This is a genomic window from Chryseotalea sp. (assembly GCF_057350905.1).
In genome coordinates this window covers 57,672-115,342 of the sequence record NZ_JBMRCF010000003.1, presented here as the reverse complement: position 1 = coordinate 115,342, position 57,671 = coordinate 57,672, and the positions used below count along the sequence as shown (strand labels likewise).

Here is a 57,671-nt window from a genome sequence, read left to right as displayed (position 1 = left end):
GAATAATAATGAACATCTCAACAAAGAGCGAGGCTAAGATTGTGTAAAGAAAATAGGCAATAAATTTTACAAACCTTTCCTTCATTAAGTAATCCGGAATAAGTCGGTAATTCAAAAAGTAAGTGGTTGCCATGGTTACCGGAATCAGCAACAGTACAAGAATGAACGTTTGAAAATAATTCTCGCTTTGTTTACCAAGAAATAGCACATAAACAACAACAATGGAGAGCCAAAAAATGGTGTGCAGCACCCAACGCTGCGATAAAATCCTGTCAATTAAAGCTTCGACCTTGTTCATCTATGGCATAGATAAAGATTTTTCTGCAAAGATGTTAGCAGTCTGGCTTTTCAACAGATTTGACAGGCCTTTCGACAGTAAGTCTACCCCATCAGTAGTATAGTGCACTTAATCCGTTACTCATCACAAAACTGTTTTTAAGCGCGATGATTCGATTAAACTTGTTCAATCAAAATCATTTACTAAACTTTATACTTATGAGCTTATCAGATTTCTACGTTTCCGGGGGTGTTGAGTACATGCATGTAATGACCTTCATACTCTTGCTCAACATGGCACTGATCATTTATGTTGCCTTTTTTAATGCACAGAAAAAAGTCATTCACGACAAGTGGATTGAAACCATTAAGCAATTGGGTGGATTCGCATTGGCATGGGGTGCTTTTAGTACCTTAGTCGGGTTTTTCGAAATTTTTCGTGACTTATCTTCTATTGTAGAAGTATTACCCTTTCAAGTAATTATGGGGGGCCTGCAAGTAGCTCTAATCACTGTGCTCTATGGATTTTGTGTCTTTCACTTTTCCATTTTTGCTGTTATCATATTGCGACTTACCCGAAAAGAGTAAAACAAAAAAGGGAGTCAAGCGACTCCCTTTTTTATTTGTTGTGGCGTTGATGGATTAACCAATCATGACACGCTTAAATTCAACTACTGTTAAGCCTTTAGTTACGCTATCTAAATATTGTGCAACAGTCTTAGAGCTGTCTTTCACAAAAGTCTGTGGTAACAAAGTGCTGTCTTTGAAAAACTTGTTCAGTTTACCAGCTGCAATTTTTTCTACCATGTTTTCAGGCTTGCCTTCAGCAAGAATTTGCGCTTTAGCAATCTCCAATTCCTTTTCAATAAGGGATTTGTCAACTTGTGTTTCATCCACCGCTACAGGGTTCATGGCTGCAATTTGCATACCTACATCCTTACCAGCTTCTGTTACATCTTTACCGTTAACACCTTTCAATGAAACCAATACACCTAACTTAGAACCCATGTGGATGTAAGGCACAACTGCCTCACCTGTCATGCGCACATATTCGCTGATCTCGATCTTCTCACCAATTTTACCAACTAGTTCAATGATTTTATCGTTGATGGTTAAACCTCCACCAGCAGCTTGTGTTAACAAAGCTTCTTTTGTGGCAGGTTTGTTAGTAAATGCAGTTTCTGCAATCAGCTTACCCAAGTTTTGAAACTCTTCGTTTTTACCTACGAAATCTGTTTCGCAATTAAGGGCGATCAATACGGCTTCTTTTTTGTCATCGCTGCTCTTCACAAAAACAGAACCTTCTTTTGCATCGCGATCAGAACGGGAAGCAGATACTTTCTGTCCTTTTTTTCTCAATATTTCAATGGCCTTTTCGAAATCACCTTCGGCTTCGGTAAGGGCTTTTTTACAATCCATCATACCCGCACCAGTCATTGCGCGGAGTTTGTTTACGTCTTGTGCTGATATCATCTTGATTTACAATTTTAGAATTACGAATTACTATTTTTCTTTCCCTCTTCTCAGAGGCCTGTCTTAAAACAAAGACATCGGCTATTAACCGATGTCCTTATTATTTACCGACAATTAAACATCGGCTAATTGAGTCATTGGCTAATTAAGCAACGGTCTCGTCAACTTTACGCTTTTCTTCCTCGTCTTTCTTAGAAGCTACATCTTCCTTGTCCTTCTTGCGCTCAGCTAAACCTTCTTCAATTACTTTACCAATGTGTTTTACAATGATAGAGATTGATTTGAAAGCATCGTCATTAGCAGGGATAGGGAAATCTACTGTTGTAGGATCTGAGTTAGTATCCACCATAGCAAATACAGGGATGTTTAACTTCAACGCCTCTGTTACTGCGATGTGCTCACGCTTAACGTCAATGATGAAAAGGGCAGCTGGCAAACGGTTAAGATCGGTGATACCGCCTAACAATTTCTCCAATTTTGCTTTTTCACGGGTGATCATCAAACGCTCACGCTTCGCCAGGTTGTTAAACGCTTCGTCTTTCATCAACTTCTCGATCTGAGAAAGTTTCTTCAATGACTTACGGATAGTAGCAAAGTTTGTTAACATACCACCTAACCAACGCTCGGTTACGAAAGGCATGTTTAAGCGCGTTGCCTCATCTGTGATGATGTCTTTCGCTTGCTTCTTCGTTGCTACGAACATGATCTTACGACCAGAACGTACAATGTTTTTCAAAGCAAAGCTCGCCTCATCCAGGCAAGACAAAGTCTTGTTTAAATCGATAATGTGGATACCATTGTTCTCCATGAAGATGTACTCGGCCATCTTTGGGTTCCACTTGCGGGTAAGGTGACCAAAATGTACACCTGCCTCCAATAATTCCTGATAGGTAATTTTTTGTGCCATTGTCGTAATCGATTAACGTTTGCTGAACTGGAATCTTCTTCTCGCTTTTCTACGACCGAACTTCTTACGTTCAACCATACGAGAGTCGCGGGTAAGCAGGTTATCCACTTTAAGGGCTGCTCTGTTTTCTTCGCTTACGCGAACCAGTGCACGGGCAATACCTAAACGGATTGCTTCGGCCTGTCCTTTAATTCCACCGCCTTCTACATTAATTGTTACATCGTATTGGCCTTCCAGTTTAGCAGCGGCTAAAGGCTGCTTCACAGTAGTTTGATGTATTTCTGATAAGAAATATGTTTTCAGTTCGCGGTTATTGATAAGAATAGCGCCATTACCGGGTGTTATGTAAACACGGGCTATGGAAGTCTTTCTTCTACCGACTGCGTTTTTAGTCTCCATGTGTTAGAATTTAATCTGTTTAGGTTGTTGTGCCTCGTGAGGGTGCTGATCGCCCACGTATACATGCAAGCTTCTGTACAACTCGTTGCCAAGTTTGTTCTTAGGAAGCATACCGCGTACTGCGTGCTCAATCAAGCGCTCAGGGTGTTTGCTCAGGATCTGCGTAGGTGTGTGCTCGCGTTGTCCACCTGGATAACCAGAGTGTGTGAACAATACGCGTTGCGTTAACTTACGGCCTGTCATCTTTACCTTTTCAGCGTTGATAACTACCACATGATCTCCACAATCCACATTAGGTGTGAAGTTGACCTTTCTTTTTCCACGGATAATGCTTGCCACCTGGCTGGCTACTCGACCAAGAACTTGATCTTTTGCATCAACCAATACCCAATTCTTCTCAGCAGTTGCTTTGTTGGCGTGAGTGGTTTTGTAACTTAAATGATCCACTTTATTAAGTTTTAATTGTTTAAATACCCTTCTATTCTAAAAAGGGACACAAAAGTAGGTGTTTGGTTGAGATTATCCAAAGTGCCGTGTTAATAATAACGTAATAGCCTGAAATTAATTGACAATCAGGTAGTTGACAGTTTAAAAAGCTTGGTTAATTGATTTTTGTCAATTGTCAACTTCAGGAAGAAAGCTCCAACTGTCTCACCAAAGCGGCCATGTCCTTTGGATAAGGAGCCTCAAATCGCTGTTTTTCGCCATTTAAAAGGCTGAATTCAAGCGAAAAAGCATGAAGTGCCATCCTTTTCATCAGGGGCTGTTCCTCTGTATACTTCTTTAAATTAAACCCCCTTTTCAGTTGCGAAAGCATAACTGGCTTACCTCCATATTGCTCATCTCCGGCAATGGAAGCACCCAGACTGGCCAAATGGATGCGGATCTGGTGCATACGACCGGTGATGGGCCTGCACTCTATTAAAGTATGTTGACGATACGATTTAATGGAAGTAAAATAGGTTTGCGCCTCTTTCCCCTGGCGGGAGAGTTTAACAATACCATCATCCTGTTTAAGAATGGCCGCATCTACCAATTGGTTTTGAAAACGATGGATTCCATCGGCTACGGCATGGTAGATTTTGTTAACCTCCCGATGCTCAAACTGCATGCTGAGGTGGCGATAAGCTTCCGGATTTTTGGCAAAGGCCAGTACACCCGAAGTGTCTTTATCCAGACGATGGCAAGCCTGGGCATCGTCCGAGTACTCCTTGGCCAAGGCCAATAGGTTTACTTTTTCTACCCTATCGTTAAGAGTAGACATATAGGGCGGCTTATTGACCAGGAAGAAGTCTTCGTTTTCAAAAAGAAGTATGTCGGCTATGGATATTCTAGAGGGCTTCAATCGAATCTATGGGTTGAAAGTGCAAAGTTACAGTTTTTCAAGAGTGAATTTGTTTATCTATCCTGAAACTTTATTTGAAAGGAGTCGTTTATTAATTTGATATCATTTTAATATCAAATTAAATTAATTCCTACTTTTGATCACCCATTGCACTCAGCCTTTGGTTTTATTCGTCCTTAACCCTAAAATTATAGTCAGATGAAAAATGAAAAAGACTTTTCGCCCATGTCAGGTTATGTCATGTTGGTGATTATTTTTCTAACCTTTTGCTTTAGCCTGTTTGGCCTGATTGTCATGCGCCATCCAATCTTTATTTTTCCTTTAGTGCTCTCGCTGGTATTAACACCGGGCTTCTTTTTCATTAACCCGAACAGTTCTGTTGTACTTGTACTCTTCGGAGATTACAAGGGCACGGCAAAATCCAACGGCTTTTTCTGGGTCAATCCTTTCTTCGCCAAGAAAGCCATCTCGTTGCGTGCCCGAAATTTTGAAAGTGACAAAATAAAGGTGAACGATAAGATCGGTAACCCTATTCAAATAGGTGTTATTTTAGTGTGGCAGGTAAAAGACACCTTTAAAGCTGCTTTCGAAGTAGATAACTACGAAAACTTTGTGCGTATACAAAGCGATTCTGCTGTTCGCACCTTGGCTAGTGAATTTGCCTATGATAACTTTGATCACGTGGAGGAACTTACGCTACGTTCTGGGCACGCTCAGGTGAACCACGCGCTGGAAGAAAATCTACGCAACCGTTTAGACATTGCGGGTATTCATGTTATTGAAGCACGTATAGGAAACCTTTCTTACGCTCCTGAAATTGCAGGTGCCATGTTACGCAGACAACAAGCTACTGCAGTGGTTGCGGCTCGTCATAAAATTGTTGAGGGTGCTGTCAGCATGGTACACATGGCCTTGGAGCAATTGTCTGCGCAAAAAGTTGTAGACCTGGATGATGAAAGAAAAGCGGCCATGGTGAGTAACTTAATGGTTGTACTTTGTGCAGATAAAGATGTTAGTCCGGTGGTTAATACGGGCACCTTACATAATTAAACAGATAACTGATCACTATGGCTCAGAAAAAACCATTTGTACTTCGGATAGAACCAGAGCTATTAAAGGCGCTCGAAAAATGGGCTGCCGATGAGTTTCGGAGTACAAATGGTCAGATTGAGTTTTTACTTTCTAAAGCTTTGAAAGAAGAGGGCAGAGTTAAATCTAAAACAAAGTAGATTGAGATTGTGGTAAACGGCTAAAAATCGAAGCCCGCTTGGATGCAGGCTTCGATTTTTTTAATAAAAGAGTTGGGAATTTTTAATGCTTAACTATTCGTACTGTCTTCATCCGCTTCTCACCAACATCGATTGTAAGCAGATAAATACCATCCGCCAGATTTGTAACATTCAAATCATGGGAATGAAATCCTTTGTTAAATTGCTTCACTTCCTGTTGTGCAATTCCCCCTACACTATTATTAATTGTGAATTTGACAGAACTTGCTTCAGTAACAATAAAGTTCACACTAAGCTTATGTTGCACCGGATTTGGATAAACTCCCAACTCATTAGGTGATTGCTCTAACGCAACATTCTTGAGTGAAAGATCATAGGATGAAAGCACTTTGTCGTAGGCCTTAGCATTGGTCATATCAGAATTCATTTCAATAGTACCATTTAACGCTAAGGGCAAAAATTTCATTTTAAAAAGTGAAGCACCTTCTTCAAAGGAAATGGATTGACTGGCATCATTACTATACCATAGCAAGGAGAGGTAACCTTCATTTATCCTATCTTCATTCAGTATTAAAGTTAAACCAGTTGCCTCTATGTTTTGATATTGCCAAATTTCAGGATCCCATTGCAGGGTAAACTGTATACCAGCCAAATCATTTATTGAAGGTGATTGAAATAAAACCTCCAACTCCTCTCCCAAGGTTGTAGCCTGATTGTACACTGCTGTGAGTTCGACTGATGAAGTGTTTGTTCTTCCACCCTCATCATCGACCCATGAAGCGTCAACATCACCAAGCTTAACACCTGTAAATTTTATAGCGCCTGGTGTCAATAGCTCATTAATATTAAGTGTCTGATAATCTAGTGCGAAATGATCGAGGTAAGTAAAGGGACTTACTGCAATATTGTACTTTTGACTTGCGTCATAAAACTGATAATCGTTAACGAATATCCAGTTTTTACCATTAAAGCTGTTTTGTTTTGCGAGAATATAGGCTCGAATATGCGCAATATCTATTGTGGATATAACTCCATTTCCATCGACATCTGCAGCGAACATTTTGTATGGCGAGTCAAACGATGTGTTTCCTAATAAATGATCTCTGGTTATTAGAATATCTGCAACATCTACTCCCGTTTTACTTAAATCTGTCTTTGATGGCCTTAATAACTGAACAACACCAATCTCGGTAGGCCATGCTTGAATGGCGAGTTCTCCCAATTCATCTGTTGTTCCATATAAATCAGCGTCCAGATAAAAATCTACTGCCGGAATACCATGCGCAGTCTGGCCGATCTGATTACCCTCTAAATAATGCGCTTTAAGATTTAACTGATACGAGTCAATCTCTATATAACCATGAACTGTGTTGACAGGAGCTTCTTGAAAATCTGTTTCATAATATGCTTCAATTGTCAGCGGTTGATCTGTAATGAGAACCTCTGTTCCTTCTCCAGGCGAACCCACCAATTGAAACTTTATTGTAAAAAGTACCACATTCTGATCAAGTGCCTGACCTTCTGCAGTAGGATCATCCCATGAAAAAGATAAACTACCTAAAGTAGTGTTTGTGAGCCCAAAAGAATTTTGAGTAAGTCCTGCTAAACCAAAATCAGCAACCTCTATAAACGACACGATGTCGGGATTCCATTGAAAAGATGTTTGCAATGTTAGTATGTCTTCGAAGTCCCGAACCCTCACGGGTATAGAAACTATTTCACCCTTTGCACCTATATAGGAATCAACTGATATTGTAAGCCCCCCTTTGAATTTACCATTGTTTGATAATGATGTCAGCTTTGCATTAGCATTGGTATTACCCGATGCAAATTCACTCCAGGCAATATGTGCTCCGCCATTGCCATCGCTTGCAAGTTCAAAATGAACCTGTTGATTGATCAAATTAGTTATTTGCGCGGGGTTTTGCCATTGCGGTTCGCCATTCTGATTTAACTTCTGTACCAGAATAATGGATGTGTAATGAAAATAAGTACTGCCTTGTTGAGGGCCTTCGATTGTTAGCCCGTTCTTACTCCAACCAATTAAAGGTTCTTGTCCATTTTCAATTATTTGTGGAAAACCATTAAACTGAGTTGCGTCCGTACTAAGAACTGTGCCTTGTCCCCATTGAAAAGTTCCTGAAGTATTGAATTTCTGCGCCAACAATTGATTCTCTTCACCTGGATACACGAGTAAGTAGGTATTGCCTGGAAGTTCCTTGAGATCATAATATACAGGGTATTCATGCTGATATAATGCGGAATAATAAAGATCCTCAAGTAAAACCGATGACAACATTTTTCCCTCAGCGGGCCAGCTGCCATAACGTGTGCCGGTTATCTTGTTGAGACGCGTACCATAAATTGATTTTTGCCCCGCATAACCCCACCATTCTGACTCCTCTCGATAGTCCACCCAAGTAATTACAACACCATTTTGGTCAAATGCGAGTTTAGGGTTTAACAATCGATCATAGTTAAGACTATTGTCTATCACATTATTAACCATCACACCATTTTCATCCCATTGTTGATTTCCTGTTGAGCCGCTAATCGCTTGTATGTATAGGTCATAATTTTCTATTGCTCCTGAGTATGTAATACCTGCCAGAAAGTACCAATGAGTATTTGCCCTTGAATCCTGCCATACTACAAAAAACCTATCTGTTTCGATATCGTATTTTGCATCAAAATTAAATTCCTGAGATATACCTGTTGAGGAGTATACTAGCTTTGACTCGTTCCATAGCGCAACACCATCTTGATCAAATTTTTGTGCCATGATTCGGTTTGTTGTGTTTGGACAAGGGCATCCTCCATCGTTGCAGGGAGGACATATACCGATCTCCTCCCAAACCAAGTAAAAGTCTTCGCCATTGCCCTTCAGTACTTTTGCCTGCTCGAGTCCTGTATGATTAGGATCCGTAAGCCCGCCTATCAATAATAATCCATCTTGTGGCCATTGCTTCACGCCTTCAAAAGAAATTCTTTGACCGTAAAATTCTTTTGTGCAACCACCCGTGCAATTCGTATTGATTCTTTGATCTGACCAAACAACAATAATTCCATTTGTTTCATCAAGTACCACGCCTGCCAACCATTCACTATCACTAGGGTCAGGTGAACTATAAACAGTAGTGCTGAATACAAAAGTGCCATCACTATTGTAGTGTGCTGCATAAAGATCATAACCACCTCCAGGTGTTATTGTTCTCTGCCAAATCACATAAACGCCCCCTAAACCATCGCTTAAAGTTTGCTGAACAAGTTCACTCTGGGAGCTTGATGCTACATTAATAGGGAAGTTTCTATTTGATGGCCATTGAGCCCGTAAGTTTGCACAAACAAATGCAAACAAGAAAAATGTTAGTATACTTATTTTCATACAAATGGATTATGTAATCCTTACCGGGGATTTAGATATTGATCTCAGAAAGCTAAGGCTTGTGACCTTGCCGACTATATCAATTTTAGTCCAATTGTTGTATGAAAAAGATTAATCTCTGATGTGATGTTGCTAAAGGACTAGAAAGTATAAAAAGATTGCGTTATACTCGAAGACAAAATTTAAGATTTCAAATCTTAAATCTTAAATTAAATATCAATCCTCCTCTGGCTTTGCACGCGGAAGCCTGAAACTGAATACGGAGCCTTTGCCGATTACGCTTTCTACTTCGGGTTTGCTTTTGTGATTCTCTAAGATGTGCTTGACAATGGCCAGACCTAAACCGGTTCCGCCTTTCTCGCGACTGCGACTTTTATCTACTCGGTAAAAACGTTCGAAGATGCGTACCAGATGTTCCTGGGCTATGCCTTCTCCATGATCGCGCACGCTGGTGATTACATTTTTCTTTGTCACCTCAAAACTAATCAGTACTTCAGCCTCCTCATTAGAGTGCTTAATGGCATTAGAGATCAGGTTTGTCATTACCTGACTGATGCGCTGCCAGTCGGCATAAGCGATTACTTTATGCGGATGTCCGTCAATGCGCAATTTTATTTTTCGTTCTTCTGCTTTTTCCTCAAACTGCTCTATCACTTCTTCCGTCAGCTTTACCATATCAATGGTTTCGAAGTGCATTTTAATCTGACCCGTTTCAATGTGCGAAAGGGTAAGCAAGTCTTGCACGAGCGCATCCAATCCATCGAGACTTTTGGCTGCTTTCTTTAAAAATTTAGTGCGTACATTTTTATCGTTGACTGCCCCATCTAATAAAGTATGTACAAAACCCTGTGCTGCAAAAATGGGCGTCTTTAATTCATGCGATACATCTGCAATAAATTCTTTTCTGAAGGCTTCCAGTTTTCTCAGTTCATCAATTTCTTTTTGCTTTAGCTCTGCAAAGGAAAAAATCTCTTCGTTAATGCTTTGCAGTGGATTTAATGTTCCCGATTTCTGTTTTCCCAAACCACCCAATTCTTTCTTTTTGAGTTTACCTACCAGTTTATAAATTTTATTGACTTCGCGAAAAATCAAAAACTCTAACACCACAAAAGTAAGTAAGTAAGAAACTGATAAACTGATGAAAGCTGAAACCAAGAGTGCACTTGTTTCAATGCCCTTAAAAAGAGACAGGAATAAGGTTGTAATCAGCGAAATACAAAAGGCGAGCAAAAGGGCTAGTACACGCGAACTATAAACCATGTTGATGTGCTAATATATTGATTTGCTAATGTGGCGATTTATGGGCGAGTTTCTAAAATCCGAAATCATTATATAAATTATTCGATTTTTATAGTGAGATTATTTACTCAGTTTAATCAACACATCAGCACATAATCTAATCGACACATTAGTTCAGGCTAAACTTATAGCCCACGCCTTTAACGGTAGTGATAAAGTCTTCCCCAATTTTTTCTCTCACTTTTCTGATGTGTACATCCACCGTTCTGGCCAATACGTAAACATCCGAACCCCAGATGTTTTGTAGTAAGTCTTCACGACTAAATACTTTATTGGGGTTTTGTGCCAGGAAATAGAGTAATTCAAATTCCTTTTTAGGCAGGTTAATTTCTTTATTGCGGATTTTAATGGTGTAGCTGGTTCGGTCTATGGTTAGCTCGCCAATTGAAATCTGACTGGATGGCGCTTCTTTTTTAGTATCTCTTCTAAACAGCGCGCTGATGCGGCTCATGAGTGCGCGCGGCTTAATAGGCTTGGTGATATAGTCATCTGCCCCTACATCAAAAGCAGCTACCTCTGAATATTCCTCTGATCTGGCTGTGAGAAATACCACAAAGGTTTTTTCCAATTCTGGTATGCCCTTTATCTGTCTGCAGGTTTCAACACCATCCATCTTAGGCATCATAATGTCTAACAAAACGAGATCTGGAAGAAAACGCTTGGCAATTTCAACGGCTTTCATGCCATCGCTGGCCGTTTTTACATCATAGCCCCCTTTTTCTAAGTTATACTTGAGCAACTCCAGGATTGGTTCCTCATCATCTACAACCAAGACTTTATGTGTGGGCTTTGTGGGCATGGTATTTCAGTTAAAGTTCAAAAGTAGGGAGTAGTACGCTATTTAAAAATACGAAGTCTTTTCTTAACAATTCCTTAATTATGGACAAAAGCCCTAAACATCAATCAGATGCATATTTCCCTTTCAGGTATTCAAGGTATTTCTTCAAATCGTTGTTAAACCTGGCTTCACATTCTCTTTCAAAATAATTCTGTTTAGCTTCATATTGCACAAAAGACATGAAGTAAGCATTATTAGGCAAACGATTAACAAAACGTGCTGAAGGCTTTTCAACAAGTTTAAGGGAGAGCGTGTCTAATCTCATCACAACCTTCAGAATGGCTTCTTCTTTCAATCGTTTCTTTTCGTCCATGCTTTGCTTTGCTTCAAAAGTAGCATACAAACTATCCAATAATTTGGTTCCACGCAGCATGTGTTCGGCAAACAAGGTGTAGTCATCGTCTTCATATAAATATTCAAAATACTGTTTACTTTCTTTGCCAAACTTATACCGTACAAACTCCAATGCGCCTGCATCACCAATAAAATTGGCCAGGTTCTCATTAAAGTCGATACTGTCTTTAATAAACATAGTGGTGTGTACCATCTCATGAATGATCAGGCTGGCAAGATCACCCTCACTTCGTTTAAGCATATTGCTCAATATAGGATCATTGAACCACCCCAACGTAGACCAGCCACCAGGATTACGAACCATCACATCTTTACCTGCTGCTTTCAATTCATCGCGTAGTGCCAGCGCCAGCTCTTGTTTAAAGAAACCTTTGTACGGCACCGCACCGATAAGTGGGAAAGTCCATTTTACAGATTGCAAGGCAAAGGGCTCACAAGCTTGCACCACCCACATGATGGGTTTGCCTTGCTGGTCGTACATTTTTTTATAAACATCCGTATCGTTAAGTCCCAGTGAGTCGATAGCAAAGCGTCTGATCTCTCCTATCAATAAAAGTTTTTGTTTTAATGAGTCCGGATAATAGGGATCAGCGATAAAATCCTCCACCGGTTTGGCATACCAAAGTATTTTTGCCTGGCCTATTCCCTGGCGTACACCATATACCACCAACTCATGATAGATAGCGAAGAGCACCAACAAAATACCAGCACTAAATAAAAATATCTTTCTGCCTATTCTATTTTTCTTTTGCATGGCCTAGAAAAAAGCGATCGGTGAAATTGAAATAAAAACCGTATCCGTATTGAATGTTACTGGTATAGGTATCGTAAAATGGTTCTACACGTGCCGTAAGACTAAGACCTCTGGTGAGTTTCTTCTCATACATAATACGCAGCATGTAGAGTATACGTGCCGGCTGCACTAAATACGGATAGCGTTCCGTTGTAACGGGATAAATCTGGCCACCATCATTGCTTAAAAATTCATTGCCATACCAATAACTGCCCATTACACTTAACCCAATAGTTGTTTGTACATAGGGGTTGATGTAGATCCCATTACCATCTTTATAAGGAACTATGCGACTGGTTAAACTTTTATAGGTAAGAAAGTAAGATTTTAAACCAAAGGCTCTTACAAAACCATTAGTGTTTTTATTAACGGTAAAGCCGCTGGCTGAAGCTAATACAGAGGTAAGTGGTTGCGGATTACTATCGATCTGACCACCGGCATGACGCACGGTTGCCTGAACGGGAATGGAAAGCGACCAATCATTTTTGCTTAGCAATTCTTTATTTAACGATAATCCCGCAACAAATCTTTCCTGATCGGGGTCGTTAAAGTAGATCATCTTCTCCCAGTTTACCCAGGCATCTACAAAAAGTCCTTCTTGCTCAATTAAAAATTGTAATCCATTTTCAATGCGCTTATTCAACACATTTTCGAAGTCGTAGAGCGGCTCTACCAGTTGATGATGCAAACTACCCTCAAGGGTGCCAATGGTTGCGGAGAAACTTCTGTGCTTAAATTTAAGTGAAAGCGTGGGCACAAAAGTGGAGAGACGATCGTTGCCAAAATCCTGCTGCAGGTAAGCTCCGACATCCAGCCTGACTTTACTGCCTACCTGATAATAGGCAAAGGGGTTTAATTGATATCCAAACAGAGTATAGCCACTGTAGGTGGTTTCGAAGTATTCGTTGTTTTTACCGAAGGCCAAAAGGCGGATACCCGCGTAAACGCGATTAGAATCCTGGGGATCGAGTACTAACTTTTGATCAAAAGTCGTGTTATCCAATTGAGCTTTAACTGAAAAGCCTGAAAGGAATACTAAACAAAAAAGCAGGTATCTCATGGATTGCGAATATAGTGAAAGGACGCATTTGAGACACAGCCCTCGATAAGATGCCCGGTAGCAAAGGAAAAAACCAACTCATATTTTGTTTGGGTCGCTGTTTACCGTCTAAGCCTCAAAACTGACGGACATCCTACAAATAAAACGACAATTGATGTCGCAAGCGCTTTTGGGGCTTTTTAATTAGCCGCCCAGTCGCGTACTTTGACCTAACTAAATTGTAATGAATAAATAATAGATATATGAGTGACGCAAAAGAAAAATTAAAGGCCCTTCAACTGACGATCGATAAACTGGAGAAGACTTATGGTAAGGGTACCATTATGAAACTTAGCGATGAGCGCGTAGTAGATATTCCTGCGATTTCAACAGGGTCTTTAGGTTTGGATATAGCCTTGGGGATTGGTGGTATTCCAAGAGGCAGGGTAATCGAAATATATGGCCCGGAATCGTCTGGTAAGACAACGCTTACCATGCACATGATTGCTGAAGCACAAAAGAAGGGTGGTTTGGCTGCGTTTATTGACGCTGAACATGCCTTTGATAAGTCCTATGCCGAGAAACTGGGCATCGACACAGAGAACCTCTTGATTTCTCAGCCTGACAATGGTGAGCAGGCTTTAGAAATTGCCGATCACTTGATTCGTTCTGGTGCAATCGACATCATCGTTATCGACTCGGTTGCAGCCCTTGTACCTAAAGGCGAATTGGAAGGTGAAATGGGTGAAAGCAAAATGGGCTTACAGGCACGTTTAATGTCGCAAGCCTTGCGTAAACTGACAGGTACCATTGCTAAAACGGGATGCTCTTGTATTTTCATCAACCAGTTACGCGAGAAAATCGGTGTGATGTTCGGTAACCCTGAGACAACGACAGGGGGTAATGCTTTAAAGTTTTACGCTTCAGTACGTCTTGACATCCGTAGAATAGGACAGATTAAAGATGGTGATGATATTAATGGAAACCGTACAAAGGTGAAAGTGGTGAAAAACAAAGTAGCGCCTCCTTTCAAAGTGGTTGAGTTCGATATCATGTATGGAAAAGGTATTTCCAAAGTAGGTGAGATTGTTGACCTGGGTGTTGAGTTAAATGTAATTCAAAAATCAGGTTCATGGTTCTCTTACAATGGCAACAAACTGGGTCAGGGTCGTGATTCTGTTAAGCAATTGATTGAAGATAATCCGGAACTTTCTGAGGAACTGGAGAAAAAGATTAAAGATCTGGTGATGGTTGCCAAAGATAGTGGCAAGCCGGTATTGGCTGAGGAGAAAGAATAGTTCCTTCGAGACTTAAGACAAAAGACGTAAGTAGTAAGACTAAAGAATCATAAGATTCTATCTTATTACTTACGTATTTCTACTTATGTCTATAATCTAGTTAGAACGTATTGCCGCCACAGGATCTAACCGTGCTGCCATGGCTGCAGGTACTATACCTGACACCAAACCGATTACAGTAGACACACCCAAACCAAGTACGATATTCTTAATGGTGAGTACTACCTCTAAACTACCCATAGGAATAAAGGTGATTAGCCATACCAGAAACAAACCAGCAAGTCCACCTATTAAACTCAGAAACACAGCCTCGAATAAAAACTGAAAGAGTATAAAATAATTTTTGGCGCCTAATGATTTTTGCAAGCCAATAATACTGGTGCGTTCTTTCACAGAAACAAACATGATGTTGGCAATACCAAAACCACCTACTAAAATAGAGAAGCCACCAATTACCCAACCGGCCAATCCAACAACATCAAACAAACTACCGATTACATTGGCAATGGCCTCCGGGCGATTAAGTGCGAAGTTGTCTTTCTCTGTTGGCTTCAACCCTCTGCGCCCGCGCAAGTAGCCACGCATTTCATTTTCTAATTCAACTAAACCTATATCCGTTTCTTTTCCTTTAATACCAATGCTCGATCCAGTTTCATTCCAGCGACCTGTACCTGTTTGGTATAAACCTCTGAACGCTTTATAGGGGATTACACATGCATAATCATTACTGGGTGTGCCTATAAAACTCTCGCCTTCTTTTTTTACTACACCTATTACAATGTATTTCAGGTTCTTTATTTTCACTTCTTGTCCAATAGGGTTTTCGTTATTTGGAAAAAGTGCCTTGGCAACTTCATGCCCCATCACCACTACATTTCTTCCACCCTCCAGTTCGTCTAAAGTAAAGTATCGTCCATTGTCAATATTTACTTCAAATATTTTATCGTAACCTTCACTTCCGCCTACCAGCATGATCTGACCAATGCTGCTGCTTTTTCTTCTGATAACCATGTTACCTTTTCTGGCAAGGATGGCAATCGCATCTGCATTTTTTAAATTAGCCTGAAGAAATTTGTATTCGTTGTAGCTGGGGTTTGGCCTACGCCAGAAATCCCACCACTTGTATTCTCCGTTGTTATCTGCAGTGTATGGCCACTTATCTACATACACAACGCCCGTGCCCAAAAAGTCAAAGCTGTCTTTAATATTTTTCTCCAGCGAGTCAACAATGGTTAACACAGCTATGATTGCAAAAATTCCTACAGTAACTCCCAGCAGCGAGAGTATGGTTCTGAGTAAGTTCGATTTCAGGGCGTTAACTGCGAATCGAAAACTTTCAAAAATCTGACGGACTAAGAACATAGGTTTTGTAAAATTTCAAACTCAAATTAAGCAATAAACATATTTGTTGTTGGTGGGTCGTTATTGGTTGTTCGTATTAATTTCAAATAACTACTAAAGGTCATCCAACAACGATCAACCAGCAACAAATAACGATCAACAATCAACCATTAAGTTGAACGAATCGCTGCTACCGGATCTAAACGCGAAGCCATGGCTGCAGGTACAATGCCCGACACTAAACCGATTACTGTAGACACACCCAAACCCAGCACTATGTTTTTCACCGTTAATACAACCTCTAAGCTACCCATCGGTATAAAAGTAATTAGCCACACGAGAAATAACCCGCCCAAGCCTCCGATCAGGCTGAGAAACACCGCTTCGAATAAGAATTGAAAAAGTATAAAATAATTTTTCGCACCCAAGGATTTTTGCAAGCCTATAATACTGGTTCGTTCTTTCACAGACACGAACATAATGTTGGCAATACCAAAACCGCCAACCAAAATAGAGAAGCCACCAATTACCCAGCCAGCCAAACCTACTACATCAAATAAACTCCCGATGGCATTGGCAAGTGCTTCAGGTCTGTTCATTACAAAAGTATCTTTATCTCTTGGTTTCAAACCGCGTTTAGATCTTAACAAACCCCTGGTTTCATTTTCTAATTCAACCAAGCCAATGTCGCTTTCAAAACCTTTAATGCCTATTCTCGATCCGATTTCGTTATAGCTTCCCGTGCCTGTCAGGTACAACCTTCTGAAGTTGTTGTAAGGAATAATTGTGGTGTAATCGTTACTGGTGAAACCCATAAAGCTTTCGCCCTCTTTTTTAGTAACACCTATTACAACGTATTGTAAATTTTTAATCTTAACCGATTGGCCAATGGGGTCTTCTCCGTTGGGAAATAATCCGTTGGCTACTTCATAACCAATTACCACTACATTTCTACCTGCCACTAATTCTTCTGGTATGAAATAACGCCCCCTCTCAATATTTACTTCAAAAATGCCATCATATCCTTCACTACCACCCACCAACCTGATACCACCAATGGTATTGCTCTTGCGCCTCACCAACTGACCTCCACGACCGGCAAATATGGCAATGGAACTTTGATGCTTCAATGTTGATTGAAGAAAACGATATTCGTTGTAAGAGGCATTGGGTCTTCTCAGATACTCCCACCAGGCAAAGTCAGGATCGGTATTAAAAGGCCATTTTTCAACATAGATCACACTGCTTCCAAGGAAGTTAAGGCTGTCCTTGATATTTTTCTCGAGGGAATCAACCATGGTTAGCACGGCTATAATGGCGAAAATACCCACTGTAACTCCCAGGAGCGACAGAATGGTACGTAAAAGATTAGATTTGAGAGCAGTAATGGCAAACCTGAAGCTTTCAAGAATTTGGCGTACTAAAAACATAAGCAGTATGTCGGAGGCTAAGCACTAAAATTACGGCTATGACTGCCTTTTGACCTTTTTTGTTACAAAAATTTGCCTTTGCGAGCACCAATCGCTTAAAGTGACCTTATTTTTGCGCCCTTAAAACTATTGTAAACCGCTAAAATCCGCCCTTATATGGCGGAACCTTCCTAACAAGGTTTTGCAGGATGAGGCCTGCAAAAAAGCATTAAATGTTAGCCCGTAAGCTATGAAGTTATCCGAATTCAAATTCGAACTGCCCCAAAACCTGATTGCCATGGAACCTGCCGATAACCGCGATGAGTCGCGTTTAATGGTAGTACATCGCGACAGCGGTAAAATTGAACATAAGGTTTTCAAAGACATTGTTAATTATTTCGATGATGGTGACATGATGATTGCCAACGACACCATGGTTTTTCCTGCGCGACTGTATGGCCGTAAAGAAAAAACAGGTGCTAAAATTGAAGTTTTTCTGTTGCGCGAACTGAATGCCGATATGCACCTCTGGGATGTGTTGGTGGACCCTGCACGTAAAATACGCGTAGGCAATAAGTTGTATTTTGGCAATGGCGATTTAGTGGCCGAAGTCATCGACAACACAACATCACGCGGAAGAACCATTCGCTTTTTATTTGATGGCACTTCTGCCGATTTCGATAAGGTAATTGAAACTTTAGGCGAAACACCTCTTCCTAAGTACATCAAACGTAAAATCAAACCTGAAGACAAGGAACGCTTTCAGACAATTTTCGCAAAGCACAAAGGCGCTGTATCTGCCCCTACTGCTGGCATGCACTTTACACGCCAGTTGGTAAAGCGTTTGCAATTGAAAGGTGTAGACATGTCGTACATTACCCTGCACATTGGCTTGGGTACTTTCCGTCAGGTAGACGTAGAGGACCTGACTAAACACAAGATGGATTCTGAGAATTTTATTGTAGGTGAAGAAACAGTGAATGCTGTTAACAAAGCCCTTGACAATAAAAATCGCGTTTGTGCTATTGGCACTACCACCATGCGGGCATTAGAATCATCTGTATCGGCTACAAATCGTTTGAAACCACGCGATGGATGGACTGATCGTTTCATCTTCCCGCCTTACGATTTCAAAATCTGTAATGCCATGGTAACGAACTTTCACCAGCCCGAATCAACTTTATTGATGATGACCGCAGCCTTCGGTGGTTTTGAATTAACCATGGAGGCCTATAACGTAGCCAAGAAGGAAAAATATAAATTCCTTACATATGGCGATGCGATGCTGATCATTTAAACTCCAGAATTCAGAATGAGAAAATAGAATTCAGGATTTAGAATAGTGAAGTAAAGAAGTAGAGAAGCCATTTCAATGAAATGGCTTCTCTCATTTTAAACATTTACATAATCTTTTCTTCTCTGATCAGATAAATGAAGAATGAAACGGCTACCGGGTAAACTAAGAGGTAAACCATTGAAAAGGGAATGATTCTGAAAATGATGGCTAAGGGCACGATCAATAGTACACCTCCGGCAAACCAGATTACGCGCTTTTTGGCAGCGGGCATGTCCCTTTTGTATAATTGAATCATGTTGTAAACCAGCAAGGTTATAACCACAACATTAAAAAGAAGCACTAAAAAACGAAGTATAACCATAGCAATTGATATTTTAGTAAAAATATGAATTTAAAAGAATACGCACTTATTGTGGCCGGTGGCAAAGGCACACGCATGAAAACCAAATTGCCTAAGCAGTTTTTAGCACTGAATGGTTTACCCGTACTCATGCATACCATCAACGCCTTTTATCGATATAATGAGAATACTGAAGTTATTCTTGTATTGCCAGAGGATGACTTTCAGCTATGGGAAGAACTGTGCCTTAAACATAATTTTAAAAAAAACATCAAACTTCAAAAAGGTGGCGATTCACGTTTTCAATCTGTAAAAAATGGTTTGAGTCTGATTGAAGGTGAAGGCCTGGTGGCAATTCATGATGGTGTAAGACCTTTGGTAAGTGAAGACATCATTGGCGCCTCCTACCGGCTGGCTGCGGTGCATGATTCTGCCGTAGCCGCTGTGCGTTTAAAAGAGTCCATTCGTATGACCGATCAGGACAATACCAAAGCCATGGATCGTTCACGCTTCCGTTTAATACAGACACCGCAAACCTTCAAAACCAATTTGATCAAGCAAGCCTACGAGGGTAAAGAAGATGCCAGCCTGACTGACGATGCCAGTGTAGCAGAACGCGCTGGTCATGTTATTTCACTATTTGAAGGCAGCTACGAGAACATTAAGATAACCACTCCAGAAGACCTGGTGGTGGCGAAGGCGTTGATGGATGCTCGAGACTAGACGTAAGATGTTAGACATAAGACTTTAAGCAAGCTAGAGGCTCGAAGCTAGTGGCTGAAAAAGAAAAAGCCTCCCATCAGGAGGCCATCTTCAAAATATGATTTAAATAATGAACGAATCAACGCATTAGCTTATCACCGAATCAATATTCATCTTCATTAAAGAAGAAATCCTCTTTGGTCGGGTAATCCGGCCAGATCTCCTCAATACTTTCAAAAGGTTGACCATCGTCTTCCAACTCTTGCAAGTTCTCAACTACCTCCAGGGGAGCTCCCGTACGGATGGCATAGTCAATCAACTCTTCTTTAGTAGCCGGCCAAGGCGCATCTTCCAGGTAGGAGGCAAGTTCGAGAGTCCAGTACATAGTATAAGCCTTTAATTTTCCGCAAAAATAGAATTAATCTGATAGAAACAAACTACTTGCCAGGCCTGTCATCTATTAACTATCGACCGCTTGACAAAAAGTTGATTTCAATGCTTTAAAACCGCTTTTTGTAACCTAAAGTTTCAGATTAATCGCACTTAATTATTGGGCTTCGGTCTACAAACTGTCGACTGTCACCTACTTTTTCCCATATTTGCCTTCTTATTTGAAAACTGATCATGGCTGACGAAAAAATAATCTTCTCGATGACCGGGGTGAATAAAATTTACCCTCCACAAAAACAGGTCTTAAAAAATATCTACCTCTCCTTCTTTTACGGTGCCAAAATTGGCGTACTCGGTTTAAACGGGTCTGGTAAATCATCATTATTGCGCATTATTGCCGGTATCGATAAAGAATTTCAGGGCGAGGTTGTTTCAGACTTAAGTTTTAGTGTGGGTTTGCTAGAGCAGGAGCCACAACTCGACAAAAGCAAAACAGTTAAGCAAATCGTTGAGGAAGGTGTTCAGCCCATCATGGATCTCTTGAAGGAGTTCGAAACCATCAATGAAAAATTTGCTGATCCGGACATCATGGAAAACCCTGATGCCATGGATAAACTGATTACCCGCCAGGGAGAGGTACAGGAAAAGCTGGACGCCATTGGCGCCTGGGAATTAGACAATAAACTGGAGCGTGCCATGGACGCCTTGCGTTGTCCGCCACCAGATGCTTCCATAGAACACTTATCGGGTGGAGAGAAAAGACGTGTGGCTTTATGCCGCCTGTTGTTGCAAGAACCTGATGTGCTTTTGCTGGATGAACCTACCAACCACTTGGATGCTGAATCTGTTTATTGGTTAGAACAACATTTAAAACAATATAAGGGCACTGTCATCGCAGTTACCCACGATCGTTACTTCCTGGATAATGTAGCAGGATGGATTCTTGAATTGGATCGCGGAGAGGGTATTCCATGGAAAGGAAATTATTCTTCATGGTTAGATCAGAAGCAGAAGCGATTGGCACAAGAAGAGAAATCTGAAAGCAAGCGTCAGAAAGCATTGGAGAGAGAATTGGAGTGGGTGCGCATGAATCCGAAAGGACGTCAGGCAAAAGGTAAAGCGCGTTTGAATAACTACGAGAAGTTACTTGGACAAGAGGGCCGCGAGAAAGAAGAAAAACTGGAGCTTTACATACCACCAGGTCCGCGCTTGGGTAATGTCGTGATTGAAGCACATGGTGTTGCCAAAGCGTACGGAGACAAGCTCTTGTATGAGAATCTGAATTTCACGCTACCCCCTGCAGGTATTGTAGGCATCATTGGCCCTAACGGTGCTGGTAAAACCACCTTATTCAAAATGATTACCGGTAAAGAAAAACCAGATGCCGGAACCTTTAAAGTCGGTGAGACTGTACAGATTGCTTATGTAGATCAGGAGCACGATGATTTAAAGCCTGAAGAAACAGTATTCCAGGCCATTACAGGTGGCAACGACCTGATCATGATTGGTGGCAAAGAAATGAATGCGCGCGCTTATGTTGGTAAATTCAATTTCGGAGGTAACGATCAGCAGAAAAAAGTAAAAGAACTTTCTGGCGGTATGCGTAACCGTGTACACTTAGCTATTGCCTTGAAACAAGGTGGCAACTTATTGTTACTAGATGAGCCTACCAACGATTTGGATGTAAACACACTGCGTGCATTGGAAGAAGGTTTGGAAAACTTCGGTGGTTGTGCTGTTATCATTTCTCACGACCGCTGGTTCCTTGATCGTGTATGTACACACATCCTCGCTTTCGAAGGCGACTCACAAGTATTCTGGTATGAAGGCACCTTTAGCGAATATGAAGAAAATAGACGCAAGCGTTTGGGTGACGAACAACCGCATAGGATTAAGTATAAGAAATTGGTGAAATAGACGTAGTGAGACGTTAGACGTTAGTAATAAGACATAGGACTTAAGTAGGGAGGTAGAAGATAGTTGCTTCCTAGCACATTGTGTTGGACTTCACATATTCCTCCTGAATTTTTATACCAATTACACCAAATTACTAACGTCTCACTTCTTACGTCTTACGTCTTATGTCTTATGTCTAGCTACTTTTGTCTTAACACTTAAGTCTCCAATGAAAGCCCTCTACACCATCATCCTCCTCACGCTCTCCAATGCCTTTATGACCCTCGCCTGGTACGGTCATTTAAAATTTAAAGACATGAAGTGGAGCGAGAGCCTTGGACTGATCAGCATCATTCTCATCAGTTGGGGCATTGCTTTGTTTGAGTACATACTTCAGGTACCGGCAAACCGGTTGGGCTTTAAAGAGAATGGTGGGCCCTTTTCGTTGGTCCAGCTAAAAGTTATTCAGGAAGTAATTACGCTCAGCGTTTTCGTTATCTTCTCCCTTGTTTTTTTCAAAACAGAAACATTCCGTTTCAACCATTTAATCGCCTTTGTACTGCTGATTCTGGCCGTTTATTTCATGTTTAAGAAGTGAACCTCACAAGCTTTTGTCTCCGGTAAAAATTCATTATCTTATAGTATTAAATCCGGAGCCATGAGAAAATTCGTCTGCCTTTTTATGTTATTAGCTGCATGTTCCACCCAGGGCAAAAAAGAAAAGCGAGAACCTATTACTGCGCAAAAAGTAATGGGCGCTTACACAGGCGTAACACCCTGTGCCGATTGCGAAGGCATCTATACAAAAATTGAATTCATCGATTCCATTACTTTTATTAAATCATCGAAATACTTAGGCAAAAGCAGTCGTGCTTTTTTTGACATGGGCCAATGGAATATTCAGAACGATTCTGTGCTGGTTACCACTGCGCATGGCAAACAACAACATTACTTGCACGAAAACAATGGATTAATTATGCTAAACCAGGATGGAAAGCGCATAAAGGGTGCGTTGGCAAATTACTATCGCTTAGATAAAGGGGAACCCGAAGGAAAGAAAGACAGAAGCAATGAAGTAAAAGCCGGTATCGATTTTATTGCACGCGGCAATGAACCCTACTGGAATTTAGAAATTGATTTTAATGGAATACTTCGCTTTACCACGTTGGAGAGCGATAGCATTGTTAGCAAAACGTCTTCACCTGTACTGGACGGCAACATTACACAACTACAGATCAGTGAAGGAGAAAAACAATTGTTTGTTAAATTTTCTCCTGTAGGCTGTATCAATAATATGACAGGTTCATATAGTGACTATGCTGTTGAAATCAATTTTAACAATGGCAAGCTTGAATCAGGATGCGGGGAGTTCATTAATCCTGCCTATCAACTTTCTGGTACCTGGCAATTGCTAAGTCTTAACGGAGAGGTTGCCAACGCAGAAGACTATGCCAGGGAATTACCCGAACTTAATTTCGAAGCCTTTGCACAAAAGGTAAGTGGTTATAGCGGTTGCAACAGACTGACCGGAACTTATAAAGCAGATGAAACAGGTTTGCTTAATTTTTTACCGCTTGCCACAACCCGTATGATGTGCATGGGTAAAAATAAAGAGGCTGCTTTTTTAAGTACACTCAGTGGTGTGAGCGCTTACAAGTTCGACTCAGATCATTTGCTTTTATTAAAGGGCGATGAAGTAGTCGCAGAGTTTGTCAGCAAATAAAACTATACCTGCGTTGGACCATCACTACCAAAGACTTATAATAAAGTAGTAGGTCATTATACCACAGACAACAAGTTTCAATAAAGTGCCTGTTAAAAAGCCTAAGAAAGAACCGATGGCTGCGCGTAGTGCTTTGTCAGTGTTTTGTACTGCTATCCATTCGCCTATAAAAGCACCCACAAATGGTCCGATAATAATACCCAAAGGCCCTAACCAGAAGCCTGCCAATAAACCCAGCGTGCAACCCCAGACACCTGAGTTGCTCCCACCAAATTTCTTAGTTCCGTAGATGGGTATAACATAATCCAGGATAGTCACGATCACCACTACTCCAGCCCAGATGAGCAGAAACTTTGTAGAAAAGGGCGATATCTCTCTTAATTGTAAAACTAAAAGTCCAGCATAAGTGAGCGGTGGCCCCGGTAACAAGGGCAAAAGACAGCCCACCAAGCCTGCCAGTACGAGTATAATTCCAAGTATAAGCCAGAAAACGTCCATTTTACTTCAGGTTTGATAAGCTTTCAGTAAATTAAAAAAATATTTTCACAGACATGTCCATATTCCTCCATACTGATCGTCATAGTGCCATAAAACAATAAACACTTAACGCAAAAAATTATGAAAGATTTCATGCTCGTTTTCCGCAACTCTCCTCAAAGTCAGGAGCAATTTGTAAACCAATCTCCAGAACAGATGCAGGCTGAAATGGCGCTGTGGAATGTTTGGATGAATAAATTAGCCTCACAAAACAAGTTGGTCGGAGGAGAACCACTCTTCCCGGAAGGAAAGGTTATTCATGGCACAAAAAAGAAAGTTACTGACGGTCCATTTGTAGAAGGTAAAGACGTAGTGGGTGGCTATGTAATCATTAAAGCAGAAAATTATGATGAAGCGGTCGCCCTGTCTAAAGATTGTCCGCAGTTGAATGCAGATGATGGTACTGTCGAAATTCGAGAGATCATGAAAATGGATCAGTAAAAACCAACATGAGAACAATATTACTATTGATGGTGTGGGCTATAACAGCCTGCACCTCCTCTACCCAAAGTCAGGAAGAAAAAAATATTGCCCATGTGCGCAGTATGTTTAACGCTTTTAACCGACACGACTGGAAAGCCATGAGTGAGCATTACGCTGACAGTGCTTTGTTTTTAGATCCGGCATTGGGTGCAGAATATGTACACCAGTTACGCTCCGAAACTGCTGGCAAGTATGCAGACATGGAAGCTATGTTTCCTGATATAAAAGATGAAGTAGTCACTATTTTCGCAAAAGAAGATAAAGTCGCTGTAGAGTTTATCTCTACCGGCTCATCCGGGGATAGCATTACATTCAAACTACCTATTAGCTGCATACTGACACTTAAAGACAATTTAATTGTTCGTGATGCCACGTATTATAATAATTGTGAATAATATTCAGTGGAGAAATGTAGGATCAAGTCTTGGAAAAAATTGTTCATAGTAATCTTAATCATTTATTCAGGCGTGAATACGGTAAGCTTATTGCTTCACTGACCAAAACATTTGGTACACATAATTTAACACTGGTAGAAGATGTAGTACAAGACACTTTATTAAAAGCACTGGAGACCTGGAAGCTCAAGGGTGTTCCGCATAATCCATCTGCCTGGTTATTCACCGTAGCGCGTAACAAAGCCCTTGACCTCATCCGCAGACAAAAACACCAGAAGGCGTTTGCAGCGCAGCTTACACCCTTACTTACATCTGAGTACACAGCGGCAGCAACCCTTCAGGAGGTTGTTAAAGAAAATAATATTGAGGACGAACAACTTCGCATGATGTTTGTCTGTTGCCATCCCTCGCTTGCTGAAGAAACACAAGTTGCGCTAATTCTTAAAACATTGTGTGGCTTTAGTATTGCCGAAATTGCTTCAGCTTTTTTAACCAATGAAGAAACTATTAGCAAAAGACTTTTCAGAGGACGCGAAAAATTCAGAGAAGAGAAAATTACTTTCGATCTACCTGCCGAAAAAGAACTTCCCGATCGTTTAGAGAATGTACTCACTGCCATCTATCTTCTTTTTAACGAAGGGTATCATGCCACACATGTTGCTGGCATTATCAGAGATGATTTAGTAGAGGAGGCATTACGACTCGGAAATTTATTGCGCTCTAATGCAAGCACCGATACACCATCCACCAAAGCACTTCTGGCACTTATGTGTTTTCATGCAGCACGCTTATATCAGCGTATCGATGAAAACGGGGCACTCTTGGCATTAAAAGATCAGGATAGAACCAAATGGAATAAAGATTTGATTTTGCAAGGTCAATATTTTCTAAAACAAGCTGCTTCCGGAGCGTCCATATCCTCTTATCATATTGAAGCAGCTATTGCATATGAATACTCAATTGCTCCTAGCTACGAACTAACCAATTGGAAGCAAATTGATGAGCTATACAAATCACTATTGACATTAAAGCCCCTCCCCCTACTCGAGTTTCAGCATGCTATTGTGAAGGCCGAATGTTATGGATACGAAGAAAGCTTAGATGATTTACAAAGACTTGAAACAAGCGGTATGTTTAGCAAAAATCATTTCTTCTACACTACAAAAGGTGAGTGGCTTTCAAAGCTCCAACGAAAAAAAGAAGCAGAAGAGAGTTTCGTAAAGGCCTGTGTACTGGCGAATACAAAAGCGGAGAAGGATTTTATTCTTAAAAAGATAGCATCACTAGGAAACCAATAAACCGATGCCAAATAACAGTACAAACAATAAAGTGCTGATGGCCATTTTCTTTAAATAAGGATCAAGCTGATCTGAAGGTTTATTCAATACTGCAACATTAATGGAATATAAAAATGGTGATGTAAGTAAAAATAGTAATTGCCAAACTGCTACATAATTGAGTACAACAAAAACTACTGCACTCAATAAGCCAACCATACTAATGGCCACATGGTAAATCGCGGCATTCTGTTTACCGATGCGTACCGGTATAGAATATTTACCTGCTTTTTGATCTGATTCAATATCTCTGATATTATTGATGTTCAATACTCCTATTGAAAACAATCCACAGCTCAAAGCAGGCAGCAACACCATCAGGTTAATCGTTTGTGTGAATAAGTAGTAAGAACCGCCTACACCCACGATGCCAAAGAATATCAATACAGAGATATCCCCCAGTCCTACATAACCATAAGGACGTTTACCAACTGTGTAGGCAATGGCAGCCACAATACTGAGTAAACCCAGACCAAAGAAGAATAGAAGTGCTGACCAATTTAAACCGAAGGATACCAGCAACAAGGTAATACCACTTGCTAATGAAAGTAATACAAACAACACCATTGCTTTACGCATTTGTGCTTTACTGATAGCTCCACTTTGTACAGCGCGCTTAGGCCCCTTGCGTTCTTCACTGTCAATGCCGCTTACGGCATCCCCATAGTCATTGGCGAGGTTCGATAAAATCTGCAAAAAGATAGTTGTGAGTACTGACAAAAGAAAAATATCGAAACGAAAGAAGCCTTCTGCTGCCGCTAAAAAACTGCCCATACCTATACAGGATATTGCTAAAGGGAGTGTTCTTAATCGGAAGGCGTGTAACCAGGCTTTCATTTTTTTACTATTAATTCTATTGCAAGATATGTCTTTTACTATTTTCTCATGCTATTTCTCGGATACTCAGTTGCTGTTTATTAAACATAAAAGTATCGCCTTGTTTTAATTTAAATAGGGTGAGCGCAATGGGCGCCTGTGCCGAAACCGTTAAAAAGGATTGGTCTCCGATCTCTACTTTACCTGCGCTGACCGCAACATAGAAATGAACTGAATCTGTTAACACTAAACTACCAAGTCCGATTCGTGTGTTATTAACTTGCGCAATAATACTTTCAGCAACACGCTTTAATTTCAATCCCTCTTCTAATTGTTCAGCCGCCTTATCACGCTCTATCTGCATCATCGCACGGGTAGTTTCATACTTATCGCCTGCACTACTCTTCTCTTCTGCATTCGCTGCGGCTTGTGCCGTTTCCATTGCCACACGTGCTGTTGCTATTCTTGCATCTGCGTAAGCGACACAATGCGCTTGTAGTTGTTGCTTGATTTGATGCAGTGCGTTACTCAAAAAATTGATTAATCTAATTTAGAAACAATGCTGGCGTCCAAAGGGCTGACTTTAGATGGATAGAAAATCACCTCACCATTTTTCTTCACCAGGTACTTACAAAAATTCCACGATGGTTCCTTGCCCGTCATCCCTGTAAGCCATTGAAAAATGGGGTGCTTCGCTTTCCCCTTTACGGATACCTTTTGTGCCATTGGGAAGCTAACTCCATAGTTTATCTGGCAGAATTCTGCTATGTCGTTATTGGTACCTGGTTCCTGCCAAAGAAAATTATTCGCGGGAAAGCCCAAGACCTTTACTTTGTTTCCATATTGTTCGTGCAGGCGCTGCAACTCTTCATACTGGTAGGTGAAACCACATTTGGAAGCCGTGTTCACTATTAGCAGGTTATCATCTTTAAAGTCCGACAACTTAACTTCCTTACCCGAAAGTGTGGTAAACGAATATTCAAAAATTGAATTTTTTGGTTTACCGATGCTTTTAACCCGCGATAATTTTTCTGATAAAAATGAAACAATCCCCATCTTACAAATCCTCAATAATTTCAATTGGATTAACACCAGATGCATAAAACTTGACAGTGCCATCGGCTTTGACTAAGTATTTGCAGAAATTCCAAGTGGGCTGTTTTCCCGTTTTCTCTTCCAGAAATTTGTATAAAGGGTGTTGATCATTTCCCTTCACTGATATTTTCTCGAACATTTGAAAGGTGACACCATAATTCGCTTTGCAAAAATCGGCTATCTGCAAATTTGTTCCGGGTTCCTGTCCACCAAAGTTATTCGCTGGGAATCCGAGGATGGTAATCTTATCACCATACTTTTCATGAAGCTCCTGAAGGTCTTCGTACTGCGGAGTGTAACCACATTTAGAGGCCACATTTACTATTAAAAGATTTTTGCCCTTATAGGCAGCAAAATCAATTTCTTTACCATCAATAGAGGGAAGTTTAAAATCATAAACGCTGCCAGTCGAAAGGGAAAATGCCATCATAAACAAAAGGAAGGATTTCATAGTCGTTTTTCTTTTAAACAGTTACCCTCTCTCAATTGTTCATTCAACAGGCACTAAACTTTTTCTAAGGTCCTGGGCAAGCACCAATGCCTCCTGGTAACGCTCAATACCATCTTCCAAATGAGATGTGGCCAGCAATAAATTATTTTTAGTCTGCACTGATGATAACACGGAGCGATTGACTACACTGCGTAGTGTATAGTTGATCGAAGGACTAAAGTAGTTATTCATGTCCAGCAAAGAATTACTGTATGTATCCTCAAATCGCTCGATAGTTTTGTAAAAGTGATAGTACTCTGCCAGTTTTATCCTAACCTCCGGATTGGTGATGACCGGAAGTTTCGTAGTGCTGATCATGGATAAATAGGTGTGGTTATCACCTTCGAAAGTATCAATAGATAAAATTGCCACTACTACAGATGCTAATGAGTCGCCCACAACAGATTCCCTTCCAAATTTTTCAACGTAAGGAATTAACACCTCATAATCTTCTTTAAGTCCTGCAAGGCTTGCTGTGAGTCGTGCAATGTCCTTGTCAACATCAATCGCCAGGTTATTAATGTAAAAATTTTCTTCTGCCAGTTCATCCTTGGCAGTCATCCAATTGTTAATAGCGAAGGCAATGGTTATGCCTATTATCAACACTAAAAGATCGAAGCCTTTGTTGGTTAACAGGCTCTTCCAAAAATTACGGGGCGGTTTGTTATGCCTGAAACGTTTATTGCCATTACCACCTTGCTTTTGGTTGGCTGGTCTGGCTTCATTGCCGCTCTTTTTCTGGTTCTGATTTGGGTTCTGGTCTCTCATAGATAAGTTGAAGATACAAAGAATCTCTTACATTCTTTCAGGCACCTCAATGCCAAGAATTTTCATGCTGCGCTTAATCAGGTTTGCGACTGTTTTAGAAAGTGCAATCCGGAACTGCAATTTTGAAGGATCGTTCTCGGTAAAAATGGGTATAGCCTGGTAAAATTGATTATACGTTTTAGCCAATTCATAAACATAATTGGCAATAACAGCAGGTGAATAATCTTTGGCTGCCTCTTTCAGTTTGCTTTCGAAGGCTGAAACCAACTGCACCAATGCTTTCTCACTGGTTTCTAAAGATGTTATGCTTTTCAATGATGCAACCTCCGTTTTTACAGCAAGGCTATCGGCTTTGCGTAAAATGGCCTTGATACGTGCGTGTGTATATTGAATGAAGGGGCCGGTAAAGCCTTGTAATTGTATCGACTCATTGGGATCGAAGAGCATTTTCTTCTTCGGATCCACCTTTAACAAAAAGAACTTTAAGGCACCCAGACCAATCATATTAAAAAGCGCTCCCGCTTCATCATCGCTCATGCCTTCCGTCTTGCCTAACTCAAGGGTTTGCTTCTTCGCTTCAGCCACCATCTCGTCAATCAAATCATCGGCATCCACCACTGTGCCTTCTCTGGATTTCATTTTGCCTGTTGGCAAATCGACCATGCCATACGACAAATGGTAGCAACGCTTGGCCCAATCGTAACCTAACTTTTGCAGGATCAGGAACAATACCTTGAAGTGATACTCTTGTTCATTCCCTACTGTGTAAACCTGACCGTTAATATTCGGGTAATCATGAAAACGAAGTATGGCGGTACCAATATCCTGCGTCATGTACACAGAGGTGCCATCAGAACGCAAAAGTACTTTCTGATCAAGCCCATCACCGGTAAGATCCACCCATACAGAACCATCTTCTTTTTTAAAGAAAACGCCACGCTCTAGTCCGGTAAGCACTTGTTCTTTACCCAGTAAAAAAGTGTTTGACTCATAGTATAATTTATCAAAGTCAACACCCATTTTTTTATACGTTGCATCAAAGCCTTCGTACACCCAACTGTTCATCATCTTCCAAAGCTGCAATGTTTCATCATCACGGTACTCCCATTTGCGTAGCATATCAATGGCTACTTTCATAATGGGGGCTTGCTTCTCTGCCTCTTCCTTCGCGATGCCTTTGGCTTCTAACTCTTTTACTTGTTCAGTAAGTACTTTGTTAAACTCAACGTAGTATTTTCCAACCAGGTGATCACCCTTAATACCTGAGCTCTTGGGTGTTTCACCATTGCCATAAAGTTTCCAGGCGGCCATGGATTTACAAATGTGTATACCCCGGTCGTTGATGATTTGCACCTTGTGAACTTTATATCCGCAGGCCTTATAAATCTCGGCTACACTCCAACCCAAAAAGTTATTGCGCAGATGACCCAAATGTAAGGGTTTGTTTGTGTTAGGAGAGGAGTACTCAATCATGATCTCCTGACCATTTTTAGGCAGTTGACCGAGATTAGCCTGCGAGAATAGAGAAGTAAATACCTCCACCCACACACTGTCTTTTAAACTGAGGTTCAGGAAACCCTTCACAACATTGTAAGTAGCAACTAACTGGCTATTGGCAACTAAGTATTCGCCAAGAGCTTTAGCCGTTTCTTCAGGATTTTTCTTCGATATTTTGGTTAAAGCAAAACACACCAGTGTATGCGAACCTTCAAACTCGGCATTAGTAGGTTGTACCTGAAACTGGTCTGTGTCTACACCAAAAACAGCCTGAATGGCTTGTTGGATTTCGGTGCGTAGTGTAATGTCTAAGTTCATTTAATTTAACCGCAGAGAACGATGAAACTCGCGGAGTTAGTTTCTGTTTCTTATTTATTTAAACCGCAAAGAACGCTAAGGTTCGCAGAGTTAGAGTGTTTACTTTTCTTTTAAGATCTAACCGCAGAGAACGCTAAGGTTCGCAGAGTTACAATCTGTTTACTATTCTTTTTATTCCATCTTTTAAAAGAACTTCATTAAAATTCATTAAAAGACCTAGTTTACAATTTGATAGTTTAAGATATGTTAGAACTTGTGCAAGGTGTATATCATCTAATTCCTTAACTGATTTCACTTCAACAATTACCTTGTTCTCTACAATTAAATCCACTCTATAACCACAATCTAATTTTACTTCCTTATAGTGCAAAGGGAGGCCTTTCTGCTTTTCTACCACCAACCCGCTCTGAATCAGCTCATAATAGAGGCATTCTTCATATGAAGATTCCAACAATCCAGGCCCTAGCTCTTTATGCACCAGAATTCCGCAACCAATTACCTTCTCAGAAATTTGATTTTCAGTCATAGCACTTTGCGAACCTCTGCGCTCTTTGCGGTTAGCTATTACATGTCAAGTATATAAGCAAACATCAACGGAGCTACAATGGTTGCGTCACTCTCTACGATATACTTTGGTGTTTCTATGCTGAGTTTACCCCAGGTTATTTTTTCGTTAGGCACAGCACCTGAATAAGAACCGTAACTTGTTGTACTATCGCTGATCTGGCAGAAATAGCTCCAAAAAGGAACACCATCACGCTCCAGATCCTGATGTAACATAGGCACTACACAAATCGGGAAGTCACCAGCAATACCACCGCCAATCTGGAAAAATCCAATACCATCTGTACCGGCATTGTTGGTATACCAGTCAGCTAACCACACCATGTATTCAATTCCAGACTTCATAGTAGAAGCCTTTAACTCACCAGTGAGCACATAAGAAGCAAAGATGTTACCCATGGTTGAGTCTTCCCAGCCGGGTACAACCATTGGCATATTTTTTTCTGCTGCGGCAATCATCCATGAATTCTTAGGATCGATTTCGTAATACTGTTTTAAATCTCCACTATTGATCATGCGGAACATGAATTCGTGTGGAAACAAACGTTCACCTTTATCTTCTGCATCTTTCCAAACCTTAAACAAATGCGCCTGCAATCTTCTGAACGCTTCCTCTTCAGGAATGCAGGTATCTGTAACACGGTTCAGGTGGTTGCCCAATAGTTCCCACTCCTGTTCTGGCGTAAGGTCGCGGTAATTAGGAATGCGTTTGTAGTGGCTGTGTGCCACCAGATTCATGATATCTTCTTCCAGGTTGGCACCGGTACATGAAATGATATGCACTTTATCCTGGCGAATCATTTCGGCAAAACTGATACCCAACTCAGCGGTACTCATGGCACCCGCTAAAGTCACCATCATTTTTTTGCCTTCGGCAATGTGTTTTTTATATCCTTTGGCAGCATCAACCAAAGCTGCTGCATTAAAATGCAGGTAGTTTTTTTCAATGAATGCAGAAATCGGTCTGTTCTGGCTCATGGCGCGTGTTTTTTCTTAATTAAGGTGCGAAAATACGCAATTGAGCGGGATTTTCTTATCGATCTTTTAATCGGAAAACAAACTTAAGCCCTGACCAGACTTCACTCACCGCACAGACTTTTACATCTACCAGTCCGTTTTGAAGGCCAAAGTCCCTGATTACATTCTCATCTAAGTCTGTTGGCACCTTACTGGCTTTTTTAGGCCACGAAATCCACAGCATTGCATCAGGTTTTAAATGTGTTTTTGCTTTAAGAAATGCAGTTTTAAAATCCTTTTGATCAGTAACAAAGAGGTGAATAAAATCCAGTTGCCCTGACAATGTAGTTTTAGCAGAGATTTCATCCGGTAAAGGTATAAGCCATTCAAAATAGTTGTCAGGTGCTTTGCTGATATAAATTGAATGCCCCGCTTTCAAGCCCAATTTTTTTACCAAAGGAGTTGATGAATAACCTGCCATTTTGATATAATGCCTTCTTATTGTGTAATCTTAAATTTACGATTTTAAGTGAGTTAGCATTATAGATATGGTCTTGCCCTTGAAAAAATAGGTAAGACAGATAGCCCCAGATCCCTGCACATAAGGTTTCTGTTTAGAAAAAAATTATTTAAATATATCAACCGCAAATAAAATTCGTTGCGGTAAAGCCGACCAAAATAATAAACTTGAGCGCACAATAACGACTTCTATGAGAGCCTTTGCCAGCGATAATTATTCAGGTATACATACGGAAATTTTAAAAGCAATTGAAACAGCTAATCAAGACCATGTAGGCTCTTATGGCAATGACCCTTTTACACAAGAAGCGACAGCAAAATTTAAACAGCATTTTGGTGAAAACATCGAAGTGTTTTTTGTTTACAATGGCACAGGGGCTAACGTATTAGGCTTAAGCGCCATGACTAAAAGCTTTAATTCCATTATTGCACCAGAACTGGCACACATTAATGTTGATGAATCAACGGCTCCTGAAAAATTTCTGGGCTGTAAAATTATTGGTGTGCCTGCTCCCCATGGCAAGCTTACACCGACTGCTGTTGAAGAAAGGATTATTCGTGTTCAGGATCAGCACCATCCTCAAGCCAAGGTAATTTCCATCTCGCAGTCTACAGAATATGGAACTGTTTATACCATTGAAGAGATTAAGGAATTGTCAGCACTTGCAAAAAAACACAAGATGTATTTGCATATGGATGGCTCAAGAATTGCCAATGCAGCGGTGAGTTTAGGTACAGACTTTAAAAGTTTTACTCGCGATGCAGGCATAGATGTACTTTCTTTTGGTGGTACTAAAAATGGTATGATGATCGGGGAAGCGGTTGTTTTCTTTAACACTTCGCTTGCAGCAGATTTTTCATATCAGCGTAAACAGGGTATGCAGCTGCACTCTAAAATGCGTTTTATCAGTGCACAGTTCAATGCCTTATTAAGCAATGATCTCTGGAAAAGAAATGCGACTCATGCAAACAATATGGCTAAACTATTAGCTTCGAAGTTGAGTACAATACCTTCTGTTAAAATCACACAGTCCGTAGATGCCAATGGCGTGTTCGCTATTTTACCACCTGCCATAATTGAAAAAGTACAGGAAGCTATTTTCTTTTATGTGTGGAATGAGAAAACAAATGAATGCAGGTTTATGTGTTCATTTAACACAACTGAAGAAGATGTGAATACTTTAGTGGATGCTGTAAAAAAATACAGTGCTTAGCGTTTCAGGAATTTGTAAGTGCCTTTGAAGTTTGAGGCCTCATCGTATAAAGCCAGAAGGTAATACCCGGTATTGTAATCTTTTACACGAAGTCTGAATTCATCGTCACCAACAAAATCAATCTCGGTTTGTATCTCATTACCGATAATGTTACGAACAGCGATTTGGAGATTACCCACTTTAACGCCTTCTAACTTAACATGTAGAAATTCCTGAGCAGGGTTGGGGAAAAGCTGAATTTTAGCTTGGGGATCTTGTTGGCCAAAGGTAGCCTCAAAGCCTGACTGTGCTTTTGCGGCAATCGCAAAAGAAAAAATGAGCAGTAGTATAAGATTCAGGCGTTTCATACGTTAACTATACGCAAAAATGTATCCAAAAGTTTTTAATCCAAAGACGAATTATCGTCTATTAGATGTAGTTGAACGCCATAAAGTTTAATCTGACCCCAAAATTACCTTAAATCGTGGTAGGCCTGGGGTATAAAATCTATAATATCCGAAGCGATCAGGGATGTTTCGCCTACTTTTCGGGCAGCCAGATCGCCTGCCAAACCGTGCAAAAAGACTCCAAAAATGGCCGCATCCAGCGGTTTATAGCCTTGCGCCAATAAACTTGTTATCATTCCTGTCAGTACATCACCACTGCCAGCGCTAGCCATACCTGGATTTCCGGTGGAGTTAAAATAAACTTTGCCATCGGGAGCGGAGATACTGGTGTGCCCACCTTTTAGCACAACGATACCCCCTATCTGTTTTGAAAAATTCCTTTGCTTTTCCAATCTGTCAAAGTCGTTTGCCCAATCACCCACCAGGCGCCTGAACTCACCTGGATGCGGAGTAAGGATAGATTGAGGAGGCAGCAAAAGTAAAAGTGAAGGATGGCTTGCCAGTAAAGTGATGGCATCAGCATCTATAACCAGAGGCTTTTTGGATTGCTGCAACAGTTTTTCGAAAGCGCGTTTGGTTTCGTTATGAAGACCTATACCAGGCCCAACACCAACAGCATCCATATCTTCACACGATGGCGTTGTGGCAAAGTGATGTTCATGCTCATCAACACTTGCCATACTTTCAGGTGCGCTGGTTTGTATAATAGTCAGTCCGGCAGCAGGCACATGGGCGGTTAGCAAGCCTAAGCCTGCCCGCATGGCGGCACGTGCTGCCAATACAGCGGCACCCATCTTACCATAACTTCCGGCAATCAATAAAGCCTTACCATTATTTCCTTTATGGTCGAACTTATTCCTCGGTCTTAGCAGTGCTTTACAATCTTTTCTCTCCAGCAATAAATAATTTGTATCTGAGGCTTCAATAAATTTTTTATCGAGTCCAATACGCACAGCTTGCCAGTTGCCTACGTAGTGAAAATTTTCAGGTAAGAGAAAAGCCAGTTTGGGTAATTGAAAAGTGAGTGTAAAATCTGCTTTAAAAATTGTACCGATGGATGGTTTATCGATTTGTAAACCAGAGGGAACATCAACCGCTATTTTATAAGCCGATGCTTCATTCATTTTTTTGATGACCGCTTCTTGTAAACCCTCAACTTTTCTTGATAAACCAGTGCCGAACAAAGCATCAATTAAAACATGGCAATCTTCAAAAGCGGACGATGCCAATTCTTCTGCATTGCTGATTTCATGTACCAGATGATTTACAGTAATACGTTTAAAGTTTGCTGCAAAATCAGTGCTCTCTTTTGTTTGCCCTCTTACAATCCAGATTTTTACTTTATAGTTATACGCTAAGAGTAGCCGCGCAATGACTAAACCATCACCACCATTATTGCCGGTGCCGCAAACTATTCCGACTGTTTCAGTTACATCAACCTGTCTGCAAAACCAGGAAACAAAAGCTTGTGCTGCACGCTCCATTAAATCAATAGAGGCAATAGGCTCATGCTGGATGGTATGTGCATCTAAAGCCCTGATTTGTTCAGCTGTGAGAATTTTAAGCATATTTTTATAGCCGCTAGCTTCGAGCTACTTGCTACTAGCTCATAATGAAACCCTAACTAATTTATTTACCAATATAAGTTTAGCGATCTACTTCTCCCATGACTACATCCAGAGAGCCTACTATCGCAATTAAATCTGCAATGAGCACACCGCGTGTTATCTCCGGCAATACAGACAGATTTACAAAACTTGCGCCCCTGGCTTTACAGCGGAAAGGCACGTCACTTCTTCCATCTGCTCTGAAGAAAAATCCTAACTCCCCTTTCGGGTTTTCTGCGCGCACATATAAGTCTTGCGCCTGCGGCCGTATTTTCTTCGGAACTAAAGCCTGCGGATCAAAGTCTTTCGTGCGCTTGTGCTCTTTGGTGAGTTTCTCCAAGCATTGCTCGATAATCTTTACCGATTCATACACTTCCTGCATCCTCACCCAGGTACGATCCCAACAATCACCCAAGGTTCCCATTTTGCCTTCTCCTATCGGGATATCAAAATCAATTTCAGGATAAACAGAGTAGGCATCTACCCTGCGCAAATCAAAACGCAAACCAGAGCCACGCAACATGGGGCCGGTTATGCCATAGTTAATAGCCAAGTCGCGAGGCAACACACCAATGTTGGCGGTGCGTTGAATAAAAATTTTATTATCAATCAGGATACTATCAAGCTCTTTTAGCTTTGGTTTCAGATAGGTAACAAACTCTTTGCAACGATCTTCAAAACCTACGGGTAAATCGTAGAAGAGACCACCTACCCACATGTAGTTATACAGTAAACGCGAACCACTGGCCCATTCAAGTAAGCGCAGAATATGTTCGCGATCGCGCATCACCCAAAAGAAAGGCGTGAAAGCACCAATGTCCATACCATAAGTACCAATGGCAATAAAGTGCGAGGCAATGCGGTTGAGTTCTGCCATCAGCACCCTGATGTATTCAATGCGTTTGGGGATTTGTTCAGTAATGCCCAGCATGCGCTCTACGCCCATTACATAAGCATGTTCAGAATTCATGGAGGCCACATAATCCATGCGGTCTACAAAAGGAATAATCTGGTTGTAAGGAAGATTCTCTGCATGCTTTTCAAAGCAGCGATGTAAGTAGCCAATATGCGGAACAACTTCTTTAATCACCTCACCATCCGACAATACTTCCAAACGCAACACACCGTGTGTTGATGGGTGTTGTGGACCAAGGTTGATGATCATCTCCTCAGAACGCAGTTCTCCTTCATTGAACTTTCCCGGCTCAGAGGTGAGAAGATTTTGGGCAGTATCTGTTTTTTTAAGATTCAAAATTCAAGATTCGAAATTCAAAATTAACAATGGACAATTATAGTTTGGATTTTGTTGTTTTAATGGATGCCGTGACAATACGAATTAATTGATTAAAATTTTGAAACACTATGTATTTTAACAATTCCTATTTTATAATTCGTCATCTTAAATCGCAAATTTATTATTCATTGTTATTATTCCTTTCCTCATATTTAACAGTCACCCCTTTATATTCTTCCTGTGTCTGATAGTCTTTGCGTAGCGGATAGCCCTCCCAGTCGGCAGGCATGAGTATCCTTCTTAAATCGGGGTGACCTTTAAAAACTATGCCGTACATATCAAAGGCTTCACGCTCTTGCCAATCGGCTGTGCGCCAAACTGAAATGACAGAATCTATTTCAGGTTTTTCTCTTGGTAAGATTACCTTCAACATTAAATGATGGTTAAAAGGAATGGAATAGAGATTGTAAATCACTTCCATGGTGTTAGCTTCTTTACCGTTATCCAGACCAGTTATGCAGGAGAGCATATCGAAATAGCATGAAGGATGTTTGTGCAGTGTTTCACAAACAACTAAAACCTTATCACTACTGATTTCTATAGAAAAAGGTGTATTCGTTTTATTGATAAGCGGAGTTTGCCCTACCAAAGGTGTGAGCACATCAACTAATGTATCATCCATGCTGTTTATTGTTTAGCTGATCTGCAATCAAACTCTCCTTACTTATCTTCTCTCGCAGTTGCATAATACCGCCAATCAGGGCTTCTGGCCTAGGGGGACATCCAGGTACATACACATCGACCGGTATAATTTTGTCAACACCCTTCACTACATGGTAGCCGTGTTGCCAATAAGGGCCTCCACAATTTGAACAAGAGCCCATGGAAATGACGTAGCGTGGTTCCGCCATCTGTTCGTATAAGCGCTTGATGCGATCTGCCATTTTAAAAACAACTGTACCAGCAATGATCATCACATCGGCTTGCCTGGGTGAGGAACGTGGAGCCATACCAAAGCGATCCATGTCGTAAGGGGTGGTGCCGGTACTCATAAATTCTATGGCACAACAAGCCAAACCGAAAGTCATGGGGAACATGGATGACAGTCGCGACCAGTTCAGCAAGTCATCAAGCTTGGTAATGATCACGCCTGCATTGCCAATCGATTCTTTGTAAATCGGAACCTCATCGCCAACTGCTTTCGCGAATTGATCAAAGTTATTTGGTTTTATATCGCTCATTGAATTGCTCGTATAATTGTGGTGGCACGGGCGACTTTACATCGCTTACCTGTGCCTTATCGCCTGTCCAGTTAAAATAACCCTTTGCCCAGGCATAAGCCAGGCCAACTACTAATACCAACACAAAGGTTACTACCTCAAACAAAGTAAACCAGGCCCATGTTCCGTTGCTTACTTCCATTAATGTTTTGTCAGTAAAAACACTTGCCCAGGGGAAAAGAAAAATCAACTCTACTTCAAAGAGCAGAAACAAAATAGCTACTACATAAAAGCGAATATTGAACTGTGGCCAGGCGGATGAAACGGCTTGTTCGCCACTTTCGTAACTGGAGAGTTTCTCTGCATTCGGGCGATGCGGACGCAACAGTTTGGAAACCAGAAAGGTCACTGATAAAAAAGCTATACCGCCAATAATAAATAGCAGCACAGCGGAAAATTCTGACAGATAAGAATTACTTGTATTCACGTCTTCAAATATAGGGAAGGTAAGCCTGCCCTGCTAATCTTTAACCTATTGAAGTACCTCCACAAATACGGGAGCCTGCTCGTACTGCCAGCTGTCAGTGAGCTGCGTAATTTCTTTGGTTTTCCAATTCATCAGGTAAACATCTACAAGACCTTGTGAGTAGTCGGCCATACCAAAAGTCAGCCATTTACCATCAGTACTCCAGCTATGCCAGTCTTCTTCAAGGCCAGTCGTATTTTCTATCAGCTTCCAGGTTTCGCCTCCTTCGGGTTTGATGGCAAACAAACAGTACTTACCATCTCTGAAAGATTGATACGAGATGAAATTTTCTGTTGGATGCCATTTGGGTGGCCCTGCATGGTAAACAAACCACTCAGCGCTTGTGTCTGATTCAGGAAAGAATGTAAGCTGTCTTTTGCCGGTGCCATCAGCAGACATTAACCATAATTCAGATTTTTCATTTTTGAAGTTGCGTTTTTGCTGACGATGGCGAAATACAATTTGTTTACCATCTGGCGAAAAGGCGGGGTCACTAAAAGAAGATGCTGTGTCTTGTATAAATGGCGCGTAGATACCTGTTTCGGTATCGATCAGAAACAACTGCTGCCTTATCTCTTTACCAACACGCCCGGAAACAATCATTTCTCTACCATCATTCCGGGTGTTATGCCAGGAGTCCTCCAGTCGTAAATCCGATATTTTTTTGACATTGTTTCCATCCATATCCATGCTGTACAAAAAATACATGCGATGTGTAGTGTCGCGATCTGAAACAAAGTAGATTTTATCTTTATAGGTATAGTACACCCAATCAACTCCGGGAGAATTAGAAATATTTTTCTTGTCAGTACCATCCATGTTCATGACAAACACTTCATAGTCGTCATTCAGGGTGTCGTAATAGACATTGTAGGCAATTTTATATTGGATTTCCTTTTTGCCTGAACAGGCAAAAAATAGACAAGCTGCCAATAGCAGTAATAAGTATCCCAAAAAAGTTGATTGAATCTGATACTTCATAAGGAAAGGGATTGTCTAGCTAAGATAATGATTTTGTCACCATCTTTAAACTGAATCCCTGACCCCAATGCCTACTCAGCCATTACCGGCCTTGCCATAATTGCTTTGGCAGTTGCCTCCATAATTTCGAAAGCACCCTCGGCCATACGGTTTTCTGTGTCGAGTGTGGGATTTACTTCCACAATCTCCCAGGCACAAACTTTAGGGCTCTTAGCCAATTCCTCATTCAAGACTTTGGCTTCGTCTACGGTAAGTCCGTTAGGCACAGGCGTTCCGGTTCCTGTAGAGATACGGCTATCCATACTATCCACATCAAAGGAAATATAGATATAATCACAATGGTCGAGCATTTGTAAGGCTCTTTCTGCAATCTTAACCGGACCGAGTTTCTTTACATCTTCGGTCTCAATAAAACTCATGTTGTGCTTATTGATCAGGTAGTTTTCAGGCTTTTCAAAATCGCGCACAGAGATAAACACGATGTCTTCTGCGTAAATCTTTGGCCCGGCAACCCCTACATTTTTCAACTGTTCCCAATACTCGATAGTTTCTCCTTTAGGATCATTCACCTTGCACTCCAAATTATCGAAACCACAAGCCATGGCCAATGGCATACCGTGCATGTTGCCGGATGGTGTGGTGTAAGGTGAGTGTAAATCTGCGTGGGCATCAATCCAGATAACCCCGATACGCTTTTTAGGATACGTTTTCTTAATACCTGCAATGGTTCCGTAAGCAGTAGAGTGGTCACCAGCCATAATGATGGGGAAAAACTCATCAAACAACTGCTCATACACTTCCAGGCAAACACGCTCTTCCATGATCATCACACCATCAATAAATTTGGCATGTGCGTGCTCGGCACCATCGTAAAGCATTTCGTTTACGTTTTCTACCTCAATAGAATCGTACTGCTTAAAAAAATCAGATTTTAAATCAAGGCTGGCAATTTTCATAGCTTCCACACCAAGACTGGCGCCACGTGTACCCGCACCAATCTCTGATTTCACCTCTATGATCTTTATCTCTTTCACAAAAAATAGAATTAATAGTAATTGAATAGTTAATAAACCGCTGGATAGAAAAAATTACAAAACAGACCCCGCGACCTTAATAGTCGGGCAGTGCATATAGCCCCGTATAGGGTGGCACTGAAAATTGGCTGCTGTAAGGGTTTACCATAATTAGTTAGACCTTGCAAAGATGGCAATTTTATGTGATTTTTGCACTCTTTCCCAATTCGAAGGATGGTTTATAGGCTAATGTGCTGATTCTCATCAACGAAATGGCCCTTTTTCACCATAACTATCGATCCATACCATAAATGAAGAGCTACCGCGACCTGATTGAGCAGACTTTTGAGTTTCCACAAAAGGAGTTTAAAGTCCGTGATCATGAATTGCTGTTTAACGATGTGCCTTTAATGGACATCGTAAAACAATACGGCACCCCGCTAAAGCTTACCTACCTGCCGAGAATCAGCGAAAACATCCGCTATGTGCAGGCTACTTTTCAAAACGCCATAGAAAAAACGAAATACAACGGGTCCTATACCTACTGTTATTGCACTAAATCGTCACACTTTTCTTTTGTGATGGAGGAGGCGTTGAAGAATAAGAATGTGCACATGGAGACGTCTTCTTCCTTCGACATTCCGATTGTTCGCTCTTTGTATAACAAAGGAAAGGTAACAAAAGACACTTATGTGCTTTGCAATGGCTTTAAGCGCCCTTTGTACATGCAGTACATTACCGAATTGTTAAATGACGGCTTCCATAACTGCATTCCTATTCTTGATAATTTGTACGAGATGGATCACTATGAAGCTGGTGTTAACGTTCCGTATAAAGTAGGCATCAGGGTGGCTGCTGATGAAGAACCCAATTTCGAATTCTATACCTCACGTTTAGGTATTCGTTACAGTGATATTAACAGCTATTATAAAGAGAAAATTGAAAAGAGTGATAAAGCGCAATTGAAGCTTCTTCACTTCTTCATTAATACAGGTATTAAAGACACTGCCTACTATTGGAGTGAGTTAAGCCGTTTTGTATTTAAGTATTGTGAATTAAAAAAGATTTGTCCTACGCTTGATTCAATTGACATTGGTGGCGGATTTCCTATCAAGACATCACTCACTTTCCAGTACGATTACAAATACATGATCGAACAGATCGTGGAGAACATCAAATGGATTTGTGATAAGAATAATGTGCCTGTTCCGCACATCTATACAGAATTCGGTAGCTATACCGTTGGCGAAAGTGGCGCAGTTTTGTACCAGATCATCAATGAAAAGCTGCAGAACGACAAAGAGCTTTGGTACATGATTGATGGTTCTTTCATTACACATTTACCAGATGCCTGGGGATTGAGCCAGAAGTACATTTTACTGGCATTAAATAAGTGGGATGATCCATATCATAAAGTAAACTTGGGCGGTTTGACTTGTGACAGTCAGGATTATTACAATTCAGAGGCACACACAGGCGAGGTATTCTTACCCATGCGTAATGATGAAGAGCAGTTATATGTAGGCTTCTTCCACACTGGTGCTTATCAGGAGTCGCTGGGTGGATATGGTGGCATACAGCATTGCCTTATACCTGCACCTAAACATGTGCTGATTGACCGCAATGAAGATGGAGAGATCACAACAACCTTGTTTGCTGATGAACAAAGCAGCGAGAGTATGATGAAGTTATTGGGGTACGCTTGATTAGCTGCTAGCTATGAGCTACTAGCGGTGTGAGAACAATTAGTCGTTCCATTTTGACATTGACTCTCGAAATAAGATCCAGTAAGATTTTGTCTTACTGGATTTTTTATGATCAAAGTGGCTGAGTGTTTAATTGAAACCTTTCACTTATTGTACTTAACTTTTTCAGTCTTCTAATTTTTCGAAACAACTTCAGAAAACAATTAGCATTTTTTCGTAACATGGTGGTATGAAACCGTGGCTATTTTTCTTCAGTCTTTTGCTAACACTGAGCTCTTGCGCAGAACAGCAAGTATATGATGTTATTATCAGGCACGGACAAGTGTATGATGGCAGCGGTATTGCTGCACAGCAAACCGATATTGGTATTATTAAAGATACCATTGCTTTTATGGGGGATCTCTCTTCTGCCAAAGGCAAAAAAGAAATTGACGCAAAAAATTTAGCTGTCAGTCCTGGATTTATCAATATGCTGAGTTGGGGTGATAGAAGTCTTTTGATGGATGGGCGTTCGCTATCTGATCTTAAACAAGGCGTTACCTTAGAAATTTTTGGCGAGGGGTGGTCGCCCGGCCCAGTAAAACGAAATTTGAAAGAACCGGTCGACAGTCTTTGGACAACGCTGGATGGCTACCTCCAATGGCTCACCAAAAAAGGTGTGACGCCAAATGTAGCCTCATTTATTGGCCACACCACCGTGCGTAATTATGTCATGCAATATGAAAATCGCCCAGCAACAAAGGAGGAGCTGGAAAAGATGAAAGCCTTGGTGCGTGAAGCGATGGAAGAGGGTGCACTTGGTCTGGGCACTTCACTCATTTATGCCCCAGCCAACTATGCCCCTACCGAAGAATTAATTGAACTGGCTAAAGTTGCCTCAGCCTATAAAGGCATTTACATCACTCACATGCGAAGTGAAAGTGACTTTATTTTAGATGCACTCAACGAAACGTTGCGCATTGCACGTGAAGCCAATATACCGGCTGAGATCTACCATTTAAAAATTAACCACGAGCGCAATTGGAATAAGATTGATACTGTGCTCGCCAAAATTGACAGCGCACAAAAAGCAGGATTAAAAATTACTTCCAATATGTATCCATACGCAGCCAGTAATACTTCATTACTGGCACGACTCCCTACCTGGGTTCAAGAAGGTGGGGCAAAAGAAATGCGTAAGAAACTTCGCAATCCTGTCATCCGGGCAAAAGTACTCGCTGAGATGCGTAAAGGTATTCCTTCAAAAAATGCGGATGCCAAAGATGTAATGGTACTTGGGTTCAGATTGGATTCTTTAAATGATTTATACAGAGGTAAACGACTGGATGAAGTAGCCCGCATCCATGGCAAGGATGCCGATGAAGCTTTACTCGACCTATTGTTGATTGATAAATCACCGGCAGCAGGTGTGTATTTTTTAATTTCTGAAAACAACATGAAGCGCATGTTACAATTGCCTTATGTCACTTTTGGTTCTGATGGTGCTTCTTTGAATCAGGTGACAGGTTTTAAGGATTTTGGCATGGTGCACCCGCGCACTTATGGAACCTTTGCACGTGTGCTCGGTAAATACACCAGACAAGAAAAATTATTTACCTTGGAAGAAGCCATCCACCGCATGACAGGATTACCTGCCACCCGTTTAAATTTATACAAAAGAGGTTTTCTGAAAGTGGGTCATTATGCTGACATCACCATTTTTAATTCTGATACAATAGAGGATAAAGCGACTTATGAAGATCCTCACAGATATGCCGTTGGTGTAGAATATGTTTTTATAAACGGCCAGCAAGTACTTGATCGTGGAGAACATACTGGCATTTACCCTGGCCGCATAGTATATGGTGTCGGAAAGAAAAAATAATTGTTAATTCGCTTCATGAGTATCCTTCAAGCAATAGAAAAACACATAACGCTTTCAAAAGAAGAAGGGAATTATTTCTTATCGCTGCTTCAATCGCATGTACTCAAGCAGGGTGAGTTCATTGAAAAAGCAGGAAAAGTTACCGAAGATTTTATTTATGTAAAGAGTGGTTGTTTGATGACTTACTACACCAATGATCAGGCACAAGAGCATGTGATACAATTTGCCATGCCCAATTGGTGGACAGGAGATTTAAACAGCTTTACCAGACAGGTCATTTCTGCGTACTCAACCCGTGCATTGGCTGATAGTGAAGTATTGCTTATTAAAAAGAAAGACCTGGATGATTTACTGGAGCGCTTTCCTGCTTTTGAAAAATATTTTCGCATCATCTTTCAAAACTCACTTATTACACATCAAAACAGGATAGTGCAAAATATTGCCGCTACGGCAGAAGAGCGCTATCTCGATTTTCAGAAAAAATACCCAAGCCTGGAACAATATGTTCCGCTGAAGTACATAGCCTCTTATTTAGGCATTACCCCTGAATTTTTAAGTAAAATCAGGCGGAGACTGATGGAACGCTAGTTTCTTAATCTAGTTCAAGATATCTCTGGTGCATCTTAATCCAGTTCAAGTGCCGGAGGGAATGCTGTACGCGATCTTTGTGTTGTAATTGAAACAAATAAAAAAGATCGATATGGCTACTACAAAATGGGGCATTGACCCAACACACACAGAAGTACAGTTTAAAGTGAAACATCTTGTTATTGCAACAGTAACAGGTTTCTTTAAAAAATTCAGCGGAAGCATTGAAAGTGCTACTGATGATTTTGATGGTGCTACAGCAAGCTTTAGCCTTGATGTAAACAGCATCGATACTAATCAGGCGGACCGCGATGCACACTTGAAGTCTCCTGATTTCTTTGCTGCTGACCAGTACCCTACCGTTGATTTCAAAGGCACTATCAAGAAAGTATCAGGCAGTGATTACAAATTAACAGGTGACTTGACCATGCGTGGCACAACTAAAGCAGTTGAATTGTCTGCTGAGTTTGGTGGCATTATGGTTGATCCTTGGGGAAATACAAAAGCAGGTTTTGAGATTAACGGTAAAGTAAACCGTAAAGATTTTGGGTTGAATTGGAGCGCGGTAACAGAAGCAGGTGGCGTAGTGGTAAGTGATGAGGTGAAGCTTCATTTGAATGTTGAGTTAGCTAAAGGTTAATTCATTATTCCTTAGTTTACCTAAAGCCCTTCGCAATGCGGAGGGCTTTTTTGTTGCCCTGCCTTTGCCGCAACGGCTACGTGCAGGCAGGCTCACCTCAATCCTCTCCAAAGGAGAGGATGACCAAATTGACCTCACTAAACGACCCTACATCCTAAAACACAAGAATCCAATTTAAATACCTATCTTTGTACCGTCAGCAAGCATAATCGTACAATAAAATTCAAACTCATTTTTTTGGCTGACTTCTAAAGAGGCATCATTAAAATTTATACAGCGCCTCGTGTAACAAAATAATACATGTCATTTTCATCATTACAGTTAATAGAACCCATCGCGAAAGCGTTACAAGCAGAAGGTTATACTAAACCAACCCCCATTCAGGAGAAAGCCATTCCCGTTCTTTTAGAAAGAAAAGATCTATTGGGTTGCGCCCAAACAGGAACGGGTAAAACAGCAGCTTTTGCTATTCCTATTCTTCAGTTATTACATCAGGACGAACTTTATAAAAAAGGACCTGCAGGCATTAAGGCCCTGATTTTAACACCCACAAGAGAGCTGGCCATCCAGATTGGCGATAGTTTTTCTGCCTATGGTAAATTCCTTCGCATCAAACACACGGTTATTTTCGGTGGCGTATCTCAAAAAGCACAAACCGATGCCCTGCGCGGAGGTGTTGATATTTTGATTGCGACACCCGGCCGTTTATTGGATTTGATTAACCAACGTTTTGTTAAGTTAGATCAACTCAAAATGTTTGTATTGGATGAAGCGGACCGCATGCTTGACATGGGTTTTATTCATGATGTTAAAAAAGTAATTGCTAAGATTCCTGCCAAGCGTCAAACACTTTTCTTTTCAGCCACCATGCCTAAAGAAATTGCTGAGTTGGCCAACACGATTTTAACCAATCCGGTAAGGGTTGAAGTGGCTCCGGTGTCTTCTACAGCCAATACCATTACACAATCACTTTACCTGGTTGATAAAAAAGATAAACGCAAATTATTGCAACACGTATTGACTGAGCTTTCTATTAAGCGTGCCCTTGTCTTTACGCGTACCAAACACGGAGCTGATAAGGTTGTAAAAGAACTAAATCAGGCCGGTGTGAGTGCTGAAGCTATTCACGGTAACAAATCACAAAATGCAAGACAAAGAGCGCTTACTAATTTTAAAGCCTCTACCATTCGTGTTTTAGTAGCTACCGATATAGCAGCGCGTGGTATTGATGTCGATGATTTAACACACGTAATCAACTACGAAATACCCAATATTCCTGAAACGTATGTACATAGAATTGGCAGAACAGGAAGAGCAGGTGCCAGCGGTATCTCTATTTCTTTTTGTGATGCTGAGGAGCAAGAATTTATTACTGACATTCAAAAACTGATTGGCAAGCCTATTCCCATGGCTGCGTCAAACCCTTACGCTATGGTTCGGGATGGATTTACTTCGCGTGCACCAAAGCCACAACGACAAAGCCCTAAGAAAACAAGTCGCAACGGAGAGCAAAGATCGAATCGTCCTAAAACCGGAGAAGCCAAAAAAAAGAAATGGTTCGGAGCGAAGAAAACAAATAGTAATTTTAAAAAGAGCACTTAGTGCTCTTTTTTTATTTCCTGTAGCATAATGATTTATAATCGCAATACTTACAGTTATCCAGGTTCTTCGTCTGCTCAAAAGAGATAGTCGGATCAAAAAGCTCGTTCAACATCCCCTTCAAGTGGCTCTTAAAGTCAGGCATCAGGGGTTGCGCATTTTGCACAAGTTCTTTTTGCATGTGTAAGCCAAATTGAAATGACCTATCAAATAGGTTCTTACGATTGATTAATCCGGGCACCACTTTTACTGAATTTCCTTCCGGTAAAGATTCAGTATATAAGAGTGCGTATAGTAAAGTTTGAAAAGCAGCTTTATTGCGTTTGCCTTCTCTGTCAAATAAACTTTCAATGGTATTAAAAGTCAGTTCATCACGGCCTGTTTTATAATCAACAATCCTAACCACATCTTCCTTTCTATCAATCCTGTCGATAATACCCGTAATGCTGATCGTATGTGGCGCATGATCAATCTGAGCAGTATACACAAGACCTTCGCGCTCCAATGCTTCTATGTGAAAAGGTGCATAGGCTTTATCCAGCTCCAAAATCCTTTCGGCAAAACGTTTTACAATTTCGCGTACCACCAGACGCTGACCTTTATACACAACTTCTTTTTTATGGCTTAAGCTATAGGCCTCCCTGAACACATCATCAATAATGGTTAAGAGTTCAGCTTCATACTTTTCAAAGTCTTTAGCCTCTACTGTGTTTGATTTCTTCTTTTGCTGCAAGCGCACATAAAAGCGCTCCACCACTTTATGCAGAAAATCTCCTAACACCCTGTTGTCTAAATCTTCCTCAATCTCATCGGCCACTTTAATACCGGCTACGTATCGAAAGTAAAACCTCAATTGACATTCGATGTAAGCATTTAAAGCAGAAGGCGACAACCCTATGCGTTTACCCTGAGGCATGGTAAGTCTGATCAGTTGCTGCATGATTTCTTCATTCTTATGAATGAGAATTTCCTGCCAGGGTTTGGGTTGAATGGTGTTGTGTAAAACCTGCTCTTGTATGGTAAGTCCCGATTCAAAGATGAGTTGCTGTAAGTAACGACTCATTTCTCCCTGACCCAATACATCTGTTTCCGTATTATAAAAAAGATTAACGGACTCCGCCCTTTGTATGGCCCTGTAAAAAAGATAAGCATACATAGCGTCCTGGTGTGCTGCAGTCGGTAATCCGTAGGCCTTTCTGACGTTATGCGGAATGTAAGAACCTTTACTGTTTCCCGAAGGCAGAGAACCTTCGTTAAGCGATAAGATCATGACATGCTTATAATCAAGGTTACGCGTTTCCAATACACCCATAATCTGTAAGCCTTCCAAAGGCTCTCCGGCAAAAGGAATGCGTTCGGCTCTTACCAGTTGGGCAAATAAGCGCTGGAAAGATTTTAATGCTTTCTTTCTGTTTTCATGCATCAATAAATCATTACCTATGATCAGTTGCAGACGATTGATAAAAGAGTAGTAATGAAAAGCATATTCTTTATCTAGATCACTGATGGTTGCACTAGACCCAACAGCTTCTATAATCTGCTGAAAGTAGGGCAGGATATTTTTTGCATCAACCTCTACAAAAATTTGTTTACAGATTGGCGGCAGTTCATTGAGTCGTTCAACAGGAATGGCAACCAGATTATCTTTTATTAAAGTTTTTCTGAACGTATTGGTTTGGTCATTCGTAATCGCCACTAAGTAAGGATGCTGTAAAAGTGCCATCACGGGGCGAAAGTGAAAGGCTTCAGTTTCCAGACTAAGTTGTAAGTCAAAAAGCAGTTCAACAAAATTATACATGGGAGAACTCGATAAAGGAAAGCCCATGGTAATATTCAACTTGCCAGCTTCTTCCGGTATGCTATTCAATACTGGCAAAAGCATTTTTTCATCCGGCAATACAATGAGAGTTTCTTCCGCTCTCCAGCCCTTTTGTAAATTTTCTTTGAGCAACTGCGCCATCACTTTTACCTGACCAATAGGTTGCGCGGCACCGATAACCTGTATTGTTGTTTTATTGGTAATCTTCTCCTGAATACCTGCATGAAACTGATCCGGAAATGTTTTACCAAGTACAGTGTGCTTTTTGTATTCTCTGAAAAATGTGCCAGCCTCTTGGGCATTATTGTTCACATAGTAAGCATCTGCATCCCAGAAAACTTTTGCATTGCAGTGTTCTACAAAATGTGTGAGCACTTTTTCTTCCGCGAGTGTGAGTGCATTAAAGCCTGCAAAAATCAGATCCCGCGCTTTCATTTTCTCCTGCATGTCAGAAACCTCATTGCGCATAAAGGCTTCAGCCACCTTTCGGTGTACCAAACCCTGGTACGCGAAGCCCTGGCTTAAGAGTTGTTCTGAAAAATTAGTGTAGACTGATTCTAACGATCTCCATATACGCAAAAATTGCTCTTTATTGGCAGAAGGATGCTCATCGAAATTTCCCCAGAACTCTTTTAAAAAGTTAACCTGCTCTTCACTTAAAAATTCAAAAATGGTTTCAATCTCCTTTTGGTTACTCAAATCCACAAAAAGCTGAGAAGCTTCCACCATGTATTTGTCTACCTCCTCAAAATCGCGAAGCAGCATTTCACCCCAGAAATAGAAGTCACTAAAGGATTGAAGCTTGTCCTGCCCAACTCCTCCCTCCTCGCGCATCACGTTTGTATAAACCAGATGGAGGTCTTTGATCAGTTTCAACTTATCAGGAATTTGATAAGGAGAGAAGCGCGCTATAAATTCTTCGATGGTCAACATCTCAGGGGCAAAGCCTGGTTGTTGCAATAAATCCGTCAGGTGTTTTCGGAAATAGAGAATCGCTCTTCGGTTCGGGAAGACCAGCGTCACCCTATCAAGCACTTTATGGTGAGCTTGTACATGTTCCGCTAAGTCTTGTAAAAAAGCCTTCATTTTCTTATATACCTAAACCCAACTGATTTTGTCCCTTCTTTGATGTTTCTGCTTTTACTGGTATTACTTCACCTGTATTCAAATAGAGTACGAAACCTTCTACTTTCATAAAATTCATGCTGAATAAAATGCGCATATAGGTATGCACTTGTTCCTGATCTTCTTCTCTGGGCTCACCTGTTTTGTAATCAATGACAATGGCCTGATCATTCTTTATCATGATGCGATCAATGCGCACATCGCGACTATTCGGAATTAAAATAGGTGCTTCGGTTTTTACCTCCCAACCTTCATCAAACCATGTCGCTATCTGTGGATTGCTCAATAGTTGATAAAATTGATTTGAGATGGATGTCTGCTCTTCCTGATTAATTAGACCCCGCTGTAAAGCTTGATTAAAAACGTGTTCAGCTTCAGACTTGTATTTAATTTGTGCGAAAAGTGTATGCATGAGCACCCCCTTTTTTCTACTCCCTTCGTCTATGAGCGTATCTGTCTTAAAGGGTGAGTCAGCCGAAAGGCGTAAAGAAAGGCGTTGCCGCCAGGCACTCACCTCATAACTTTCCAGTGAAAGAATATGATCATCCTTAGGAGCAGTACTTGTTTTAGCTTTCTCCAGACTGCCTTCTATCCATAGCAAAGATCCTTCATTCCAATGCATGGATAAAATCTCATCAGCAGATAGGGCTTTGAATAAAAGTGCAGCGACTGTTTTTTCTTTTGCACCCTTAGGTTCCGGAGCAAAAATGATCAGCGCCTTTTCTGCCCTCGTAAAAGCTACGTACAAAAGATTTAAATTGTCCAGATAAGATCTCGTCCGTTCTTCTTTGTAGGCTTCTGCAAAAACAGTATCCTCAAGTTTAGAAGCATATTTTACAGGAACAACAATGCTTTTATCATCAATTTCATAATGTGCCCATAAAGTTGGCGCCATCATGGCTTTATGATCGATATCCCAGGAGCAAAAAGGCATGAACACATATTTAAACTGCAAGCCTTTCGATTTATGGATGGTATAAATCTGCATGGCGTCTACATCACCGGACACCTGAATGGATTTTTTCTCTTTATTATCTTCCCACCAATCTAAAAAGGACCGTATATCGTTACGCTCTTGTGTATAAAATTCCAGCACCAGATTTTGAAAGGTATGCAAGTAAACCAACTCACCTTTGAATCTTCCCAAATCAAAAATCTTGATGAGCATTTCAGTGATCTCGAACAAAGGCATTTTCTTCAGTCGCGCCATCTCTTTTGTAAAGGCAACAGGAAGTTTTTTCAGGAATACAGATCTGTCGCCAATAGAGAATACGTTGTGCAAGTCAATATGCTCGTGTTGCAATCTGGCATAATCGTAACTCAATTGTGCCCTGGCAATACTATCCTCTGAATTAATCAGAAACTGTAAAGCACTTACCAATACCGATACCGTTGGCACCGCATCCAATCGCAGTGATTCGCTGGATATTACATCGTAGCGATATGTATTTTTACCCGAAGTGTTTTTATAATTCAGCAGAAACTCAGCTACCTCTACCCCTTCTCTGTTATTTCTAACCAGCAAAGCCATGTCGCGAAGCGGCACGCCAAGGTCTTGCAAATCTTCTATCTGTTTCACCAGTGCCATCAAGGCCTCTTGTTTCCAGGTAGTATCATCTTCGGGCTTTCTGATAAACTGCGCCTTTACATAGCCAACATCTTTCTTGGATGTCAGCTGCGCTACATCCCGATAGGTATCCAACAATAGCGCTTCACCCGTTTCTGCTTTGGCATATTCGGCTATGGCCTTAAAAAAGTTATTATTGAAATTGACAACAATCGGTGCGCTTCTGTAATTACTGGATAACTCTTTTACCTCTACTCGCTCAGACCCGATGTGTTGTTCAACATCTTGTTGTAATAATTGTAAGTCGCCTCCACGCCAACGGTAGATGGATTGTTTAACATCGCCAACTACCATGGCTGGATAACCCTGGTCGAGGCTATTGATGAGAAGAGGTTTGAAGTTACTCCACTGCATGCGTGAAGTATCCTGAAACTCATCGATCAAATAGTTTTTATAGAAGGAACCTACTTTCTCATAGATAAAAGGCGTGTCGCTGTCCTGAATAATGCCCTGTAAAAATTTTGGCGCATCTGCCAGCAACATCATGTTGTTCTCTTCCTTGTATTCACGCAGCTTACGAGACAAATCAGCCAGTAGACCGAAAGCATAAAAATTCGCTAACACAACTTCTGCCGACAAAGCGTCCTGATAATGCTTATCGCGGAAATCAAGCAATGAATTTAAAATGGGTATAAGTGTACTTTCAGCTTTGTCAACAATAGCTTTTGCGAATGCTGAATCTTTTGAGGGCCAGTTTTTCGCCTCTTGATAATCTTTTCTGGGTCTTGTGCCAATTTCCTTTTCTTCAAAATCACTAACGCCATTAAACTTTTCAACTTTTAACAACCAACCATATACACCACCACCTGCATATTTGAAGTCTGGCCTATCCCAGTCATTTTCTTGAATAATTGAAATAGCCTGATTGCAAAACTTATTAGCCGTTGCAGTAAAGCTATGCGTTTTCTTTCTTAGCGAGGTCTGCAGATTTTTAAAAAAATCAGGCGCTGCCGTTGTGCGAAGTAACTCATCCTCAATTGCCCTGAACTCTTCCTTAAAAATTTCTCTGGCGAAATCCAACAGGTTGCTGCGTACATCCCAAGGCCGATCATTTTCTAAATTATCTTTAGCAAACTCAATCAACCACTTGGTCAATTGTTCGTTGCTGCCCAGTTCATCAATGAGTTTATTGATAACTTCTTCCGTTACCTGGTCTTGATCAATCTCCAAGCGATAGTCACCCGACAATCCTGCTTCGCGTGTAAAGGCACGGATTACCTTTTGAAAGAAGGCATCGATGGTATTAATCGCAAATTGGGAGTAATTATGAAGAATATCGGCACGCAATTCATTTGTTCGTTCTTTAAAAGTGAGCGGATCAAGTTTTAACTCCTGCATCAATTCCAAAGCCAATGCATCATTTTTGCCCATCGCATACGCATTCAGGTATTGCAAAATGCGTGTTTTCATTTCCTGTGTAGCCTTATTGGTAAAGGTTACCGCAAGAATATGCTTATAATAATCAGCACGAAAACGCAGCGCCAGACTTAAATAAGCCTTGGCCAGGGTGCGGGTCTTGCCCGAACCAGCTGATGACCGGTAAATCGTAAAGAGTCTATCGCGCATGCAAAGGCAAGAAAAGTATTTTCACGGACAAATACTGACACAATTTACTATTCTAGAGCTTTGGATTCTGTTTAAAATCCATAAATTGATATTGTCTATGAGTTTTATTAATCGTACCCTCTCTGCTTTCTTTTATTCTTTTCCCATACAGTTGTTACTCAACAACTTAAAGCGAAATCATTTTTTACTTCTTTTCTGGGTCGTCCTGGTTGCGATGATTACCGGAAACATCGGCCGGTACATGGGTATACCTTATTTGTTTTTAGATCCTGAATATTTAAACAAAGTCAACTTTACCAGCTTTTTTATTGTGGGCATTACCACTGCTGGCCTCACTACGGCATTTCATATTACTTGCTATATAACCGATGGCCATCGCTTTTCTTTTATCGGAGCCTTACCCAAACCCTTCACTAAGTTTTCACTGAATAACAGTTTGTTGCCAGTCATCTTTCTGGTGCTTTATTTATACGAGATGATTCGGTTTCAGCTGAATAACCAGTACTCCACGCCACAGCAGGTTTTTATTAACATCAGTGGTTTTGTTATAGGTTTTATTTTCATGACTTTAATCTTTGCTGCCTATTTCTGGTTTACTAACAAAGACATTTTTAAATATGTAGTCTGTCGCATTGATGAGAAGATAAAATCCAATGTGCAGGTGACCAGGGCCAGTGCATTGAAAAAATTAGACATTGCCAGAAAAAAGCAAGTGCGTGTTGATAATTATCTGGACTATGATGGCCGATTTAAAAAGACAGATGATACTGCATTCTATGACAAAGCAACTGTACTTCAGGTTTTTGATCAAAATCATTTTAACCTCATTATCATTCAGGCATTCATTTTTGTGTTTGTCCTCATCTTAGGCATTTTTAAAGACTTTGCTGCTTTTCAATTACCGGTAGGTGCCAGCTTCATGATTCTGCTTACCATACTCATGATGATCACCGGAGCCTTCTCTTATTGGTTTGGTGGCTGGTCACTCTCGGCAGGATTAGTCATTTTCCTTTTTATTAATGGATTAACTGGTGCTGGTTTCTTTAATAAAAAGTACCAAGCCTTTGGTCTGGATTACAAAAAAGAGCCTGCACCATATACCATTGATAACCTGCGAATATTAAATGACAGCACCCATATAAAAGCCGACCAACAGTTAACCTTACAAGCCTTACAAAACTGGCGTAATAAATTTCCAGCAGGTCAAAAACCAAAAATGGTTTTTGTTTGTGTGAGCGGTGGTGGTAAGCGGGCCGCATTATGGTCTTTAAACGCACTGCAAACTGCCGATAGCTTAAGCCATGGCGCCTTGTTTAATCATACCATGCTGATAACCGGTGCGTCAGGCGGTTTGATTGGTGCCAGCTATTTCAGGGAATTAAAGTTAAGAGAGAAGCTTCAGGAAAAAATCAATCCTTACCATGCCAGTCACCGTCAGAAAATATCTACAGATAATCTAAACCCACTCATTTTTAGTTTACTGGCGAACGATCTATTTGTTGGCTTTAATAAATTTCAATATGCAGGCATTGAATATACGAGGGATCGCGCTTACACTTTTGAAGACCAGCTAAATCAGATTACCGAGGGACTGATGGATAAACCTGTAAGGGCATATGTTCCCTATGAACTAAACGCCACCATCCCTATGCTTATTCTTACGCCCACAGTTGTAAATGATGGTAGAAAAATTTACATCAGTGCACTTCCTGTTGCTTACATGAACAGCGATTTACTGAATTACGACAATTATAACAATACAAAAATCAGTGGTGTTGATTTCATGACTTTATTTAAAGAGCAGCAGGGGGATAGTTTGCGGTTTTTATCAGCGCTTCGCATGAGTGCCACTTTTCCTTACATCACACCTACAACAACACTTCCCACGGAGCCACCTGTAGAAATGATGGATGCAGGTATCTCTGATAATTTTGGATTGAGTGATGCTATGCGTTTTCTTTATTCCTTTCATGAGTGGATTGAAGAAAATACTTCTGGTGTTGTCATTGTATCTATCAGAGATTCACCCAAGCTCAGCAGTGTAAAAGAAAAAATTGGCCAGACTATTCTCGATAGTTTTTCACAACCCATCAGCAGTGTGTATAACAACTTTGAAAATTTTCAGGATATCACCAGCGACAATCTTTTTGGATACACCAAAACATGGTTTAAGCAACCCATCGATCGCATTGATATTCAGTATCAAGCCGAAACCTATGTGGATATTTTAAATGAAATGGACAGCATACGTCAGACCAATGCACGCGCTTCCCTTAGCTGGCGATTAACGGCACGTGAAAAAGCCGGGGTTGTTGAAAATATTAATACACAAAAGAATAAAGAGGAGATTTTGAAGCTGAGGGAGTTGTTGAAGTAATTTAGATTTTAGATTTTAGATTTTAGAAAATACTTTTCAATTCTAAAAGCAACTTTTATTCTAGTCATCAACATCTATTTTCCAACTATTGAAACTCGAGTCCTTCAACATCCAGCTTTGAACATCGAACCTCGAGTTTCTAGCCTCTACTCCGCTTCACTCCTCTCACCGCTTCCGCTGTCCATGGATCTTCCGGCCAATGGTGTCGGGGATAGCGCATCCTTAATTCTTTTCTAACTTCGTGATAGGTGTTCTGCCAAAAACTTTTTAAGTCCTGCGTTACCTGCACAGGTTTATAGCCAGGAGAAAGTAGGTGCAACATTATCTTATTTCTTCCTTCATTCACAGCAGGTGTTTCTAACAGACCAAACATCTCCTGTAAACGAACTTCCATTACAGGTGGTCTGCCATCAGCGAAGTACTGAAGTTTAATATCAGAACCACTAGGAACACTTAGTCTGGGAGGTGCTAATTCATTTAATTTATTTGATAGTTCCCAAGGCAGTATGCTTTGAAGCATCATTAATAAATCAAGTTTTAACAAATCTGATTTTTTGTAAATGTTGTTTAAGTAAGGCGTGAGCCATTCTGGTAATTTTTCTAATAAAGTTTTTTCCGATACATCCGGCCATGCCTCTAGCTCTCTCCATTGTTTTAAACATAACACACGCGCTTGCCATTGCTCGTGCGTTTCGTCAAAACCCAAGTACTTCAAGCCTTTTGCCTGAATAGTTTCTATCAGAATTTGTTGAGTTTGCTCTGCGGCTGGTTTTGCAGCCGGCTTTTTATCGATGACAACATTACCAATTCTCCATGTTGTAAAGGCTGCCACCATTTCTCGTTCATCATCCCAAATAGCCACTTCTTGTTCCTTTGCCAAAGGCTTCAGCGATTTTTCATCCACCGCTGCGGCCAAAAATATTTTGCCTTCTTTCTGTCCTGCATCTACCTGAGCGATGCACAACCAGGTTTCGCGCATCAAAGGATCATTGGCAGGTAATTTTACCACTCGACCATTGGCCATCTTATATCGCTCGCCATGTTTTTCTAACTGTTGGGCTAAGCGCTCC

General features: G+C 40.8%; 55 protein-coding genes (2 of these 55 cut by a window edge). 19 read left to right on the top strand and 36 right to left on the bottom strand.

Annotation, left to right across the window (positions count from 1 at the left end; genetic code table 11):
- Positions 1–298, bottom strand: partial view of a sensor histidine kinase gene (locus ACO1XM_RS06295; RefSeq protein WP_486226981.1) — the 5' portion only. It extends 749 nt beyond the left edge of the window; 298 of the gene's 1,047 nt are visible here — the first part of the coding sequence; it begins with the start codon at positions 296–298; its stop codon lies off the left edge, out of view.
- Positions 299–495: 197 nt separating this feature from the next.
- Here ACO1XM_RS06295 and ACO1XM_RS06290 point away from each other — a divergent pair, with 197 nt between their 5' ends.
- Positions 496–864 (top strand): MotA/TolQ/ExbB proton channel family protein, encoded by a 369-nt coding sequence (locus ACO1XM_RS06290; RefSeq protein ID WP_486226979.1) that lies wholly within the window; start codon positions 496–498, stop codon positions 862–864.
- A 54-nt stretch (positions 865–918) separates the two neighbouring features.
- On the opposite strand, the gene tsf is transcribed toward ACO1XM_RS06290, so the two are convergent.
- The 5 genes from tsf to ACO1XM_RS06265 form a co-directional block, all read right to left on the bottom strand.
- Entirely contained in the window at positions 919–1,749 is an 831-nt protein-coding gene (gene tsf, locus ACO1XM_RS06285; protein ID WP_486226977.1) for a translation elongation factor Ts, read from the bottom strand.
- Between the two features lie 145 nt (positions 1,750–1,894).
- A complete protein-coding gene (gene rpsB / locus ACO1XM_RS06280) occupies positions 1,895–2,656 on the bottom strand; it encodes a 30S ribosomal protein S2 (RefSeq protein ID WP_486226975.1) in 762 nt (253 codons plus the stop codon).
- 12 nt (positions 2,657–2,668) lie between these two features.
- Positions 2,669–3,055 (bottom strand): 30S ribosomal protein S9, encoded by a 387-nt coding sequence (rpsI, locus tag ACO1XM_RS06275; protein WP_486226973.1) that lies wholly within the window; start codon positions 3,053–3,055, stop codon positions 2,669–2,671.
- A gap of 3 nt (positions 3,056–3,058) precedes the next feature.
- Complete coding sequence (gene rplM / locus ACO1XM_RS06270; RefSeq protein ID WP_127122945.1) at positions 3,059–3,502, bottom strand: 50S ribosomal protein L13; 444 nt, start codon at positions 3,500–3,502, stop codon at positions 3,059–3,061.
- Between the two features lie 181 nt (positions 3,503–3,683).
- A complete protein-coding gene (locus ACO1XM_RS06265) occupies positions 3,684–4,400 on the bottom strand; it encodes an RluA family pseudouridine synthase (protein ID WP_486226971.1) in 717 nt (238 codons plus the stop codon).
- Positions 4,401–4,598: 198 nt separating this feature from the next.
- On the opposite strand from ACO1XM_RS06265, the gene ACO1XM_RS06260 reads away from it, so the two are divergent.
- Positions 4,599–5,450: an SPFH domain-containing protein gene (locus ACO1XM_RS06260; protein WP_486226969.1), complete on the top strand. Its 852-nt coding sequence runs from the start codon at positions 4,599–4,601 to the stop codon at positions 5,448–5,450.
- Positions 5,451–5,467: 17 nt separating this feature from the next.
- Complete coding sequence (locus tag ACO1XM_RS06255) at positions 5,468–5,629, top strand: type II toxin-antitoxin system antitoxin (protein WP_486226967.1); 162 nt, start codon at positions 5,468–5,470, stop codon at positions 5,627–5,629.
- Between the two features lie 82 nt (positions 5,630–5,711).
- Here the strand turns inward: ACO1XM_RS06255 and ACO1XM_RS06250 are convergent, their stop codons facing one another.
- From ACO1XM_RS06250 to ACO1XM_RS06230, 5 genes are all read right to left on the bottom strand, one after another.
- Entirely contained in the window at positions 5,712–9,014 is a 3,303-nt protein-coding gene (locus ACO1XM_RS06250; protein WP_486226965.1) for a cohesin domain-containing protein, read from the bottom strand.
- A 216-nt stretch (positions 9,015–9,230) separates the two neighbouring features.
- On the bottom strand, positions 9,231–10,274 hold the full coding sequence (locus tag ACO1XM_RS06245) for a sensor histidine kinase (protein ID WP_486226963.1): 1,044 nt from the start codon (positions 10,272–10,274) through the stop codon (positions 9,231–9,233).
- Between the two features lie 148 nt (positions 10,275–10,422).
- Positions 10,423–11,112, bottom strand: a complete 690-nt coding sequence (locus ACO1XM_RS06240; RefSeq protein ID WP_486226961.1) for a response regulator — start codon at positions 11,110–11,112, stop codon at positions 10,423–10,425.
- A 100-nt stretch (positions 11,113–11,212) separates the two neighbouring features.
- Complete coding sequence (locus tag ACO1XM_RS06235) at positions 11,213–12,259, bottom strand: aminopeptidase (RefSeq protein ID WP_486226959.1); 1,047 nt, start codon at positions 12,257–12,259, stop codon at positions 11,213–11,215.
- Positions 12,243–13,358, bottom strand: coding sequence for a hypothetical protein (locus ACO1XM_RS06230; protein ID WP_486226956.1), 1,116 nt, complete (start codon positions 13,356–13,358; stop codon positions 12,243–12,245). Before ACO1XM_RS06230 ends, ACO1XM_RS06235 begins: the two co-directional genes overlap by 17 nt.
- 242 nt (positions 13,359–13,600) lie before the next feature.
- Between ACO1XM_RS06230 and recA the strand changes: the two genes are divergently transcribed.
- On the top strand, positions 13,601–14,635 hold the full coding sequence (gene recA / locus ACO1XM_RS06225; protein WP_486226954.1) for a recombinase RecA: 1,035 nt from the start codon (positions 13,601–13,603) through the stop codon (positions 14,633–14,635).
- A 96-nt stretch (positions 14,636–14,731) separates the two neighbouring features.
- On the opposite strand, the gene ACO1XM_RS06220 is transcribed toward recA, so the two are convergent.
- Both ACO1XM_RS06220 and ACO1XM_RS06215 read right to left on the bottom strand, forming a co-directional pair.
- Positions 14,732–15,997: an ABC transporter permease gene (locus ACO1XM_RS06220; protein ID WP_486226952.1), complete on the bottom strand. Its 1,266-nt coding sequence runs from the start codon at positions 15,995–15,997 to the stop codon at positions 14,732–14,734.
- Positions 15,998–16,146: 149 nt separating this feature from the next.
- Complete coding sequence (locus ACO1XM_RS06215) at positions 16,147–17,406, bottom strand: ABC transporter permease (protein ID WP_486226950.1); 1,260 nt, start codon at positions 17,404–17,406, stop codon at positions 16,147–16,149.
- A 229-nt stretch (positions 17,407–17,635) separates the two neighbouring features.
- Between ACO1XM_RS06215 and queA the strand changes: the two genes are divergently transcribed.
- On the top strand, positions 17,636–18,682 hold the full coding sequence (gene queA, locus ACO1XM_RS06210; protein ID WP_486226948.1) for a tRNA preQ1(34) S-adenosylmethionine ribosyltransferase-isomerase QueA: 1,047 nt from the start codon (positions 17,636–17,638) through the stop codon (positions 18,680–18,682).
- Between the two features lie 103 nt (positions 18,683–18,785).
- On the opposite strand, the gene ACO1XM_RS06205 is transcribed toward queA, so the two are convergent.
- The gene (locus ACO1XM_RS06205; RefSeq protein ID WP_486226946.1) at positions 18,786–19,043 is read right to left on the bottom strand and encodes a hypothetical protein; all 258 of its coding nucleotides are present in this window, start codon (positions 19,041–19,043) and stop codon (positions 18,786–18,788) included.
- 24 nt (positions 19,044–19,067) lie between these two features.
- Here ACO1XM_RS06205 and ACO1XM_RS06200 point away from each other — a divergent pair, with 24 nt between their 5' ends.
- On the top strand, positions 19,068–19,745 hold the full coding sequence (locus ACO1XM_RS06200) for a 2-C-methyl-D-erythritol 4-phosphate cytidylyltransferase (RefSeq protein WP_486226944.1): 678 nt from the start codon (positions 19,068–19,070) through the stop codon (positions 19,743–19,745).
- A 142-nt stretch (positions 19,746–19,887) separates the two neighbouring features.
- Here ACO1XM_RS06200 and ACO1XM_RS06195 read toward each other — a convergent pair whose 3' ends face one another.
- A complete protein-coding gene (locus tag ACO1XM_RS06195; protein ID WP_127122931.1) occupies positions 19,888–20,109 on the bottom strand; it encodes a DUF2795 domain-containing protein in 222 nt (73 codons plus the stop codon).
- Between the two features lie 239 nt (positions 20,110–20,348).
- Between ACO1XM_RS06195 and ettA the strand changes: the two genes are divergently transcribed.
- The 3 genes from ettA (at position 20,349) to ACO1XM_RS06180 (ending at position 23,733) form a co-directional block, all read left to right on the top strand.
- Positions 20,349–22,031, top strand: coding sequence for an energy-dependent translational throttle protein EttA (ettA, locus tag ACO1XM_RS06190; RefSeq protein ID WP_486226942.1), 1,683 nt, complete (start codon positions 20,349–20,351; stop codon positions 22,029–22,031).
- Positions 22,032–22,239: 208 nt separating this feature from the next.
- The gene (locus ACO1XM_RS06185) at positions 22,240–22,608 is read left to right on the top strand and encodes a DMT family protein (protein ID WP_486226940.1); all 369 of its coding nucleotides are present in this window, start codon (positions 22,240–22,242) and stop codon (positions 22,606–22,608) included.
- 60 nt (positions 22,609–22,668) lie between these two features.
- Entirely contained in the window at positions 22,669–23,733 is a 1,065-nt protein-coding gene (locus tag ACO1XM_RS06180) for a copper resistance protein NlpE N-terminal domain-containing protein (protein ID WP_486226938.1), read from the top strand.
- Positions 23,734–23,757: 24 nt separating this feature from the next.
- On the opposite strand, the gene ACO1XM_RS06175 is transcribed toward ACO1XM_RS06180, so the two are convergent.
- Positions 23,758–24,231, bottom strand: a complete 474-nt coding sequence (locus ACO1XM_RS06175; RefSeq protein WP_486226936.1) for a DUF456 domain-containing protein — start codon at positions 24,229–24,231, stop codon at positions 23,758–23,760.
- A 120-nt stretch (positions 24,232–24,351) separates the two neighbouring features.
- Here ACO1XM_RS06175 and ACO1XM_RS06170 point away from each other — a divergent pair, with 120 nt between their 5' ends.
- Genes ACO1XM_RS06170 through ACO1XM_RS06160 form a run of 3 tightly spaced genes read left to right on the top strand, consistent with a single transcriptional unit; the run spans position 24,352 to position 26,446 of the window.
- Entirely contained in the window at positions 24,352–24,711 is a 360-nt protein-coding gene (locus ACO1XM_RS06170; protein ID WP_486226934.1) for a YciI family protein, read from the top strand.
- Between the two features lie 8 nt (positions 24,712–24,719).
- Positions 24,720–25,148, top strand: a complete 429-nt coding sequence (locus ACO1XM_RS06165) for a nuclear transport factor 2 family protein (RefSeq protein WP_486226932.1) — start codon at positions 24,720–24,722, stop codon at positions 25,146–25,148.
- A gap of 29 nt (positions 25,149–25,177) precedes the next feature.
- The gene (locus ACO1XM_RS06160; RefSeq protein WP_486226930.1) at positions 25,178–26,446 is read left to right on the top strand and encodes an RNA polymerase sigma factor; all 1,269 of its coding nucleotides are present in this window, start codon (positions 25,178–25,180) and stop codon (positions 26,444–26,446) included.
- On the opposite strand, the gene ACO1XM_RS06155 is transcribed toward ACO1XM_RS06160, so the two are convergent.
- The 9 genes from ACO1XM_RS06155 to ACO1XM_RS06115 form a co-directional block, all read right to left on the bottom strand.
- Positions 26,432–27,322: a 1,4-dihydroxy-2-naphthoate polyprenyltransferase gene (locus ACO1XM_RS06155; protein WP_486226928.1), complete on the bottom strand. Its 891-nt coding sequence runs from the start codon at positions 27,320–27,322 to the stop codon at positions 26,432–26,434. The genes ACO1XM_RS06160 and ACO1XM_RS06155 overlap by 15 nt on opposite strands.
- A 46-nt stretch (positions 27,323–27,368) precedes the next feature.
- Positions 27,369–27,833 carry a 3-oxoacyl-ACP synthase gene (locus tag ACO1XM_RS06150; protein ID WP_486226926.1) on the bottom strand — a complete coding sequence of 155 codons (465 nt, stop codon included), beginning with the start codon at positions 27,831–27,833 and terminating at the stop codon, positions 27,369–27,371.
- Between the two features lie 8 nt (positions 27,834–27,841).
- Positions 27,842–28,357: a glutathione peroxidase gene (locus ACO1XM_RS06145; RefSeq protein ID WP_486226924.1), complete on the bottom strand. Its 516-nt coding sequence runs from the start codon at positions 28,355–28,357 to the stop codon at positions 27,842–27,844.
- 1 nt (position 28,358) lies between these two features.
- Positions 28,359–28,847 (bottom strand): glutathione peroxidase, encoded by a 489-nt coding sequence (locus tag ACO1XM_RS06140; protein ID WP_486226922.1) that lies wholly within the window; start codon positions 28,845–28,847, stop codon positions 28,359–28,361.
- Positions 28,848–28,886: 39 nt separating this feature from the next.
- On the bottom strand, positions 28,887–29,654 hold the full coding sequence (locus tag ACO1XM_RS06135) for a hypothetical protein (RefSeq protein ID WP_486226920.1): 768 nt from the start codon (positions 29,652–29,654) through the stop codon (positions 28,887–28,889).
- Between the two features lie 27 nt (positions 29,655–29,681).
- Positions 29,682–31,469, bottom strand: coding sequence for an arginine--tRNA ligase (argS, locus tag ACO1XM_RS06130; protein WP_486226918.1), 1,788 nt, complete (start codon positions 31,467–31,469; stop codon positions 29,682–29,684).
- A 148-nt stretch (positions 31,470–31,617) separates the two neighbouring features.
- Positions 31,618–31,995 (bottom strand): GxxExxY protein, encoded by a 378-nt coding sequence (locus tag ACO1XM_RS06125; RefSeq protein ID WP_486226916.1) that lies wholly within the window; start codon positions 31,993–31,995, stop codon positions 31,618–31,620.
- A 38-nt stretch (positions 31,996–32,033) separates the two neighbouring features.
- Positions 32,034–33,011: a deoxyhypusine synthase family protein gene (locus ACO1XM_RS06120; protein WP_486226914.1), complete on the bottom strand. Its 978-nt coding sequence runs from the start codon at positions 33,009–33,011 to the stop codon at positions 32,034–32,036.
- 55 nt (positions 33,012–33,066) lie between these two features.
- On the bottom strand, positions 33,067–33,471 hold the full coding sequence (locus ACO1XM_RS06115) for a DUF3052 domain-containing protein (RefSeq protein WP_486226912.1): 405 nt from the start codon (positions 33,469–33,471) through the stop codon (positions 33,067–33,069).
- A 229-nt stretch (positions 33,472–33,700) separates the two neighbouring features.
- Here ACO1XM_RS06115 and ACO1XM_RS06110 point away from each other — a divergent pair, with 229 nt between their 5' ends.
- Positions 33,701–34,723: a threonine aldolase family protein gene (locus ACO1XM_RS06110; RefSeq protein WP_486226910.1), complete on the top strand. Its 1,023-nt coding sequence runs from the start codon at positions 33,701–33,703 to the stop codon at positions 34,721–34,723.
- Here the strand turns inward: ACO1XM_RS06110 and ACO1XM_RS06105 are convergent.
- The 8 genes from ACO1XM_RS06105 to rocF all read right to left on the bottom strand — a co-directional run bounded on the left by ACO1XM_RS06105 (position 34,720) and on the right by rocF (position 41,711).
- Entirely contained in the window at positions 34,720–35,070 is a 351-nt protein-coding gene (locus ACO1XM_RS06105) for a T9SS type A sorting domain-containing protein (RefSeq protein WP_486226908.1), read from the bottom strand. The genes ACO1XM_RS06110 and ACO1XM_RS06105 overlap by 4 nt on opposite strands.
- Before the next feature lie 104 nt (positions 35,071–35,174).
- Entirely contained in the window at positions 35,175–36,677 is a 1,503-nt protein-coding gene (locus ACO1XM_RS06100; protein WP_486226906.1) for an NAD(P)H-hydrate dehydratase, read from the bottom strand.
- Between the two features lie 79 nt (positions 36,678–36,756).
- Positions 36,757–37,968, bottom strand: a complete 1,212-nt coding sequence (locus ACO1XM_RS06095) for an NADH-quinone oxidoreductase subunit D (protein ID WP_486226904.1) — start codon at positions 37,966–37,968, stop codon at positions 36,757–36,759.
- Positions 37,969–38,131: 163 nt separating this feature from the next.
- Positions 38,132–38,632, bottom strand: a complete 501-nt coding sequence (locus tag ACO1XM_RS06090) for an NADH-quinone oxidoreductase subunit C (protein WP_486226902.1) — start codon at positions 38,630–38,632, stop codon at positions 38,132–38,134.
- A complete protein-coding gene (locus ACO1XM_RS06085) occupies positions 38,625–39,191 on the bottom strand; it encodes an NADH-quinone oxidoreductase subunit B (RefSeq protein ID WP_486226900.1) in 567 nt (188 codons plus the stop codon). The genes ACO1XM_RS06090 and ACO1XM_RS06085 overlap by 8 nt, the downstream gene beginning before the upstream one ends.
- On the bottom strand, positions 39,169–39,657 hold the full coding sequence (locus tag ACO1XM_RS06080) for an NADH-quinone oxidoreductase subunit A (protein ID WP_486226898.1): 489 nt from the start codon (positions 39,655–39,657) through the stop codon (positions 39,169–39,171). Before ACO1XM_RS06080 ends, ACO1XM_RS06085 begins: the two co-directional genes overlap by 23 nt.
- Positions 39,658–39,702: 45 nt before the next feature.
- Entirely contained in the window at positions 39,703–40,677 is a 975-nt protein-coding gene (locus ACO1XM_RS06075) for a TolB family protein (protein ID WP_486226896.1), read from the bottom strand.
- 71 nt (positions 40,678–40,748) lie between these two features.
- On the bottom strand, positions 40,749–41,711 hold the full coding sequence (rocF, locus tag ACO1XM_RS06070; RefSeq protein ID WP_486226894.1) for an arginase: 963 nt from the start codon (positions 41,709–41,711) through the stop codon (positions 40,749–40,751).
- Positions 41,712–42,001: 290 nt separating this feature from the next.
- Here rocF and ACO1XM_RS06065 point away from each other — a divergent pair, with 290 nt between their 5' ends.
- From ACO1XM_RS06065 to ACO1XM_RS06045, 5 genes are all read left to right on the top strand, one after another.
- On the top strand, positions 42,002–43,396 hold the full coding sequence (locus ACO1XM_RS06065; protein WP_486226892.1) for a type III PLP-dependent enzyme domain-containing protein: 1,395 nt from the start codon (positions 42,002–42,004) through the stop codon (positions 43,394–43,396).
- A gap of 229 nt (positions 43,397–43,625) precedes the next feature.
- Positions 43,626–45,260: an N-acyl-D-amino-acid deacylase family protein gene (locus tag ACO1XM_RS06060; RefSeq protein WP_486226889.1), complete on the top strand. Its 1,635-nt coding sequence runs from the start codon at positions 43,626–43,628 to the stop codon at positions 45,258–45,260.
- A gap of 15 nt (positions 45,261–45,275) precedes the next feature.
- Entirely contained in the window at positions 45,276–45,848 is a 573-nt protein-coding gene (locus ACO1XM_RS06055; RefSeq protein WP_486226888.1) for a Crp/Fnr family transcriptional regulator, read from the top strand.
- A 112-nt stretch (positions 45,849–45,960) separates the two neighbouring features.
- Complete coding sequence (locus tag ACO1XM_RS06050; protein WP_486226886.1) at positions 45,961–46,488, top strand: YceI family protein; 528 nt, start codon at positions 45,961–45,963, stop codon at positions 46,486–46,488.
- A 300-nt stretch (positions 46,489–46,788) separates the two neighbouring features.
- On the top strand, positions 46,789–48,090 hold the full coding sequence (locus ACO1XM_RS06045) for a DEAD/DEAH box helicase (protein ID WP_486226884.1): 1,302 nt from the start codon (positions 46,789–46,791) through the stop codon (positions 48,088–48,090).
- Between the two features lie 10 nt (positions 48,091–48,100).
- Here the strand turns inward: ACO1XM_RS06045 and ACO1XM_RS06040 are convergent, their stop codons facing one another.
- Positions 48,101–50,992, bottom strand: coding sequence for a PD-(D/E)XK nuclease family protein (locus tag ACO1XM_RS06040; protein ID WP_486226882.1), 2,892 nt, complete (start codon positions 50,990–50,992; stop codon positions 48,101–48,103).
- Between the two features lie 4 nt (positions 50,993–50,996).
- The gene (locus tag ACO1XM_RS06035; RefSeq protein ID WP_486226880.1) at positions 50,997–54,224 is read right to left on the bottom strand and encodes a UvrD-helicase domain-containing protein; all 3,228 of its coding nucleotides are present in this window, start codon (positions 54,222–54,224) and stop codon (positions 50,997–50,999) included.
- A gap of 97 nt (positions 54,225–54,321) precedes the next feature.
- On the opposite strand from ACO1XM_RS06035, the gene ACO1XM_RS06030 reads away from it, so the two are divergent.
- Complete coding sequence (locus ACO1XM_RS06030) at positions 54,322–56,601, top strand: patatin-like phospholipase family protein (protein WP_486226878.1); 2,280 nt, start codon at positions 54,322–54,324, stop codon at positions 56,599–56,601.
- A 139-nt stretch (positions 56,602–56,740) separates the two neighbouring features.
- Here ACO1XM_RS06030 and hrpB read toward each other — a convergent pair whose 3' ends face one another.
- Positions 56,741–57,671: the final stretch of an ATP-dependent helicase HrpB gene (gene hrpB, locus ACO1XM_RS06025; RefSeq protein ID WP_486226876.1), read on the bottom strand. It continues 1,547 nt past the right edge of the window; 931 of the gene's 2,478 nt are visible here — the last part of the coding sequence; the start codon falls outside the window, past its right edge; the stop codon is at positions 56,741–56,743.

What these genes read in the sequence shown, in the direction of transcription:
- ACO1XM_RS06290 (WP_486226979.1), top strand. Translation starts at nt 496, where the DNA reads ATGAGCTTATCAGATTTCTACGTTTCCGGGGGTGTTGAGTACATGCAT.
- tsf (WP_486226977.1), bottom strand. Translation starts at nt 1,749, where the DNA reads ATGATATCAGCACAAGACGTAAACAAACTCCGCGCAATGACTGGTGCG.
- rpsB (WP_486226975.1), bottom strand. Translation starts at nt 2,656, where the DNA reads ATGGCACAAAAAATTACCTATCAGGAATTATTGGAGGCAGGTGTACAT.
- rpsI (WP_486226973.1), bottom strand. Translation starts at nt 3,055, where the DNA reads ATGGAGACTAAAAACGCAGTCGGTAGAAGAAAGACTTCCATAGCCCGT.
- ACO1XM_RS06260 (WP_486226969.1), top strand. Translation starts at nt 4,599, where the DNA reads ATGAAAAATGAAAAAGACTTTTCGCCCATGTCAGGTTATGTCATGTTG.
- ACO1XM_RS06255 (WP_486226967.1), top strand. Translation starts at nt 5,468, where the DNA reads ATGGCTCAGAAAAAACCATTTGTACTTCGGATAGAACCAGAGCTATTA.
- ACO1XM_RS06250 (WP_486226965.1), bottom strand. Translation starts at nt 9,014, where the DNA reads ATGAAAATAAGTATACTAACATTTTTCTTGTTTGCATTTGTTTGTGCA.
- ACO1XM_RS06245 (WP_486226963.1), bottom strand. Translation starts at nt 10,274, where the DNA reads ATGGTTTATAGTTCGCGTGTACTAGCCCTTTTGCTCGCCTTTTGTATT.
- ACO1XM_RS06240 (WP_486226961.1), bottom strand. Translation starts at nt 11,112, where the DNA reads ATGCCCACAAAGCCCACACATAAAGTCTTGGTTGTAGATGATGAGGAA.
- ACO1XM_RS06235 (WP_486226959.1), bottom strand. Translation starts at nt 12,259, where the DNA reads ATGCAAAAGAAAAATAGAATAGGCAGAAAGATATTTTTATTTAGTGCT.
- ACO1XM_RS06230 (WP_486226956.1), bottom strand. Translation starts at nt 13,358, where the DNA reads ATGAGATACCTGCTTTTTTGTTTAGTATTCCTTTCAGGCTTTTCAGTT.
- recA (WP_486226954.1), top strand. Translation starts at nt 13,601, where the DNA reads ATGAGTGACGCAAAAGAAAAATTAAAGGCCCTTCAACTGACGATCGAT.
- ACO1XM_RS06220 (WP_486226952.1), bottom strand. Translation starts at nt 15,997, where the DNA reads ATGTTCTTAGTCCGTCAGATTTTTGAAAGTTTTCGATTCGCAGTTAAC.
- ACO1XM_RS06215 (WP_486226950.1), bottom strand. Translation starts at nt 17,406, where the DNA reads ATGTTTTTAGTACGCCAAATTCTTGAAAGCTTCAGGTTTGCCATTACT.
- queA (WP_486226948.1), top strand. Translation starts at nt 17,636, where the DNA reads ATGAAGTTATCCGAATTCAAATTCGAACTGCCCCAAAACCTGATTGCC.
- ACO1XM_RS06205 (WP_486226946.1), bottom strand. Translation starts at nt 19,043, where the DNA reads ATGGTTATACTTCGTTTTTTAGTGCTTCTTTTTAATGTTGTGGTTATA.
- ACO1XM_RS06200 (WP_486226944.1), top strand. Translation starts at nt 19,068, where the DNA reads ATGAATTTAAAAGAATACGCACTTATTGTGGCCGGTGGCAAAGGCACA.
- ACO1XM_RS06195 (WP_127122931.1), bottom strand. Translation starts at nt 20,109, where the DNA reads ATGTACTGGACTCTCGAACTTGCCTCCTACCTGGAAGATGCGCCTTGG.
- ettA (WP_486226942.1), top strand. Translation starts at nt 20,349, where the DNA reads ATGGCTGACGAAAAAATAATCTTCTCGATGACCGGGGTGAATAAAATT.
- ACO1XM_RS06185 (WP_486226940.1), top strand. Translation starts at nt 22,240, where the DNA reads ATGAAAGCCCTCTACACCATCATCCTCCTCACGCTCTCCAATGCCTTT.
- ACO1XM_RS06180 (WP_486226938.1), top strand. Translation starts at nt 22,669, where the DNA reads ATGAGAAAATTCGTCTGCCTTTTTATGTTATTAGCTGCATGTTCCACC.
- ACO1XM_RS06175 (WP_486226936.1), bottom strand. Translation starts at nt 24,231, where the DNA reads ATGGACGTTTTCTGGCTTATACTTGGAATTATACTCGTACTGGCAGGC.
- ACO1XM_RS06170 (WP_486226934.1), top strand. Translation starts at nt 24,352, where the DNA reads ATGAAAGATTTCATGCTCGTTTTCCGCAACTCTCCTCAAAGTCAGGAG.
- ACO1XM_RS06165 (WP_486226932.1), top strand. Translation starts at nt 24,720, where the DNA reads ATGAGAACAATATTACTATTGATGGTGTGGGCTATAACAGCCTGCACC.
- ACO1XM_RS06155 (WP_486226928.1), bottom strand. Translation starts at nt 27,322, where the DNA reads ATGAAAGCCTGGTTACACGCCTTCCGATTAAGAACACTCCCTTTAGCA.
- ACO1XM_RS06145 (WP_486226924.1), bottom strand. Translation starts at nt 28,357, where the DNA reads ATGGGGATTGTTTCATTTTTATCAGAAAAATTATCGCGGGTTAAAAGC.
- ACO1XM_RS06140 (WP_486226922.1), bottom strand. Translation starts at nt 28,847, where the DNA reads ATGAAATCCTTCCTTTTGTTTATGATGGCATTTTCCCTTTCGACTGGC.
- ACO1XM_RS06135 (WP_486226920.1), bottom strand. Translation starts at nt 29,654, where the DNA reads ATGAGAGACCAGAACCCAAATCAGAACCAGAAAAAGAGCGGCAATGAA.
- argS (WP_486226918.1), bottom strand. Translation starts at nt 31,469, where the DNA reads ATGAACTTAGACATTACACTACGCACCGAAATCCAACAAGCCATTCAG.
- ACO1XM_RS06125 (WP_486226916.1), bottom strand. Translation starts at nt 31,995, where the DNA reads ATGACTGAAAATCAAATTTCTGAGAAGGTAATTGGTTGCGGAATTCTG.
- ACO1XM_RS06120 (WP_486226914.1), bottom strand. Translation starts at nt 33,011, where the DNA reads ATGAGCCAGAACAGACCGATTTCTGCATTCATTGAAAAAAACTACCTG.
- ACO1XM_RS06115 (WP_486226912.1), bottom strand. Translation starts at nt 33,471, where the DNA reads ATGGCAGGTTATTCATCAACTCCTTTGGTAAAAAAATTGGGCTTGAAA.
- ACO1XM_RS06110 (WP_486226910.1), top strand. Translation starts at nt 33,701, where the DNA reads ATGAGAGCCTTTGCCAGCGATAATTATTCAGGTATACATACGGAAATT.
- ACO1XM_RS06105 (WP_486226908.1), bottom strand. Translation starts at nt 35,070, where the DNA reads ATGAAACGCCTGAATCTTATACTACTGCTCATTTTTTCTTTTGCGATT.
- ACO1XM_RS06100 (WP_486226906.1), bottom strand. Translation starts at nt 36,677, where the DNA reads ATGCTTAAAATTCTCACAGCTGAACAAATCAGGGCTTTAGATGCACAT.
- ACO1XM_RS06090 (WP_486226902.1), bottom strand. Translation starts at nt 38,632, where the DNA reads ATGGATGATACATTAGTTGATGTGCTCACACCTTTGGTAGGGCAAACT.
- ACO1XM_RS06085 (WP_486226900.1), bottom strand. Translation starts at nt 39,191, where the DNA reads ATGAGCGATATAAAACCAAATAACTTTGATCAATTCGCGAAAGCAGTT.
- ACO1XM_RS06075 (WP_486226896.1), bottom strand. Translation starts at nt 40,677, where the DNA reads ATGAAGTATCAGATTCAATCAACTTTTTTGGGATACTTATTACTGCTA.
- ACO1XM_RS06065 (WP_486226892.1), top strand. Translation starts at nt 42,002, where the DNA reads ATGAAGAGCTACCGCGACCTGATTGAGCAGACTTTTGAGTTTCCACAA.
- ACO1XM_RS06060 (WP_486226889.1), top strand. Translation starts at nt 43,626, where the DNA reads ATGAAACCGTGGCTATTTTTCTTCAGTCTTTTGCTAACACTGAGCTCT.
- ACO1XM_RS06055 (WP_486226888.1), top strand. Translation starts at nt 45,276, where the DNA reads ATGAGTATCCTTCAAGCAATAGAAAAACACATAACGCTTTCAAAAGAA.
- ACO1XM_RS06050 (WP_486226886.1), top strand. Translation starts at nt 45,961, where the DNA reads ATGGCTACTACAAAATGGGGCATTGACCCAACACACACAGAAGTACAG.
- ACO1XM_RS06045 (WP_486226884.1), top strand. Translation starts at nt 46,789, where the DNA reads ATGTCATTTTCATCATTACAGTTAATAGAACCCATCGCGAAAGCGTTA.
- ACO1XM_RS06040 (WP_486226882.1), bottom strand. Translation starts at nt 50,992, where the DNA reads ATGAAGGCTTTTTTACAAGACTTAGCGGAACATGTACAAGCTCACCAT.
- ACO1XM_RS06035 (WP_486226880.1), bottom strand. Translation starts at nt 54,224, where the DNA reads ATGCGCGATAGACTCTTTACGATTTACCGGTCATCAGCTGGTTCGGGC.
- ACO1XM_RS06030 (WP_486226878.1), top strand. Translation starts at nt 54,322, where the DNA reads ATGAGTTTTATTAATCGTACCCTCTCTGCTTTCTTTTATTCTTTTCCC.